This window comes from Mycobacteroides franklinii (assembly GCF_001853795.1).
Lineage (GTDB): Bacteria > Actinomycetota > Actinomycetes > Mycobacteriales > Mycobacteriaceae > Mycobacterium > Mycobacterium franklinii.
In genome coordinates, this window is record NZ_MLIK01000024.1 from 284,755 (window position 1) to 342,425 (window position 57,671).

The following is a 57,671-nucleotide window of genomic DNA, read 5'->3' on the forward strand; positions in this document are numbered from 1 at the left end:
CGCGCGGCGCCGCATCGACGCGATCCTGGGCGATCTGACGATCGGAGCGGCCGATGAGGATCTGCCGGCGGCCGTCGGCCAGGTGGCCGAGGCGCTCACCCGTGCGGGATATGCCGCCTCTACCCAAAAGGTAGGCGGATCCGCTGGGTTTTTACAGGGCGTGCAGATCTGCCAACATCATTGCCCGGTGTCGCATGTCGCCGCCGAGTTCCCGGAATTGTGCGAGGCGGAACAGGAGGCCTTCGCCGCGGTGTTGGGAACACATGTACAGCGTTTGGCGACCATCGCCAACGGTGACTGCGCCTGTACCACCCACGTGCCACTGCAGACGTCCTCCCCGGACAGCAGCCCAGAAACATCCCCCCTGCACGGCAGCCCCGTCCCGGTGCCCAGCCCGCACCGGATGTCTAACGAGTAGAAGGAGTCACGATGACACTCGAACGTGAGGTCATGACCCAGGACGAAACCATTGCGTCTTTGGGCACTTACGGCTACGGCTGGTCGGACTCCGACGTCGCGGGGGCCAGCGCGCAGCGCGGTCTGTCCGAGGCCGTGGTCCGTGACATCTCGGCCAAGAAGAGCGAGCCCGAATGGATGCTCGATATCCGTCTCAAGGCGCTGCGCACCTTCGACAAGAAGCCGATGCCGAACTGGGGCTCGAACCTTGAGGGCATCGATTTCGACAACATCAAGTACTTCGTGCGGTCCAGCGAGAAGCAGGCAGCCACGTGGGACGATCTGCCCGCCGACATCAAGAACACCTACGATCGCCTCGGTATCCCCGAAGCCGAGAAGCAGCGCCTGGTGTCCGGTGTCGCCGCACAGTACGAGTCCGAAGTCGTCTATCACTCGATCCGCGAGGACCTCGAGGCCCAGGGCGTGATCTTCCTGGACACCGACTCTGGCCTGCGTGAGCACCCGGAGATCTTCAAGGAGTACTTCGGCAGCGTCATCCCGGCCGGGGACAACAAGTTCTCCGCGCTCAACACCGCGGTGTGGTCGGGTGGCTCGTTTATCTACGTGCCGCCGGGCGTCAAGGTCGATATCCCGCTGCAGGCCTACTTCCGTATCAACACCGAGAACATGGGCCAGTTCGAGCGGACGCTCATCATCGTCGACGAGGGCGCCTACGTGCACTACGTCGAGGGATGTACTGCACCGATCTACAAGTCCGATTCGTTGCACTCGGCCGTGGTGGAAATCATCGTCAAGCCGGGCGGGCGCTGCCGCTACACAACCATCCAGAACTGGTCGAACAACGTGTTCAACCTGGTGACCAAGCGGGCGCGCGCCGAGGCGGGGGCCACCATGGAATGGGTCGACGGCAACATCGGCTCCAAGGTCACCATGAAGTACCCGGCCGTGTGGATGACCGGCGAGCACGCCAAGGGCGAGGTGCTTTCGGTGGCGTTCGCCGGCGAGGGCCAGCACCAGGACACCGGTGCCAAGATGCTGCACCTGGCGCCGAACACGTCGAGCAACATCGTTTCCAAGTCGGTGGCGCGTGGTGGCGGTCGTGCCTCTTACCGTGGCCTGGTCCAGGTCAACAAGGGGGCGCACGGCTCCCGCTCGACGGTGAAATGCGATGCGCTACTTGTCGACTCGATCAGTCGCAGCGACACCTATCCGTACGTCGACATCCGCGAAGACGACGTCACCATGGGGCACGAGGCGACGGTCTCGAAGGTCAGTGACGATCAGTTGTTCTATCTGATGAGCCGCGGCATGACCGAAGACGAGGCCATGGCCATGGTGGTGCGCGGGTTCGTCGAGCCCATCGCCAAGGAACTGCCGATGGAGTACGCGCTCGAACTCAACCGTCTCATCGAACTGCAAATGGAAGGCGCGGTCGGTTAGTTATGACGCAGTTGACTCAAGCTGTCGAAGGCTCCAACAAGGGCGAACTGTTCAGCTCCTACGATGTCGAGGCCTTCGAGGTTCCCGGCGGCCGTGACGAGCTGTGGCGGTTCACCCCGCTGCGCCGCCTGCGCGGTCTGCACGACGGATCCGCTGTCGCCACGGCAGATCCGGCCGTGGGAGTCACCGCTGGTGATGGCGTCACGGTCGAGACGGTCGATCGCGCCGACGAACGGCTCGGAAAGGGTGGCGTTCCGTCGGATCGAGTTGCCGCACAGGCATACTCCGCGTTCGGATCCGCCACCGTGGTGTCGGTTGGTAAGCAGGAAGTGGTCGCAGAGCCGATCGAGATCGCCGTGACCGGCCCCGGCGAGGGAGCGGTGGCCTACGGACATCTGCAGGTACGAGCCGCTGAATTGTCGGAGTCACTGGTGGTCATCGACTACCGCGGCAGCGGAACATACGCCGAGAATGTCGAATTCCTGCTCGAGGACGCATCGCGTTTGACTGTCGTCTCGATCGCCGACTGGGCCGACGACGCCGTACATGTCAGTGCGCACCACGCCAAACTGGGCAAGGATGCGGTGTTGCGGCATATCGCCGTCACACTCGGTGGCGATCTGGTTCGCCTCACCGGCACTGTCCGGTTCGAGGCGCCGGGAGGCGACGCCGAGCTGCTGGGTCTCTACTACGCCGACGACGGTCAGTTCTTTGAGCATCGGCTGCTGGTCGATCACGCGCAACCCAACTGCCGTTCGCATGTCACGTATAAGGGTGCGCTGCAGGGAGACCCCGAATCTGGTCGTCCAGACGCGCACACCGTCTGGATCGGCGACGTGCTCATCCGTGCCGAGGCCACGGGGACCGATACCTTCGAACTGAACCGCAACCTGATCCTCACCGACGGGGCACGGGCGGACTCGGTGCCCAACCTGGAGATTGAGACCGGCGAGATCGCCGGCGCCGGACACGCCAGTGCCACCGGTCGATTCGATGACGAGCAGCTGTTCTACCTGCGCTCGCGCGGTATTCCGGAGGAGGATGCCCGCCGCCTGGTGGTGCGCGGTTTCTTCCAGGACATCATTGGCCGGATCGGGATCGAGTCGGTACGCGACCGGCTCACCGAAGCCATCGAACACGAACTCGCCCAGACCAATTCGTAGATAGAGAAAGCAACTCATGACCACGCTAGAAATCAAGGATCTGCACGTCAGCATCTCGCCGAACGAGGGCGAATCCATCGAGATCCTCAAGGGCGTCAACCTCACCGTGAACTCGGGGGAGACCCATGCGGTGATGGGCCCCAACGGCTCTGGCAAGTCCACGCTGTCGTACGCCATCGCCGGCCATCCCAAGTACGAGGTGACCTCCGGGTCGATCACCCTGGACGGACAAGATGTGCTGGAGCTGTCTGTCGATGAGCGCGCACGTGCCGGCCTCTTCCTGGCCATGCAGTACCCGATCGAGGTGCCCGGGGTATCGATGTCGAACTTCCTGCGTACCGCGGCAACCGCCGTGCGCGGTGAGGCTCCCAAGCTGCGCCACTGGGTCAAGGAAGTCAAGGAAGCCATGGGGGAGTTGGAGATCGACTCCGCCTTCGCCGAGCGCAGCGTCAACGAAGGATTCTCGGGCGGCGAGAAGAAGCGCCACGAGATTCTGCAGCTGGGCCTGCTCAAGCCGAAGATCGCTATTCTGGATGAGACGGACTCCGGTCTTGATGTGGACGCCCTGCGGATCGTGTCCGAGGGAGTGAATCGGTACGCCGAGCGCGAGCACGGTGGCGTGCTGCTCATCACCCACTACACCCGGATTCTCCGTTACATCCAGCCGCAGTTCGTGCACGTCTTCGTGGGCGGGCGCATCGTCGAGTCGGGCGGGCCCGAGCTGGCCGACGAGTTGGAAGAGAACGGCTACGAGCGTTTTACCCAAACGGTGGGAGCCTGACCGTGACGGCCACTGTGCCGCTGAACACCACTCGGATCTCGGGGATCAGGGATGACTTCCCGATCCTGAGCCGGACGGTGCGCGGCGGTAAACCGTTGGCGTATTTGGATTCCGGGGCCACCTCGCAGCGCCCCGTGCAGGTCCTCGAAGCCGAGCGTCGCTTCCTCACCGAGCACAACGCTGCCGTGCACCGCGGCGCCCACCAGTTGGCGGAGGAAGCCACCGACGCCTACGAGGGCGCGCGCAATGCGATCGCCCACTTCGTGGGTGTCGACGACGGCGAGATCGTCTTCACCAAGAACGCCACCGAATCGCTGAACCTCGTGGCTTACACCCTTGGCGACGAGCGGTTCGACCGTGCGGTGGGACCCGGCGATGAGATCGTCATCACGGAGCTGGAACACCACGCGAATCTGGTGCCCTGGCAAGAGCTGTGCCGCCGCACGGGTGCCACTTTGCGTTGGTATGGCGTCACCGACGACGGCCGTATCGATCTCGATTCGCTCGATCTCACCGAGGCCGTGAAGGTCGTTTCCTTCACCCATCAATCCAATGTGACGGGTGCGGTAGCTCCCGTCGCGGAGCTGGTGAGTCGCGCCAAATCCGTGGGTGCTCTTGTGGTCTTGGATGCCTGCCAGTCCGTTCCGCACATGCCGGTGAACTTCCGGGAACTGGGCGTGGATTACGCGGCGTTCTCCGGACACAAGATGCTCGGCCCGTCGGGCGTCGGCGTGCTGTATGGCCGTCGCGAGCTGCTGGAGGCCATGCCCCCGTTCATCACCGGCGGTTCGATGATCGAGACCGTCACCATGGAGATCAGTACCTATGCGCCGCCCCCGCAGCGTTTTGAGGCTGGTGTCCCGATGACCTCCCAGGTGGTGGGCCTCGGCGCCGCTGTGGATTACCTGAACGCGATTGGTATGGAAGCTGTTGCCGCACACGAGCATCAGTTGGTTGAGGCGGCGCTTGCCGGGCTCGGAAGTATCGAAGGCGTTCGCATCGTCGGCCCCGCGGAGAACATCGACCGGGGAGGCGCAGTCTCCTTCGTGGTGGACGGCATTCACGCACACGACCTGGGCCAGGTGCTCGACGACGGGGGTGTGGCGATACGGGTCGGGCATCACTGCGCGTGGCCCCTGCACCGACGCTTCGGTATCGCGGCGAGCGCCCGCGCATCCTTCGCGGTCTACAACACGCTGGACGAAGTCGACCGATTGGTGGCCGGCGTCCGTCATGCGCAGGAGTTCTTCCTGTGAGGCTGGAGCAGATGTACCAGGAAGTCATCCTGGATCACTACAAGCATCCGCATCATCGCGGGCTGCGTGAGCCGTTCGCGGCCGAGGTGCACCATGTGAACCCGACCTGTGGTGATGAGATCACACTTCGAATTTCTTTGGAAGACAACACGATTACCGATGTGTCCTATGACGGGCAGGGATGTTCCATCAGTCAGGCCGCGACCTCGGTGCTCACGGACCAGGTGATCGGGCTGACGGTGGATGAGGCGCTCAAGACGGTGTCCTCGTTCAACGAGATGATCTCCTCGCGGGGCACCATCGACGGAGACGAGGACATCATCGGCGACGGCATAGCCTTCGCGGGGGTTTCGCGCTATCCCGCCCGCGTCAAGTGCGCGCTCCTAGGATGGATGGCGTTCAAGGACGCGTTGGTACAGGCAACCGAACATCACGAGGTGAACCGATGACCGAGGTAACAGAAGAAGTAAAGCTTCTCGAGGATCTCGAGGAGGCCATGCGCGATGTCGTTGACCCCGAGCTCGGTATCAACGTGGTCGACCTGGGCCTGGTGTACGGGCTCAATGTGGAGGAGAGCGAGAGCGGCAAGGTCGCCATCATCGACATGACGCTCACCTCGGCGGCGTGTCCGCTCACCGATGTCATCGAGGATCAGTCGCGCAACGCCCTCGTCGGCGCGGGACTGGTCAAAGAAATCAAGATCAATTGGGTGTGGGTGCCGCCGTGGGGCCCGGACAAGATCACCGACGATGGTCGGGAGCAACTCCGGGCCCTCGGCTTCACCGTCTAGCGCTGGTGATGGCCTTCGTGGCCGCCTTCACATGAGCCATCCTTTGCGGCACGCAGGGTGATTGTCGCAGCCTGAAGGTTTCCCGATGCGTCGTTGGCGCCGTGAGCGGCGATGCACTTGCCTGCGACGATGGCGCTCTGATTCGCCGGTGCGCGCTTGGCATAGGCGGTCTCGTTGTTGACCGTCACGGTGGTGGGGGCTGTCGTCCCGCTGCTCGGATCGGTACTGCTCACGGTGATGGTGTTACCGCTGACCGAGGCGACAGTTCCGCGAATGGCTTCGTGCTCGGGCCGTTTACCTGATGACGGCGTGGGGGATGAGGACTGCTGTTGCTCCTTCGGGTGTTCCTTCTCGCAGTTACCGTCTTTGGCCGGCCAGATCATCACTCGCCGGGCGGTCGGTGGGTTCGAGTCCTGTTGCGCCATCGCGGCAATACAACTCCCTGCGGTGACATCCGACAATTGTCCGGCCGTGATCTCGGAGACCTTCGTGGACTGGGTGAAGCCGACGGTCGCGTTGCCGTCCTTCTTGGTCACCTGGATGGTGTTACCCGATACGGACGCGATAAGTCCGGCGACCCGGTCCTTTCCGTCGTGCTCGCCGTTGTGGGCTGCCGAAGTCGTGGGCGCCGCAGAGCTTGTGGAGGCACCGTTGGTCTCGTTGTGCGAGCCGCACGCGGCCACCGAGAGCGCGGTCAGTCCGGCGAGTGCCAACAGTGCCCCGCGGGCGAATCGTGGTTGGGCAAGTGTCTGAGTTGGGGACATCAATGTTCTCCATGGTCGACGAATAGGACACCTCAGCGTGCTTGCGTTGGCTGAGGTTGTGCTCCGGCGTGTGTACGAAGTTGCTGTGTGTTGCGCAAAGTTCACGCCAAGTCCATCCAGGCTCACCGTGGCGGCGGTCCGCACTTGTCATCAGTGGCGGGACCGAGGTCGATCTTGGTGGCCTGCAGCACTCCGTGGGCATCCTTGGTGCCGCGGGCATCCGCACATTTTCCGGTGGTGATCGCGATGGCCTCTGCGGGCTGGCGCTTGTCGTACTTGGTGTCGGCGGTCACGGTCACATTGGTCTGAATTTCCGCTGCGCCGCTGGGGTCAGTGTTGGCGATGACGATGGTGTTGCCGTTCACGGAGGCAACCGCGCCATGCACGTTCGGGCCACCGAACGGAGGCGGCGCGCCAGGTCCAGCCGGCGGCGGGCCGTCGGGACCGGCGGGTGGTGGTGCGCCCCCGGCGGGCGTATCCACCGCGCACGTGTTGTTCTCGGCGGTGCTGATCAGCACGCGTTGTGCCGTGGTCTGGTCCGATGCCTCCGCAGCCGGTGCGGCGAGCACGCTCACGCAACTGCCCACGATCACGTCCGAAAGCTCTGCGGGCTGCACCTCGGTGAGCTTCGTCATGGTGTTGAAGTCGATATCGGCGGTGCCGTCCGGGGTGTTCACCTGAACCGTGTGTCCGGTCACCGAGGAGATCAGCCCTCCGGCCCGGTCCTTACCACCGGCATGCCGTGTCACGGTTGTCGATGCGGGGCCGGGCGACGATGCCGTGGGTTTGTCCGAAGCCCCTCCGCATGCGGTACCGGATAGGGCGACTGCACCGGCGATCACCAGTAACGCGGGCCGGGGCCAGAGATTTGGTGACATGGTTGACCACGTTATCCGGAATGGATGCGGCCTCGGCGTAGTTTGACACCTCGTGACCGACGTGAGACCAGACGTAGCACCGCTCTTCGAGCCCTTCACCGTCAAATCGCTGACCGCTCCCAATCGGTTCGCGATGGCGCCGATGACGCGGTCGGCCTCGCCCGGTGGGGTACCCGGTGAGAATGTGGCCGCGTACTACCGCCGCCGCGCTGCCGGAGGTGTGGGGCTGATCATCACCGAGGGCGTCTTCATTCCTCATGATGCCGCCGGTGGACAGTCCAGCGTTCCGCGGTTGACCGGCGATGATTCGCTGGCAGGTTGGTCCTCGGTCACCGACGCAGTGCACCAGGAAGGATCGGTGATCGCCGCGCAGCTCTGGCATCAGGGTGTGGAGCGCGGTGTCGATCCGGAATTCAATCCGGACGTGGAGTCGGTGAGCCCATCGGGTTTGGCCGGTGACGCATCTCCGCGCGGGCGCGCGTTGCAGACCGGTGAGCTGGCCCCGCTTGCCGAGCAATACGCGACGGCGGCCCTCAATGCGCGGAATGCGGGCTTCGATGCCGTCGAGTTGCACGGCGCCCACGGCTACCTGCTCGACCAGTTCTTGTGGGAGCGCACCAATGTTCGGGCCGACGGGTACGGAGGCTCGGCCACCGATCGGGTGCGATTCCCGGTCGAGGTGGTGCGCGCGGTACGCGCCGCCGTCGGGCCGGACTTCCCTGTCTTGTACCGGTTCTCGCAGTGGAAGCAGGCCGATTACGCGGCTACGCTCGCCGATACTCCAGCGGAGCTGGAACGGCTGCTCGAGCCTCTTGTCGAGGCGGGAGTGGACGTCTTCCATCCGTCCACGCGGCGGCACTATCTACCGGCGTTCCCGGATCTGGAGGGAGCCGACGGGCAACTGAGCCTGGCGGGTTGGACCAAACGTGTCACGGGGCTGCCGGCCATCGCCGTCGGCTCGGTGGGGTTGCAGACCGAGTTCAAGCCCTCCGAGGTTCGCGATATCGAGCCCGCGCCGGTGGAGGCGGTGTTGCGCCAATTCGCCAACAGCGAATTCGACGTCATCGCGGTCGGTCGTGCGCTGCTGTCGGATCCCGAATGGGTGAACAAGCTGCGGTTTGGCCGGCAGGACGAGTTCGTCGGATTCAATATGGGCAAGGCGCTGTCCGCGCTCTATTGAGAGCCAACGGAACATCGCGCATCCCGGCAACGTTGAGGACGACATGGCAACACGTGACATCAGTGCAGACGCATTCAATGACTTGATCCACGACAACGACATCGTGCTGGTCGACTTCTGGGCGTCGTGGTGCGGGCCGTGCCGTCAGTTCGGTCCGGTCTTCGAGGCGTCCTCGGAAGCGAACCCCGATGTGGTTCATGCCAAGGTGGACACAGAGGCGGAGCAGGCGCTGGCATCGGCGGCCAATGTCCGCTCGATTCCTACGCTGATGGTCTTCAAGCAGGGCCAGCTGGTGTTCAACCAGGCCGGCGCGCTGCCCCCGGCCTCATTGGCGGACCTACTGCAGCAGGTCCGCGATCTCGACGTCGAAGCGGCACTGCGCGAACAAGAGGTCTAGCCCGTATCCGTGGTGCACGTGGCAGGTAAGCCTAGGCTAGGCTTAGGTGCCGTGGCTGAGCATATTCCTGTCGATGGCGCTGACTCCTTGGGCGAAGGCGTTGACGAAGGTGTTGAGGCGCCGACCAGCCTGAGGGAGTACGTCAGGACCACCGCGATCAATACGCTGCCCCCGCTTATCGCGTACTACGCGCTTCGCGCGTTCGGGGTCACGCCTTACCTGGCCTTGGCCGGCGCGATCATCACGGCCGTCGTGCAGGGGATCTTGAACATGGTGATCAAGCGCAAGTTCGAGCCCGTGAACGGCGTGGTGATCGTCGCCGCGGCGTGTTCGCTGACCGTCGCGTTCACCACAAAAAATCCCCGCATAGTGCAGGTCACCGAGCTCATCCCGGTGTCCTTGATCGTGTGGTCCCTAGTGGTGAGTGCGCTTCTCCGCAGGCCCGCCTCGAAGAAGTTCGCCAGCGCCATTTCGCCGAATCTCGCGGATGGGGCATTGCCCCGGCGCGGGTGGACCGACCAGGACATCACGGACTGGCACACGCTGCACACCCGGATCTGCCTGTGGCTGGGGCTGCTCTGCGGGATGTTTCCGGCCCTGGCGATCTTTCTGATCTTCACGCTGTCGGTCGATGTCTCGCAGATTCTGATAGTCGCTATCGGCCCCACACTGTTGCTCGTGTCGATCACGAGTGCCGTGACGCTGCTGCAACAGTTCGTCCGACGGCGCGATCAGGCGGCGGCCGAGCGTGCTGCGGCGCTCGAGGACGGCGCCGAGCGTCCGGTGGGGGCGGGCTGACCACGCGGATCGGGCGGCTGAACGCTCCGCGGCGCAACGATTTGGTGCAGCCCCGTGCGGTCGGTTATATGGACGCATGAGTTTCGTCCTGGTGGACCGTCCGCGTCCGGAAATTGCCCTGGTCACTTTGAACCGGCCCGAGCGGATGAACGCCATGGCATTCGATGTGATGCTGCCGTTCAAGCAGCTGCTCGTGGATATCAGCAATGACAACGAGGTGCGCGCTGTTGTCATCACCGGGGCAGGTAAAGGTTTCTGCTCGGGCGCCGATCAGAAATCCGCCGGGCCCATTCCGCATATTGGGGGACTGACTCAGCCGACGATCGCATTGCGGTCGATGGAGTTGCTCGACGAGGTCATTCTCACCCTGCGCCGGATGCATCAGCCGGTGATCGCCGCCATCAACGGCGCGGCCATCGGTGGCGGTCTGTGCTTGGCGCTGGCATGCGATGTCCGGGTGGCATCGGATGCCGCCTACTTCCGGGCAGCCGGCATCAACAACGGATTGACGGCCAGCGAGCTGGGCCTGAGCTATCTGCTGCCGCGCGCCATTGGCACCTCGCGCGCCTCTGACATCATGCTGACCGGCCGCGACGTCGATGCCGATGAGGCCGAGCGCATCGGTTTGGTATCCCGGAAGGTGTCCTCCGAGTCGCTGCTGGAAGAGTGTTACGCGATCGGGGAACGCATCGCCGGGTTCTCCCGTCCAGGAATCGAGTTGACCAAGCGCACCATTTGGAGTGGGCTGGACGCCGCTAGCCTGGAAAGTCACATGCACCAAGAGGGTCTGGGCCAGCTGTATGTCCGGCTGCTCACCGACAACTTCGAAGAAGCCACCGCCGCCCGCAAGGAGCAGCGCAAAGCGACCTTTAGAGACAAGCGCTGAAAGTGCGAGACACGCACACAGCATCCAAGGAGTAAGTAGTGATTACCGCGACGGACCTCGAGGTCCGCGCCGGCGCCCGCACGCTCGTCTATGCGCCGGGCCCCGCGTTACGTATCCAGCCCGGCGACCGCATTGGGTTGGTCGGCCGTAACGGGGCCGGCAAGACTACCTCGATGAGAATTCTGGCGGGGGAGGGTGAGCCATACGCCGGATCGGTTTCTCGCATCGGTGAAATCGGTTATCTGCCACAGGATCCCAAGGAAGGCAACTTGGATCTGTTGGCCCGCGATCGGGTGCTGTCGGCCCGGGGCCTGGACACCATCATCAGCGAGATGGAGAAGCAGCAGACGCTGATGGCTGAGCTGGCCGACGAGGGGCAGCGCGACAAGGCCGTGCGCCGCTACGGACAGCTGGAGGAGCGTTTCTCGTCACTGGGCGGGTACGTCGCGGAAAGCGAGGCCGCCCGGATCTGTTCGAGCCTCGGTTTGCCCGAGCGCGTACTGATCCAACCGCTGCGGACACTGTCGGGTGGTCAGCGCAGGCGTGTGGAGTTGGCGCGGATTCTGTTCGGTGCGGCCGAGGGTGGTGCGGGATCGAGCATGACGTTGCTGCTCGACGAGCCGACCAACCACCTCGATGCCGACTCGATCGGTTGGTTGCGCGGCTTCCTGCAGAACCATGACGGCGGACTGGTGGTGATCAGTCACAACGTCGATCTGCTGGCCGATGTCGTGAACAAGGTGTGGTTCCTGGACGCGGTGCGTGGCGAGGTCGACGTCTACAACATGGGTTGGCAGAAGTACTTGGACGCGCGGTCGCTCGACGAACAGCGCCGCCGCCGCGAGCGTGCTAATGCGGAGAAAAAGGCCTCGGCCCTGCGCACCCAGGCGGCCAAGATGGGCGCCAAGGCGACTAAAGCTGTTGCCGCGCAGAATATGTTGCGCCGCGCCGAAAAGATGTTGTCCGGGCTCGATGAGGAACGCGTGGCCGACAAGGTGGCCCGCATCAAGTTCCCGACACCCGCCGCGTGTGGGCGAGTGCCGTTGGTGGCCAAGGGATTGACCAAGAACTACGGGTCGCTGGAGATTTTCACCGGGGTGGACCTGGCCATCGATCGTGGTTCACGCGTCGTGGTCCTGGGGCTCAACGGTGCCGGCAAGACGACACTGCTGCGGCTGTTGGCGGGTGCGGAGACCCCAGACTCCGGAGAGCTGGAACCGGGCCACGGTCTCAAACTTGGATATTTCGCCCAGGAGCACGACACCCTGGACGATCATGCGACGGTCTGGGAGAACATCCGCCACGCCGCCCCGGACACGGGGGAGCAGGAGTTGCGCGGAATCCTGGGCGCGTTCATGTTCAGTGGCCCACAGTTGGAGCAGCCGGCAGGGACGCTCTCCGGTGGTGAAAAGACCCGCCTGGCCCTTGCCGGACTGGTCGCCTCGACCGCGAATGTGTTGCTGCTCGACGAGCCCACCAACAACTTGGATCCCGCCTCGCGTGAGCAGGTATTGGACGCGCTGCGTAGTTACCTCGGGGCGGTTGTTCTCGTGACGCACGATCCCGGGGCCGCCGAAGCCTTGAATCCGCAGCGCGTCGTGTTGTTGCCGGACGGCACCGAGGACTACTGGTCGGACGAGTATCGGGACCTCATCGAGCTGGCCTAACCTTTTCTCTCCCCACCTTCCGCGTCTCGTGTACATGCGTGATCACATTTGCGCTATGGTGCAACCGGGTCGAGTTGCCCATAGGGGCCGCGGAGTGAAGTCGGGAGAGAGGTCGCGATGGCCAAAACGCGCGACGAGGAGCGTGCCGAGCTGAAGGCCGGATACGAGAAGGGCGCGAGCATTCGCACGCTCGCCGCGGCAACGGGCCGCTCGTATGGCTATGTGCATCGCGCTCTCGTGGAATCGGGTGTGGCCCTACGCGGCCGAGGGGGGCCGAACCGGCGGAGCCGCAAGGCCGAGTAGGCGTTCGACACGCAGTGTGCGCGTTGAGCTTTCGGGCGACAATTGTTGCTACCGTGGTGCGATGCGAGGACAAGGCGGTATCCGGAACATCGGCGTGCTGGCGCTGGCGGCGTTGACGGCATCCGGTTGTGGCGGTGAGGCACGCCAGTTGGGTGAGTTGGTGTCGCCAGTGGCGACGACGACGGCGCTACCGCAAACATCGACACCGGCCCCGGAAACCTTCCGTGTCACCGCCTGCGAGACGAGTAGCGGAGGTGGTGGCAAGAATGTGGCCACACTGCTGCGCGATGTCCGGGTGGGAAAGCAGGACGACTACGACAGGGTCACCTTCGAATTCGGGGCGGACCCGAAGATCGACCCCAAGAACACGGTGCCGCTGGATGAGCTGGTCGTTCCCAAATACTCGGTGGACAGCCCGGCGAGTGTTTCCGCGGGTCCCAAGGGGGACAACGTCGTTGTTGCCGGTACCGCGTTACTCGGCGTGCTCTTCACCGGCGCCTCCGCGCACGAGAGTGACAAGCCGATCCGGTCGTACCCGGGGCCCAATGAGATCACGCCGAAGGATTTCCCGATTCTCGCGGAAGCCAAGCAGGGCGAGGATTCCGAGGGAAAGGTGCGGTGGGCGCTGGGGCTGAACAAGCAGCGCTGTCCTCAGGTGAGCACGCTGACCAACCCGCCGCGTCTTGTGGTGGATCTACCGCACTAGCCGCCCTTGTGACCGATCACCATGCATCGGTGCGTGGTTGACCACCGGGGACAATCCCTGGTCGAACGCCAGCGGTCAGGTGTCGAAGGCCGTACATTCGCTAACCATGCATCGATACCTGGTACCGCTTGTACTAGTAGTCGGCTCGTTGGTCCCCGTGCCGCAGGTGGCGGCCGCGCCGACGTGTCCCACGTTGACCGATGGCGGCGCGGAGAATTACGCCAACATCCTGCATGATGTGCGCATCGAATCCTTCGATGACCTCGACAGGGTCACGTTCACCTTCGGGCCCGACAGGCTGGCACCGCCGGTGGGGCCGGTGACCTACTGGCAGGCACCGCCGTTCTCGGTAACACCGGTGGACGGGGGATACGCGGTGGCCTTCCGCGGCGCCGCGGCACACAACACCGTGATGGGGACCTTCGATCGCCCGGAGAACAAGCTGGTGAAGTCGTTTCCGCAGCCCGACGAATTCGGGGCACCGGCCGGCTCCCCGGTGGTGCGATCGGCCCGTCTTCTGCAGGACCCCGATATTTTCAAAGACAAGAATGGCGTGATGGCGTGGAAGGTCGTCGCGCAACCGTCCAGATGTCCGGTGGCCCATGTCGATGACACGCCCTCACGGGCCGTGATCGACTTCCCGCACTAATCGGCAGGCAGGCGAGAAACATCGTGCAGATGGTGTACCGGGTCGTGCACAAAGTACAGCCCGAGCGTGGCGACGGTGAAAACCGAACCGTTGCTTCGCCTTCCGCGACGTTCTAGCGCGTTCTGCGGCACCTGGGCGAAGTCGTTGGCGATGGCTTCGCCGGCCGAGGCGAGTTCGGCGGCAACCGTCCCGGGGTCTTGCTCGCCGTAGCGGTCCTCAACGGCCGTCTTGTCCTGGTCCCAGTTCTCGAACAGGGGGTTGTCCTCGTCGAGCATCAGGTGTAGTCGGGTCCGGAAGATGCGAAACACATCGCGCACGTGCGCTCCGTATTCCAGCGGTGACCACGTCTGCTCGTCGGGGCGCGAACGCACCTCGGGACGGGCCAGCACCGGCTGCCAGGCCGACAGATTCTGCCGCACGATGTTCGGTATCTGTTCGAACGATGTTGCAGCGGGATCAAATCCGCATTCACCGCACCGGCTCTCGAGAACCCAGGTCCAGTCTTTGGTGTCAGGAGTGATCGGCACGGCGCACCGAGTCCTCCACGAGATCAAGGACACGGCTGAGGCTTTCGGTCGACTCGCCGGCTGCCAAGCGGGCGACCAAGCCATCGAGGACCAAATCCAGATATCCCAGGATGACCTCGCTGGGCACGTCCTCACGCAACCGGCCGGCCTTCTTCTGGCGTTGCAGCCGGGCCAGGGTGGCGGTGTTGAGCTCTTCGGAACGCTGATTCCAGCCCCGCCGGAACTCCGGATCGTTGCGCAGCTTGCGGGCGATCTCCAAACGGGTTGCCAGCCAATCGAATTGATTGGGATCGGCGAGCATGTCGCGCATCACCTGCACCAGACCCTCGCGGCTGGCGACATTGGCCATCCGCTCGGCATCCTCGCGCGCCAGCGCGAAGAACAGGGTGTCCTTGTCGCGGAAATGGTGGAAGATGGCTCCCCGCGACATGCCGATGGTGTGCTCCAGGCGGCGCACGGTGGCGCCGTCGTACCCGTATTCGGCAAAACAGCGCCGCGCGCCATCGAGGATCTGGCGGCGACGAGCCGCGAGGTGGTCCTCGCTAACGCGCGGCACTGTGTTGGCCCCTAGTCCTGGCGGAGTTAGCCGGCCAGCATGTTCCGCAGCACGTACTGCAGGATGCCGCCATTGCGGTAGTAGTCGGCTTCACCGGGGGTGTCGATCCGGACCACCGCGTCGAACTCGGTACGAGACCCGTCCTGCTTGGTGGCCGTCACGTGCACGGTCTTCGGCGTTGTGCCCTCGTTGAGCTTCTCGATACCACTGATGTCGAAGGTCTCGGTGCCATCGAGCTTGAGCGAGGCCGCCGACTCCCCGGCCGGGAACTGCAGCGGAATGACGCCCATACCAATCAGATTCGACCGGTGGATGCGCTCGAAGGACTCGGTGATGACGGCCTTCACGCCCAGCAGACGTGTGCCCTTGGCGGCCCAGTCGCGGGATGAGCCGGAGCCGTACTCCTTGCCGCCCAGCACCACCAGCGGGATGCCGGCCTTCTGGTAGTTGACCGAGGCGTCGTAGATGAACGACTGGGGTCCACCCTCCTGGGTGAAGTCGCGGGTGTAACCGCCCGAAACGTCGTCCAGCAACTGGTTGCGCAGCCGGATGTTCGCGAAGGTGCCGCGCACCATCACCTCATGGTTACCGCGGCGCGAGCCCAGCGAGTTGTAGTCCTTGCGGGCCACACCATGCTCGTCGAGATACTGCGCGGCAGGCGTGCCGGACTTGATGGAACCGGCCGGCGAGATGTGGTCGGTGGTCACCGAGTCACCGAGCAGAGCCAGTACGCGGGCACCCTTGATGTCGGTGACAGCCGTCGGCTCCAGCGGCATCCCGTCGAAGTACGGGGCCTTGCGCACGTAGGTGGACGTGTCGACCCACTCGAAGGTGTTGCCCTCCGGCGTGGGCAGCCCGCGCCAGCGCTCGTCGCCCTTGAAGACATCGGCGTAGGAGTCGGTGAACATCTCACGGTTGATCGACGACGCGATGGTCTCCTCGATCTCGGACGCCGTGGGCCAGATGTCCTTGAGGAACACGTCGTTACCGTCGTGGTCCTTGCCCAGCGGGTCGGTGTCGAAGTCGAAGTCCATGGTGCCCGCGATGCCGTAGGCGATGACCAGCGGCGGCGACGCCAGGTAGTTCATCTTGACGTCGGGGGAGATGCGGCCTTCGAAGTTGCGGTTGCCGGAGAGCACCGCGGTCACCGACAGGTCGTTGTCGTTGATGGCCTTGGAGATCTCGTCGGGCAGTGGGCCGGTGTTGCCGATGCACGTGGTGCAGCCGTAGCCGCCCAGGTAGTACCCCAGCTTCTCCAAGTACGGCCATAGCGCGGCCTTGTTGTAGTAGTCGGTGACGACCTGTGACCCGGGGGCCATGTTGGTCTTGACCCACGGCTTGGTGGTCAGGCCCTTCTCGACGGCCTTCTTGGCCAGCAGGGCAGCGCCCAGCATCACCGACGGGTTGGAGGTGTTGGTGCAGGAGGTGATACCCGCGACCACGACCGCGCCGTGGTCCAGGACAAAGTTGCCGCGCTCGGCGGACTGCACCTTGACCGGCTTGGACGGGCGACCCTCGCCACCGTTGGCCGCGGACGGGATGACGGCGTCATCCTCGGCGAAGGACAGCACGGCGGAATCACTGGCCGGGAACGACTCCTCAACGGCCTCATCGAGGTTCGTGTGCGGTGCCGGGTGGTTCTCTTCCACGTAGTTGTGGATGTCCTTGCGGAAGGCGTTCTTCGCGTCCGACAGCTCGATGCGGTCCTGGGGCCGCTTGGGTCCGGCGATCGACGGCACGACGGTGGAGAGGTCGAGTTCCAGGTACTCCGAGAAGGCGGGCTCGTGGTCAGCGTCGTGCCACATGCCCTGTTCCTTGGCGTACGCCTCGACAAGCGCCAGCTGCTGGTCGTCGCGACCGGTCAGGCGCAGGTAGTTGATGGTCTCGTCATCGATCGGGAAAATCGCTGCGGTAGAACCGAATTCGGGGCTCATGTTGCCCAGTGTGGCGCGGTTCGCCAGTGGCACCTCGGCCACGCCCTTGCCGTAGAACTCGACGAACTTGCCCACCACGCCGTGCTTGCGCAGCATGTCGGTGACGGTCAACACCACGTCGGTGGCAGTGACGCCGGGCTGGATTTCACCGGTCAGCTTGAAGCCGACGACGCGGGGGATCAGCATCGACACCGGCTGGCCGAGCATGGCGGCCTCCGCCTCGATACCGCCGACACCCCAACCGAGGACGCCGAGGCCGTTGACCATCGTGGTGTGCGAGTCGGTGCCCACGCAGGTGTCGGGGTAGGCCTGGCCGTTCCGGGTGAAGATGGTGCGGGCCAGGTACTCGATGTTGACCTGGTGCACGATGCCGGTGCCCGGGGGGACCACCTTGAAGTCATCGAAAGCGCCTTGGCCCCAACGCAAGAACTGGTAGCGCTCGGCGTTGCGCTCGTACTCGAGCTCGACGTTGCGCTCGAACGCGTCGGCGGTGCCGAAGACGTCAAGAATCACTGAGTGGTCGATGACCATTTCGGCGGGAGACAGCGGGTTCACCTTGTCGGGGTCGCCGCCGAGGGCCGCGACCGCTTCGCGCATGGTGGCCAGGTCGACCACACAGGGCACACCCGTGAAGTCCTGCATCACCACACGGGCCGGGGTGAACTGGATCTCCACGCTCGGCTCGGCCGAAGGATCCCAGTTGGCCAGCGCCAGGACATGGTCCTTGGTGATGTTCGCACCGTCTTCGGTGCGTAATAGGTTCTCCGCCAACACCTTCAGGCTGTAGGGCAGTTTCTCGGTACCCGGCACGGCGTTGAGTCGGAAGATCTCGTACGACTCATCGCCAACCTGCAGAGTGCCGCGCGCGCCGAAGGAATTCACCGATTCATTGCTAGTCACATCAGCTCCAAAGCTCGAGGGTCACCCGCCGGCGGGCTGTGCCAGGCGGGGTTCCGGAGGCGCCACCGCAGATGGCTGCCTTCCATCCCTAGTCTAACAGTACGCTTGTCCCGTAATAAGGGGGATGCCCAAATTTCACGCGCCATTTCCACGGTGGCATTCGCCACTCTCGGCGAAGGCGGCGTTACGCACGTCAAATAGGGCGTGTCCGGGTGCGCAACTCGGCGCTCGGCGCGGGTTAGATTGATCGCGTGACGCCGCAGCACCTGCCGACCTTCATCCCCGCTGAGTTGTGCCAGGCGGTGGGTGTCTCCATCCAGACGGCGGGAACCGATCCCATCGGGTGGTCGGCCAAGTGCCTGGAGATGGCGCGCGCGGATGTCAACAAGGACGGGATCGCGGCTCAGCCGGCCGACGTCCCGGGGCTGAAGGACGTGGTCGCGAAGGCGCACGCCAAGAACATCGATCTGAAGGTCATCGCACTTCCCGGCAATCCCTGGATCGACACCCCGCTGCGCGATATCGCGACCGAGATCGGCAAGGACCACCCGGACTCGACCATCCTTGTCATCAGCCCGTCGTACGCGGGTACTTATAGCGCCAAATACGACAGGGTGACGCTGGAAGCGGGTCAGGACGTCGCAAAGACGGGCAACCCCGTGCTCTCGGCCAACAACTTCGTGGACGAGCTGGGGCGTGAGCACTTCTCGTGGACCACGCTGACCATTGCACTCGTCGTGCTCGTTGCGGTTGTTTGCGCCGGAATTACCCTCGTTCGCGGCCGCTTCGCGAATGACTCGGTTAAGTAACGCTTTGCAAACCATTCGCACATCCGGTTCCGCCGCGAAATAGCCGCGCGCACTATAGAACCCGGATGAACTGCCGGTATTCAATTCACATCAATTAACCGCCAGAAGACGTCTGCGGAATTGTCTGTCAGAGGGCAATTAATTACACATATGTAATTTGTGACTAAAGTTTCATTAGGTGCAAAAGTGACGTACGGTGCAAGTGGCGCCAATGTTGTTAGTGCGTCTGATGTGACAACTGGGAGCGCGTCGGGGAAGGGCCGCTGATGACCGAGAAGGCTCGACGAGCGCCGAGGATCGAGGAGGCGGCAGAAGCGATGAAGCGGACATTCCCGCAGAGTTTCGCGGTTCCTGGCAAACGAACCATGGTGGCCACGCTGGTGGTGCCGCCGCTGCTGGCCGCCAGCCTGATGATGGTGCCCCCGACCATTGCCGTCACGTCTGCCGAGCCCAATGACATGGCGTCGTTGATCACCCAGCTCGCCGATACCAATCAGCAGATCGAGCAGCTCACCGCCGATGTCCAGACCCAGCAGGAGTCCATCAACAAGGGATTGGTCGATTTGCAGGACGCCCGCGACAACGCGTCGAGCGCCGCCGCGGCGGTGGACGAGGGACAGCGCGCTGTCGATGTCGCCAACGGTGCCATCACCGAAGCGCAGGGCAAGTTCGACCGGATGGCCGCGGCGACCTACATGGCAGGCCCGTCGACCTCATACCTGACCGCGACCAACCCCGATGACGTCGTGCGGCTGGCCGCTGTGACCAAGAGCGTAGAGGCGAGTTCGCAGACCGTGATGGACAATCTGCGCCGGGCCCGTACCGAGCAGGTCAACAAAGAGTCGCAGGCGCGCGCCATCAAGGAAAAGGCCGACCAGGCCGCCGCGGATGCGCAGCAGCAGCAGGACGACCTGGTGTCGGCGATGCAGGACGTACAGAAGAAGCTCGAGGCTCAGCGCGGTGTCGCCTCGGATCTGGCCGCCAAGAAGAAGAGTGCCGAGGCGCAGCTCGCCGCCGCGCGCGGTCCCGCCTACGCCGCCTCGACAGCAACGGCGCGGGTGGTGAACCCGAGCGCTGCCATCGCGGGCAACGGCAACGAGTGGACCGAGGGTCCGGCACCGGCCGCTGCCGCCGGCGGTGAATGGGATACCACGCTCCCGATGATCGCCAGCGCCAACGTGCCCACCGATCCGACGCAGACGATCAACATGGTGTTGGGCATCGGCAACACGGCGGCCAATGTCGGCCAGTCCGCGGTGTGTGGTGTGATCGGCATCTTCTGCCCCAAGGCTGCCCCGGCGGCGGCATCTTCTGGCGAGGGTGGCGAGTACCTCCCGAAGGTCTACGGCCGCGAGAACGTGGAGCGAGTCATCGCCCGTGCCGGCAGTGCCATGGGCACGCCATACTCCTGGGGCGGTGGCTCATACAATGGCCCGACGCGCGGAATCGATTCCGGCGCAGGAACTGTCGGCTATGACTGCTCCGGGCTGATGATGTACGGCTTCGCGGCGGTCGGCATCAGGCTGCGGCACTACACCGGATACCAGTACAACTCCGGGCGCAAGGTGCCCAGTGCCGAGATGAAGCGCGGCGACATGATCTTCTACGGCCCCAACGCAAGCCAGCACGTTGCGCTGTACCTGGGCAACGGCCAGATGCTCGAAGCGCCGAACACCGGCGACGTGGTCAAGGTGTCGCCGGTCCGCACCAGCGGCATGACGCCCTATGTAACCCGGATGATTGAGTGGTAGAAGTGGTGAAAACGGCAAAGGTGCTAAAAGCGCAGGGGCTCTTCCTATTACGGTCGGCCATCGCAGTGACTATCGCGATTGCACTGGTCCTCTTCATGGGTGTCCCGCGGGCCACCGCCGATGACAACCCGCTCGGGCCCAATGTCGGAACGGCCTTCCTGAATGCGCTCGGACTGAACCCGACGGGCGGCCAATACGACAACACGTTGCCGTTCTCCGGCCCGAGCCAGGGTGCGGATCCCACGAAGATCATGAACGGTGTCATGGGGGTCGGTCAGACCGCTCTGGGTGCGCTGGGAATCGGCGGAGGCAGTGCCGCGGGCGCGGGGCGTCCGCTGGTCTACGGCCGCGCTGCCGTGGAACGCGTGATCCAGCGCGGCGGCACCCAACTGGGTGTGCCGTACTCCTGGGGCGGTGGCACGGTGCGCGGACCGAGCGGTGGCGTGGACTACGACTCCGGCAAGGTCGGCTTCGACTGCTCGGGTTTCACGATGTTCTCCTATGCGGCCGCGGGCGTGAAGCTGCCGAAGTACTCCGGTGACCAATACAACTCCGGCCAGAAGGTTCCGGTCTCGCAGGCCAAACGCGGAGACCTTCTCTTCTACGGGCCGGGTGGTTCGCAGCACGTGGTGATCTACCTCGGCAATGGTCAGATGCTGGAAGCCAGCGGCAGTGCGGCCAAGGTGACGGTGTCTCCGGTGCGCACGGGCGGTATGACTCCTTACGCGGTTCGTATCATCGCGTGGTAGAGCTTCTGATCCTGCGGGTCAGCTAGAAGCGGCGCGCCAGCGAACGGGTACGTGGACCAAATCCCGGGATGCTGGAATAGTGGACCGAAGGCGCCGCCCAGGGTTGGGTGCCGCTCGTATGAACCGCGCCACCAACATGGCATGAAATCGTCAGGCAGAGCCGGAGGGAAGTTGATGTCATCACCAGGGCAACCAGGGGGAGGTGCCGGGTACTCCGGCGGAAGCGCCGGCCCCGTGCCGCACGCCCCGCAGGGTGCGACGTCACCGGCCCTGGCCGCAGAGGTACAGAACCTTGAGCGCGCCATCTTCGAAGTCAAGCGCGTCATCGTGGGCCAGGACCGGCTCGTCGAGCGAATTCTGGTCGGGCTGCTTGCCAAGGGGCACGTCTTGCTCGAAGGTGTGCCCGGTGTCGCCAAGACGCTGGCGGTCGAAACCTTCGCCAAGGTGGTGGGCGGCTCGTTCTCACGTGTTCAGTTCACCCCCGACTTGGTGCCCACCGACATCATCGGCACCCGCATCTACCGCCAGGGCAAGGAAGAGTTCGATATCGAGCTCGGTCCGGTGGTCGCGAACTTCCTGCTGGCAGACGAGATCAACCGTGCGCCCGCCAAGGTGCAGTCGGCATTGCTCGAAGTCATGGCCGAACGGCATGTCTCCATCGGCGGTAAGACCTACCCGATGCCCAAGCCGTTCCTGGTGATGGCGACCCAGAACCCCATCGAGAACGAGGGTGTGTACCCGCTGCCGGAAGCCCAGCGCGACCGCTTCCTGTTCAAGATCAACGTGGATTACCCGACGGTCGAAGAAGAGCGCGAAATCATCTACCGCATGGGTGTCACGCCGCCGGAGCCCAAGCAGATTCTGTCGGCCGAAGCACTGCTGCGCCTGCAGGACCTTGCCGCCAACAACTTCGTGCACCACGCACTGGTCGACTATGTGGTCCGGGTCATCTCGGCAACCCGTAACCCAGCCCAGTTCGGCCTCGGTGACGTCGCCAACTGGATCTCCTACGGAGCGAGCCCCCGCGCGTCGCTGGGCATCATCGCGTCGTCGCGTGCGCTGGCTCTGGTGCGTGGGCGCGATTACGTGATTCCTCAGGACGTCATCGAGGTCATCCCGGACGTGCTGCGGCACCGCCTGGTGATGAGCTACGACGCCCTGGCAGACGAGGTTTCCGCCGACACCGCGATCAACCGGATTCTGCAGACAGTGGGCCTACCGCAGGTGAATGCTGTTCCGCAACAAGGAAATTCGGTGCCGCCTGCGATGGTTGGGACCAACAATCCGGTCCCGGCCGCCCATAACGCCGCACCCAGGTGAGCACGCCAAGTCCGGCCAACGGCCGGCCGGTGGACATCCCGTCACTGCGTCGTGGCGAGATCCGTGATCCGCAGTTGTCGGCGGCACTGCGGACGCTGGAACTGAAGATCCGACGCAAGCTTGACGGGGTGCTGCACGGCAACCACCTCGGCTTGATCCCTGGACCGGGATCGGAGCCGGGGGAGTCGCGGCTGTACCAGCCCGGCGACGACGTGCGCCGGATGGACTGGTCGGTGACGGCGCGGACGACCAGTCCGCACGTCCGGCAGATGATCGCCGATCGCGAGCTGGAGACGTGGTTGGTGGTCGACATGTCGGCGAGCCTGGACTTCGGCACCACCAACTGCGAGAAGCGTGATCTCGCGGTGGCGGCCGCAGCGGCGATCATCTTCCTCAACAGCGGTGGCGGAAACCGGCTTGGTGCGATCATCGCCAACGGCGACAAGATTGTTCGGTTGCCTGCCCGCTCGGGTCGCGCCCATGAGCAGGACATCCTGCGCAGCATCGCGACCATGCCCAAGGCGCCCCAGGGGGTGCGTGGCGATCTCTCGGTAGCCATCGACGCCCTGCGCCGACCGGAACGCCGCCGCGGCATGGCCGTGATCATCAGTGACTTTCTTGGCCCCATCAACTGGATGCGGCCGTTGCGTGCCATCGGCGGCCGGCACGAGGTGCTGGGTATCGAGGTGCTCGATCCGCGTGATGTGGAACTTCCGGACGTCGGCGAGGTGCTGCTACAGGATGCCGAGACCGGCGTCACCAAGGAGTACCGGATCGACGAGAACCTGCGCCGTGATTTCGAACAGGCGGCGGCAAGGCATCATGAAGAGGTGGCACGCACATTACGTCGTTGCGGTGCACCGATTTTGAGCTTGCGGACCGACCGTGACTGGATCAGCGACATCGTGAGATTCGTCTCTCAACAGCGCCGTGGTGCGGTGGCTGGAACAGGGGCGGCGACGCGATGAACGACGTGCCATTCTTCGGGCCGATGACTCTGACGGGCTTCGCCCACCCGTGGTTCTTCCTGGTGCTACTGCTGGTGGTGGGCCTGGTCGCCCTCTATGTGGTGGCTCAGTATCTGCGCCAGAAGCGGGTGCTGCGCTTCGCGAACACCGAACTGCTGGACTCGGTGGCCCCGACGCGGCCCCGTACCTGGCGCCATGCCGCGACGGCCTTGCTGGTGGTGGGTCTCATGGTTTTGACCATCGCCTTGGCCGGCCCGACACATGACGTGCGGATTCCGCGTAACCGTGCCGTCGTGATGCTCGTCGTCGACGTCTCGCGCTCCATGGAGTCGACCGACGTGGCGCCCAGCCGGTTGGGCGCCGCGAAGGAAGCCGGTAAGGAGTTCGCGCGCAATCTCACTCCGGGTATCAACCTGGGTCTCATCGCCTACGCGGGCACCGCGACGGTGCTGGTCTCGCCGACCACGAACCGGGACGCCACCGTGAATGCCCTGGATAACCTGCAGCTTGCGGATCGCACCGCCACCGGCGAGGGCATCTTCACGGCGCTGCAGGCCATCGCCACGGTGGGTGCGGTCATCGGAGGCGGCGACAAGCCGCCTCCAGCGCGCATCGTGTTGATGTCCGACGGTAAGGAAACGGTGCCGTCGAACCCCGATAACCCGAAGGGTGCCTACACCGCCGCGCGCACGGCCAAGGATCAGCAGGTGCCGATTTCGACGATCGCGTTCGGCACCAAGGACGGGTACGTCGAGATCAACGGACAGCGTCAGAACGTTCCGTATGCCCCCGACATGATGGAGAAGGTGGCCAAGCTCTCGGGCGGGGAGACGTACACGGCGTCTACCTTGGGGCAGCTCAAGGAGGTGTACGCCAATCTGCAGCAGCAGATCGGGTACGAGACGATCCGCGGTGATGCAAGCGTCGGGTGGCTACGCCTGGGTGCGCTGCTGGTATTGGCGGCGGCCTTCGTCGGCCTGGTCATCAACCGGCGCCTACCCAACTAATTCGGTACCTGGTCGGCGGGTTCGTTGAGCCTTTTGTTTGGGCCAGTCGGTTAGGCCAAAGTCTAAGAAGACGATAAGTTGACTCCTATGTCTGATGCTGTGGGCGCTAGCGTCGCCCGTCCCGACTTTGTCTCTCGCTCTGTTCTGGTCACCGGTGGCAACCGGGGTATTGGCCTTGCGATCGCACAACGTCTTGCCGCTGACGGGCACAAGGTGGCAGTGACCCACCGCGGGTCCGGTGTGCCGGAGGGCTTGTTCGGCGTGGAGTGCGATGTCACCGATAACGACGCCGTCGACCGTGCCTTCAAAGAGGTCGAGGAGCACCAGGGCCCCGTCGAGGTATTGGTGTCCAATGCCGGCATCACACAGGACGCGTTCCTGATGCGCATGACCGAGGAGAAGTTCGAGCAAGTCATCAACGCGAACCTGACCGGGGCGTTCCGGGTGGCCCAGCGGGCCTCGCGCAGCATGCAGCGGAAGCGTTTCGGCCGGATGATCTTCATCGGTTCGGTCTCCGGTACCTGGGGAATCGGCAACCAGGCCAACTACGCGGCCTCCAAGGCCGGTGTCATCGGCTTGGCGCGCTCGATTGCCCGAGAGCTCTCCAAGGCAGGTGTCACCGCCAACGTGGTCGCACCCGGTTTCGTCGACACCGAGATGACCCGCGCGCTCGATGAGCGGATCCAGGAGGGCGCACTGGAGTTCATTCCGGCGAAGCGGATAGGCACGGCCGCCGAGGTCGCCGGGGCGGTCAGCTTCCTGGCCTCCGAGGACGCCAGTTACATCTCCGGTGCAGTGATCCCGGTTGATGGCGGCATGGGCATGGGCCACTAGGAACCCCGCTAGGAACTTTGTCGGACGTCCCCCAGCGTGCGCATGAGCGCAGGCAATTACCTAAGGAGAATCGTGGCAGGACTACTTGAGGGCAAGCGCATCCTGGTGACGGGCATCATCACCGATTCGTCCATCGCCTTCCACATCGCGAAGGTCGCGCAGGAGCAGGGCGCGCAGCTGGTACTCACCGGGTTCGATCGGTTGCGCCTCATCGAGCGCATCACCCAGCGACTGCCGCAGCCGGCGCCGCTGCTGGAGCTGAACGTGCAAGACGAGGAGCACCTGGCCAGCCTGGCGGGTCGGGTCTCCGAGGTGATCGGGGAGGGCAACAAGCTCGACGGTGTCGTCCACTCGATCGGCTTCATGCCGCAGACCGGTATGGGACTCAACCCGTTCTTCGAGGCCCCCTTCGAGGATGTGGCCAAGGGTTTCCACATCTCGGCGTTCTCGTATGCGTCGCTGGCCAAGGCATTGCTGCCCATCATCAATCCGGGCGGCAGCATCGTAGGCATGGACTTCGACCCGACCCGGGCGATGCCGTTCTACAACTGGATGACGGTGGCCAAGAGCGCACTCGAGTCGGTCAACCGGTTCGTGGCGCGTGAGGCGGGTGCTGCCGGTGTTCGTTCGAATCTCGTTGCGGCCGGTCCCATCCGGACGCTGGCGATGAGCGCCATCGTCGGTGGTGCACTGGGCGAAGAAGCCGGCCAGCAGATGAGTGTGCTGGAGGACGGCTGGGATCAGCGTGCCCCGATCGGCTGGGACATGAAGGACCCGACTCCGGTCGCCAAGACGGTGTGCGCGCTGCTCTCCGATTGGCTGCCCGCCACCACCGGCGACATCATCTTCGCCGACGGCGGCGCTCACACCCAGCTCCTTTAGCGGACTTCTGTGTTATTTGACGCGGTGCTCCTGCTGTCCTTCGGTGGACCCGAAGGGCCGCAGGAGGTTCGGCCGTTTCTGGAGAATGTGACGCGTGGTCGCGGGATTCCGCCCGAACGCCTCGACGAGGTCGCCGAACACTATTTCCATTTCGGCGGAGTCTCTCCGATCAACGGCATCAACCGGGCGCTGGTTGACCAGATCTCGCGTCAGCTCGAACTGACCGGGCATCCGCTGCCGGTGTTCTTCGGCAACCGGAACTGGTACCCCATGGTGGAAGACACCGTCGCCGACATGCGGGACAAGGGAATTCGGCGTGCCGCAGTATTCACCACCTCGGCATGGGGCGGCTACTCGGGCTGTACCCAGTACGTGGAGGACATTGCCCGTGCGCGCGCCGCGGTGGGCGACGGAGCGCCGGAGCTGGTGAAGCTCCGCCAGTACTTCGACCATCCGGCATTGGTGCGGCTGTACGCCGACGCCGTGTCGGCCGCGATGTCTGGTCTGCGGGGGGAGCCGCGGCTGGTCTTCACCGCGCACTCCATTCCCATCGCGGCGGACGGGAGACACGGTCCCGAGCTCTATAGCCGTCAGGTGCACTATCTTGCGCAATTGGTCGCCGCCGCAACCGGTCACCAGGATTACGACGTGGTGTGGCAGTCGCGCTCGGGGCCGCCTCAGGTTCCGTGGCTCGAACCGGACATCGTGGACCATCTTGCTACCCTGCGGGATCGGGGGACCCGATCTGTGGTAGTCGCCCCCATCGGGTTCGTCGCGGACCACCTGGAAGTGGTGTGGGACTTGGACAACGAGGCGCGCGAGTTCGCCGCCGAGCACGATATCGAGTTCACGCGCGCGGCAACGCCTGGGGCCGATGAGCGCTTCGCCCGCCTCGCGGTCGACCTGATCTCAGAGGTCGTGGAAGGTAGATCCCCGCTGCGGGCCGACGGGGTAAATCCAGTCCCCGGGTACGGATTCAGTGTGAACGGTGCCCCGTGTTCACCCCTGTGCTGCGGTCGGTTGGACGTTTAGCGCGCGGCCTCGATGATGGCGGCCGCGGCCGCCATCCGTGCCTCACGTACCACGACGACGAGGGGCCGCAACGCGTCGCTTACGGCGCCGTCGTCGAGGGCGCCGGGTAGCTCCATGATCTCGGCTGCCGCCGTCGCTATCGCTTCCACCTGATTGGCCGAGTCGAGCACCCTGATGGCGCGGTGCGGTGCGTAATCCGGCAGGGAATGTCCGCGCAGCGTGGACAGCACCTCTTCGACCAACGCGCGGGGATCGGCGTCGATCGCGCCCACGGCCCGGTCCAGGCGATTGAGCGTTGAGGTAGCCGAACGAACCGCCTGACGCAGTTGGAACTCCGCCTCGCCGAGGTCCGGCCCGGGCTGTAAGGGGATCTGTGCGGGCAGCGAATACACCGTCCAGGACAGTCCGACGGTTTCGTCACGATCCTCGTCGTACTCTACGGCGGGAACCAATCCTATTGCTGTGGAATCATTCTGGCGATCGCTGAGCACAATCGCCTCGCTGGCCTCGAGCGCGTCGCGCTGGAACTGGGTTCCGGCGGGCAGGCCCCGGGGGTCCCCGGGTGCGGGCAGGATCACATGGATATCGGGTATACCGTGTGGTTGACCGGTTGCGGTGCGGATGGTCTGAAGTAGGCCGATGGGGCCGTTGTCGTCCATATCCGGCCAGGAGAGTCCGGTGTGGCCCGCCGCGACCGCATCGTAGGCCGTGACTAAATGCCTTGGTGCCCAGGCAATGAGCGCGTCAATGACATCATCGGGCGCCGCGCGGCCCGCCAGCCACGCGCTTGCCCACACTGCCAGGGACACACTCGGATTCGCCATGATGATCGCAGTGTAAGGCGCCGCATCCGCCCCCACCAGTTGCCCACGCGGGCTAGTGTGGATACATGCCGATTGTGTGGCTCGTGGCAGGCATCTTGCTCGCGGCTGCCGAGCTGATGACAGGGGATATGTTCCTGTTGATGCTGGGCGGATCGGCCCTGGTTACGGCGGGTGCCGGGTGGGCCTTCAGCATGCCGTTGTGGGCCGAGGGGCTGGTCTTCGTCATCAGTTCGGTGGTTCTGCTGGTCGGTGTGCGGCCGGCGCTGCGCAAGCGGCTGACTTCCGGTCCGATTCTGCACACCAACGCCAGGGCGTTGGAGGGTAAGAGCGCCATTGTGATTGAACCCGTCGACGATATCCACGGGCTGATTCGGCTGGGAGGCGAGATGTGGTCCGCCCGCAGCCTGGAGAAGTCGGGTCGATTCGAACAGGGCGAGACGGTGACAGTTGTCCAAATCGACGGCGCCACGGCAGTTGTCGAGAAGATCTGAGAATCTCACTAAGGGAGTACGGATATGGGAGTAGCGGCCGGAGCCTTTGTGCTGATCGTGTTGATCATCCTGGGCGTCACCATTGTGCTGAAATCTGTGGCACTCGTCCCGCAGGCAGAGGCTGCGGTCATCGAGCGGTTGGGCCGGTATTCCAAGACGGTGAGTGGGCAATTGACCATTCTGGTGCCGTTCGTCGACCGCATCCGCGCCAAGGTTGATCTGCGTGAACGCGTCGTGTCCTTTCCGCCGCAACCGGTGATCACCGAGGACAACCTGACGGTCAACATCGACACCGTTGTCTATTTCCAGGTCACCAGCCCCCAGGCCGCGGTGTATGAGATCAGCAACTACATCGTGGGTGTCGAGCAGCTCACCACCACGACGCTGCGCAACGTCGTCGGTGGTATGACCCTGGAGCAGACGCTCACGTCACGCGATCAGATCAACGGTCAGCTGCGTGGGGTGCTCGACGAGGCCACCGGCCGCTGGGGGCTGCGGGTGGCTCGCGTGGAGCTGCGGTCGATCGATCCACCGCCTTCGGTGCAGGAGTCGATGGAGAAGCAGATGAAGGCCGACCGGGAGAAGCGCGCCATGATCCTGTCGGCCGAAGGTGCCAGGCAGGCGGCGATTCTGTCGGCGCAGGGGCAGAAGCAGGCCCAGATCCTCGCCGCCGAAGGTTCCAGGCAATCGGCGATCTTGGCTGCCGAAGGTGAACGCCAGTCCCGCATCCTGCGGGCCGAGGGTGAGCGCGCCGCACAGTATCTGCAAGCACAGGGGCAGGCGAAGGCCATCGAAAAGGTTTTTGCCGCAGTGAAATCCGGTAAACCCACGCCAGAGTTGTTGGCCTATCAGTATTTACAGACGTTGCCCAAGATGGCCCAGGGCGAGGCGAACAAGGTCTGGCTTATTCCGAGTGACTTCGGCTCTGCTCTGCAGGGATTCACCAAGCTGCTGGGCGCGCCAGGCGAAGACGGTGTATTCCGTTACCAACCGTCTCCGGCGGACGAACCGGCGGAGCGTCCGGAGGACGACTCTGCGGATGTTGCCGGATGGTTCGAGACGAAGACCACTCCCGAGGTCGCTGCGGCAGTCGCCGAGGCGCAGTCCGCCGCCCAGGAGATCGGCCAGTTCGATCCGGCGAGCCGCCATCAGCTGCCGGAGGCGTGACACGGGCATTGCCCGCTTGACAAGGCGATTTCCCAGGCTCATCATGGGTACCGGTTCAGCACCTTGCTAGGTGAGGCTCCTACGTGAATACAGGCCACTGATCTGACGACGTCGAGAGACGCCCAAGGTTAGGACAGGTCTTCCCGGACTAAGGGATGACCCGAAGTGGCTTCCGCCCGCGGACACGTCACGTAGTGCCGAAGCCCTGACGAGAGGGGTGCGTGCCGGGCGGCGTCGCTGTCCGGCTTTTCCTTCTCGTGGTCGCTGTTCCCACAGTTGGCGCCCGCGTGCGCCCCGACGGCAAGGAGGTGAGGCACAACCGTGATATCCGGCGAAAGTCCGCATAGACAACAGCTGCCGCATACCTTGTCGTTTGTTCGAGGGTGAATCCTCGCTTGAATCAACGTTTTTGACACCTGCGCTCGGGTATGCGGCTCTCCCCAGAAGGAGCCTCATCATGACCACAACATTCAACGCAGTCCGCCGCATGTGGATTCGGCACCGGCTGACGCCGCAAGAGCGCGCCAACCTGCAATTGGCGTACTCACCGCTTGCCGTTGTTTCGGCATCGCTCGGGGCGCACCCGCCGCGGTAATCCGGCGGATTCATCATCTCGACCACGCACAGCTGATTCACAGTGCGTGGTCATTCGGAATTCATTCGAGGCCAATACGCTTCGCCCGCCCAACCGGGCGGACGGAGCGTATTGGTTCAAACGCTGAGGAGTCGGCATGGCTACTTCCAATAAGGCGGCTACGCCGCGAGTAATTCAATTTTCGGATCTGTTGAAGGCTCCGGTCATCGCGCGTTCCGGCGACACCATTGGCCGGTTGGAGGATGTGATCGTTCGGCTCCGCGGATCGGATGAGTACCCGATCGTCACGGGATACGTGGTGGATATGGGCGGGCGCACCGTCTTTGTCTCCTCGGACGTGGTGTCTGTGGTGGCGCCGCATCGTATTGAGTTGAGCAAGAACAAGGTTGATCTTCGGGGCTTCGAGCGACGGGACGGTGAGTACCTGCTTGACGAGGACGTGCTCGACCACCGGTTCATCGATGTGGACAACGCCGAGTTGGTGCATGCCTATGACATCGAGTTGGTGGAATCGGCCGAGGGGTGGGTTCTGGCCCGTCTCGATACCCGGCGTCCCGCAAGGTTTTTCGGTCTGATCAAGGCCGGTGCGGGCCAGGCGGGCAGGGACTGGAAGGCATTCGAGCCGATGATCGGTCATGGCGGGTCGCTGTTGGCGCGCCGTGTCGGGGGACGAGTGAACACGCTCAAGCCCGCCGAGATCGCGGATCTGCTGGAGGAGGCCACCAAGGAGGAGGGCGGCGAGATCCTCGATCGCGTTCGTGCCAACCCCGAGCTTGAGGCCGATGTGTTCGAGGAACTCGACTCGGAGAAGGCCAGCAAGTTGTTCGAAGACATGTCGGACGCGGATGTCGCGGCCCTCCTGGGCCGCATGCGTGCGGATGACGCGGCAGATGCCATCTTCGACCTGCGGCAGTCTCGTCGCCGTGCGGTGCTGGACTTGATGCCGGCACCGCAACGCACCAAGGTGGTCACCTTGATGGGGTTCAGCCCCGAATCGGCCGGCGGCCTGATGAATGTCGACATCGTGTCCTGTGTGCTTGGCAGCACCGTTGGCGATGCGATTGGGGTGATTTCGGAGGCGAAGTCTCTGCAGCCGGAGGCGCTGCTGAAGGTGCATGTGCTCGCTGACAATGGCGAACTGGTGGGTGTGGTGTCGGTGATCCGGCTGTTGCAGGCCGACCAGGCTGCCGTTGTGGAATCGATCATGGATGACGACCCGGTGCGGGTGGCGCCGGAGGCCGATCTCACCGACGTCGCCCTGCTGATGGCCGACTACAACCTGGCTCTCATTCCGGTTGTCGACGAAGGCGAAAAGGTACTTGGCGTGGTCACCTACGACGATGTGCTGGCTGCGCTCATTCCCGAGGATTGGCGCCGTCGTGAGCCGGCGCCTCGTCCGGTGCGCCAGGTCGCATCGGGCCCAGATGGGGTCACGCCATGAGCGAAAACGGAATCGTCGGCGGCCCCGTGAATGGGACGGAAACTGCGGCCGCGCCGCTCAAAGCGGCACCCCCGCAACCAAAGAGCGCTGTACTTGATTCGGCGCATCTGGGTGACATCGAAGGTGCATTCGGCAAGATCAGCGTGAGCGATCCCGGCCAGGCGCGCACGTTCAAGACGCGGATGGCAACGATGGCCGCCATTCTTGGGCCGGGCATCATCGTCATGGTCGGCGACAACGATGCGGGTGGTGTCGCCACCTACGCTCAAGCCGGTCAGAGCTACGGGTACAGCCTGCTGTGGGTGTTGTTGCTACTCATTCCCGTTCTGATCGTGAACCAGGAGATGGTGGTTCGGCTCGGCGCCGTCACCGGGGTTGGGCATGCCCGGTTGATCAATGAGCGGTTCGGCCGTGGCTGGGGCTGGTTCTCTGTCGGCGACTTGTTCATCCTGAACTTCCTGACTCTGGTCACCGAGTTCATCGGTGTCGCACTGGCTTCCGAGTATCTGGGAATCTCGAAGTACTACACGGTGCCCTTCGCGGCGATTGCCCTGATTTTGATCATGGCCACCGGGAGCTTCCGGCGCTGGGAGCGCGCCATGTTCGTGTTCATTGCGATCACGCTGCTGCAGATCCCGATGTTCTTGATGTCGGATCCACAGTGGGGCAGGGCCGCACACGATTTCGTGGTTCCGGGCATCGACGGCGGCATCACCTCGGGTGCGGTGTTGCTGATCATCGCGATGGTGGGAACCACCGTCGCGCCGTGGCAACTGTTCTTCCAGCAGTCCAACATCGTCGACAAGCGCATCACGCCGCGGTTCATCGGGTACGAGCGCGCTGACACCGTCATCGGTTCGCTCGTCGTGGTGATCGGTGCTGCCGCACTGGTGATGACGGCCGATTACGCGGCACGTGCGACGGGCAACTCGGGCCCGGACAAGTGGGGCGACGACGGCGATGCCGGCATGATCGCCCATTGGCTGGGACAGGTTGAGCCGCTGCTGGGCAAGGTCTTCGCAATCGTCTTGCTGGACGCGTCGATCATCGGTGCGGCCGCCGTCACCCTGGCCACCAGCTACGCGTTCGGTGACACCTTCGGGCTCAAGCACTCGTTGCACCGCAGCTTCAAGGACGCCAAGCCGTTCTATCTGTCGTACACCGTGATGGTCGGAGTAGGCGCCGCCATCGTGCTGATCCCGAATGCGCCGCTCGGGCTCATGACCACCGCGGTGCAGGCACTGGCGGGTCTGCTGTTGCCCAGTGCCAGTGTGTTCCTGCTGTTGCTGTGCAATGACAAATCAGTGTTGGGCCCGTGGGTCAACAAGACCTGGCTCAACATCGTCGCCGGGCTCATCGTCGGTGTGCTGCTCTTTCTTTCCGGCATCCTGATGGCCACCACGTTGTTCCCGGATTTGGACGTCGTGGAGGTCTCCCGGTATCTGGCCGTAGTTGTCACAATTCTGGCGATACTGATCGGGATCGGCCTGTGGTGGGTTTCGAGCAGGCAACGCACGGATCCGGCGGTCGCCGCACTGAACAAGGCTCTGGAAGGCGTCGATGCGCGCACCTGGCGCATGCCGCCTCTCGCCTTGCTCGAACCGGTCAAATGGAGTCCGGGAACCAAACTGGGCATGCTCGCACTTCGCGGCTATCTGGTTGTCGGGGCCATTCTGTTGGTGGTGAAGGCAATTCAACTCGCACACGGGAGTTGATCGAACCTCTCCGGATGGCCCGTGACGAGAATGCGTAATGAATTCGTTGGGATAGCGCGGCCGCGCTGGTGTATGCCGGCGCGGCCGCGTCCAATGGAGACATGAGTATTCGCGCGTTGCGACGTTTCTGGGAACGTCGTCGGCTTACCCCACAAGAGCGCGCCAACATGCAGCTGTCTCTGTCACCGTTGGCCGTCATATCTGCGTCTTTGGGTGCGCACGCGCCGCACTAGCGGGAATCGGTCGTGCCATCGTCGGCCCGGCGCAGTAGTGGTTCACTGGAGTGATGAGCAATGACGCTTTGGTATCTCCCCGAGTTTTGGCGAACCCCAAGGTCTTGGCGGCGCTGGCAGCCTTGCAGGTCGCGGACGCGGCGGCATGCGTCGGTCCGATCAAGCCGGTCAAGGAATCGCTGGAGACAGTCGGTCTCCCACAACGCATCTGGTGGGTGCTTCCCGTCGTGAAAACGGCGTCAGCCGTGGGACTCCTCGGTGGAATCCGGTGGTCGGCATTGGGTCGGCTGACGACGTTCATGTTGGCCGTCTACTTCACCTTGGCGGTCGGTGCGCATGTACGGGTACATGACAAGGTGCTGCATGCCCTGCCGGCAGCGGGTCTGCTCACTCTCTTCGCCGTACTGGCGAGCAAGGGATTCGACGAACGGAACCGCAGGCAGGTCTAGCTGCCGACGCGTTCGGGCTCATCGGAGATCTCCGGGCCCGCGATCTCGGTGTGGGTACGTTTGTAGCGCCGGATCTCGTAGAGGATTCCCAGCACGCCGAGCGCCGAGGTAGTCAGGGACACCGCGAAGAGCGTGCCACTGATGTGCCCGGTGAGTGCATCGCCGAGTACGACGACTGCCAGCGTGCCCGGAAGCAGACCCGCGAAGGTGGCCAACGTATACGGCACGGCGCGCACCGCGGAGGCTCCCGCCGCGTAGTTGAGAACCGAGAACGGCACCGCCGGGATGAGCCGCATCGACATCACCGCGATCCATCCGCGGCGGCGCAATTGATCGTCGACGTTCTTCACACCGGGGCGGTGGTGCAGCGTACTGAGTTTCCATCCCAACGCCCGCACGCCCCACAGAGCCAAGACGGCGCTCGCGGTGCTGGCGACGACGGCCAGCAGCACGCCGAGCTGGGTCCCGAACAGCAATCCGGCGGCGAGGGTGAAGGCGGTCCGCGGGAAGGGCAGCACCGTCACGATCGTGTGTGCTGCCAGGAAGGCGAGTGGGAACCACGGACCGAGGTCACCGGCCCAATCCCGCATCTGGAGGGCGGTCGGCAGCGGAAGGAACAGCAGGGCCGCAGCCACGATGACAACGGCCACTCCGGTCCACAGCAGCTGACGGCGCGGGAGCCGTCGCAGTGCCGCGGCGGCCGCGCTCCCTATCTGCCGGATCCCCATGGTGCACAAGCCTACGGAGCCTGCGTGAATGGTGAACATCAGGACGCGGAGGCTGCGGTGGCGCGGCCCCCGTACTGGGCAGTAGTAGACGGCGTCATTTAGCCTGATGAGTAAGTGTGATAGGCATTTCGGCATGGAGTGCCATATGTGTCGCTCGATGACGAGCAGCTGGGAGCAGTTCTGTGACTGTTGAGGTACCCGAAATTCGGCGTGACTTCGCGCGATGGCAGCAGGGTGTCGCCGGCGTGCTGGCGAAATCCTCCCGTAAGGCGGTCGAGGATCTACCCGCTGACCCGGAGCGGCTGCTCGACTCGCCCACATATGACGGGATCGCGATTCGCCCGTTGTACACGGCACTGGATGAGCTTCCCGAACCCTCGCTGCCGGGGCAGTGGCCGTTCGTACGTGGCGGCGATCCGCGCCGCGACGTGAACAGCGGGTGGAAGGTGGCCGAGGTGTTCGGCGGCGCGGCCGACGCGGCGCTGGTGAACGAGAGCATCCTGGACGCGCTGGGGCAGGGGACCAGCGCCATCGTGCTGGCGGGCCTGCGGCCGGCGGCGGTAGAACGGGCCCTGCAGGGTGTCTACCTGGACTTGGCGCCCATCCAGGTGGAAGCCGGAGCCGAGCTGACCGCGGTGGCCGCGGCCATTCTCGCGACACTTGATGACTATGAAGGAGACGCCACCGGGGTCGTGGTCGACCTCGGTGCCGACCCACTGGGTGATGCCTTCGCCGGCCGCGCCGGCGTTTCGGTTGACGAGGCTGTTGCGTTGGCACGGCAGGCGATGGCCCGCACCGAGCGGATCCGCGCGATTACGGTCGACGGCACGGTTGCGCACGATTTGGGTGCCAGTGACAGCCAGGAACTCGCAGTGGCGGTGGCTGCCGGCGTCGCGTATCTGCGGGTGTTGCAGAACGCGGGCCTGAGCGTGGCGGAAGCGCTGCAGCAGATCAGCTTCCGGTTCGCCGCAACCGATGATCAGTTCCTGTCCATCGCCAAGTTCCGCGCCGCGCGGGTGCTGTGGGCCCGGGTGGCCGAGGTGGCGGGCGTGCCGGACGCTGGTGGCGCCGTCGTGCACGCGGTGACCTCCGAACCGATGATGGCTCAACGTGATCCGTGGGTGAACATGCTACGTACCACCTTGGCTGCCTTCGGCGCCGGAGTTGGCGGCGCGGACAGCGTTCGGGTTCGGCAGTTCGATGACGCGATTCCTGGCGGCCTGAGTTCGGTGTCGCCTGCGTTCTCTGCCCGTATCGCACGCAATACGCAGCTGCTGCTCATCGAGGAGTCGCATGTGGGGCGGGTGCTCGATCCCGGCGGCGGCTCGTGGTTCATCGAGGACCTGACGGAAACCCTTGCGCAGCAAGCGTGGTCTCTGTTCACGGAGATCGAGGGCGCGGGTGGATTCGAAGCCGCGGGCGCACTGATCCGGGAACGCATTGCCACGACCCGTGCCTCGCGTGCCGATGACATCGCCCATCGGCGTACCTCGGTGACGGGGGTTAACGAGTTCCCGAACTTGGGGGAGGAGCCGCTGCCGCCGCGTCCCAGCGCGGGCTACCGGTACGCCGCTGATTTCGAGGCGCTTCGGGACCGTTCGGACGCCTTCTTGGCTTCCTCGGGTGCGCGTCCGGCAGCATTGCTCGTTCCCTTGGGCCCGCTGTCCGAGCACAATGTGCGCACCACCTTCGCCTCGAACCTATTGGCCTCCGGTGGTATCGAGACCGTCAATCCCGGTGTGCTGGATGCCGGCACCGTCGCCGGCGCGGTGGCGGATGCGGGGGCGCGGATCGCCGTGATCTGCGGCACCGATGCGCGATACGCCGCCGAAGCGGGTGCCGTCGTGGACGCGGCCCGGGCGGCAGGCGTCACCGATATCTACCTCGCCGGGCCGGAGAAGGCCGTTGTCGAGGTCGCGGAGACTTCACGGCCGGACGGTTACCTGACCATGAAAATCAATGCGGTCGAAGCGCTTTCGGCCATGCTGACCAAGTTGGGGGCGTGACATGACTGACCTCACCGATCTTTCGGTATCCGAGGCTGTTCTGGGCAGCTTTGCCGACGTGCCGCTCCGTGGCGACCGCGCATCAGTCGCACCGGATGCCGCGGCCGTGGCCGCGGCGGTGGGTGAGGCCGCGGACGCCCACGGATACACCCCCGAGCAGCTCGACTGGGAGACGCCGGAGGCGATCACCGTCAAGCCGATCTACACCGCCGCCGACCGTGAAGCGGTGCGGGCGGAGGGATATCCGTTGGATACCTTCCCGGGCCAGGTGCCATTCCTGCGCGGGCCGTACCCGACGATGTACGTGAACCAGCCGTGGACCATCCGCCAGTACGCCGGCTTCTCCACGGCCGCCGAATCCAATGCGTTCTATCGCCGCAACCTCGCCGCCGGCCAGAAGGGCCTGTCGGTCGCCTTCGACCTGGCGACTCACCGCGGGTACGACTCGGACCACCCGCGGGTGCAAGGTGATGTGGGAATGGCCGGTGTGGCCATCGATTCCATCCTCGACATGCGTCAGCTGTTCGACGGTATCGACCTGGGCTCGGTGTCGGTATCCATGACCATGAACGGCGCGGTGCTCCCGATCTTGGCCTTGTATGTGGTGGCCGCCGAGGAGCAGGGCGTCTCGCCACAGCAGTTGGCGGGGACCATCCAGAACGACATCCTCAAAGAGTTCATGGTCCGCAACACCTACATCTATCCGCCGAAGCCGTCGATGCGGATCATCTCGGACATCTTCTCCTACACCAGTGCCAAGATGCCGAAGTTCAACTCCATCTCGATCTCCGGCTACCACATCCAAGAGGCCGGCGCCACAGCCGATTTGGAGCTCGCGTACACCCTGGCCGACGGAGTCGAGTACATCAAGGCAGGCCTGGAGGGTGGCCTGGACATCGACGTATTCGCCCCCCGTCTGTCGTTCTTCTGGGCCATCGGCATGAACTTCTTCATGGAGGTCGCCAAGCTGCGGGCCGGGCGTCTGTTGTGGAGCGAACTCGTCGCGCAATTCGACCCGAAGAGCTCCAAATCGCAGTCCCTGCGCACGCATTCGCAGACCTCCGGGTGGTCACTGACCGCACAGGATGTCTTCAACAACGTGGCCCGCACCTGCATCGAGGCGATGGCCGCGACCCAGGGACACACCCAATCGCTGCATACCAACGCCCTCGACGAAGCGTTGGCGCTGCCCACAGACTTCTCGGCACGCATCGCTCGCAACACCCAGCTGCTCATCCAGCAGGAGTCGGGTACCTGCCGCCCGATCGACCCGTGGGGTGGCTCCTACTACGTGGAATGGCTTACCCACCAGCTCGCTTCCCGTGCCCGCGAACACATCCGTGAGGTCACCGAGGCCGGCGGGATGGCGCAGGCCATCGACCAGGGCATTCCGAAGCTTCGTATCGAAGAGGCCGCCGCGCGCACCCAGGCACGGATCGACTCGGGCCGTCAGCCGGTGATCGGCGTCAACAAGTATCAGGTCACCGAGGACCAGCAGATCGAAGTCCTCAAGGTCGAAAATTCCCGCGTGCGCACCGAGCAGCTGGCCAAGTTGCAGCAACTGCGTGCCGAACGCGACGACCAAGCGGTACAGCGTGCACTCGATGAATTGACGCGGGCGGCAGCCGATTCGAGCCGGGTCGGAGAAGACGGCTTGGGTAACAACTTGATGGCGCTGGCCATCGACGCCGCGCGGCACAAGGCCACCGTGGGAGAGATCTCCGACGCGTTGGAGAAGGTCTACGGGCGGCATCAGGCCGAAATCCGTACCATCAGCGGGGTGTATCGGGACGAGGTAGGGCGCGACGGTCCTGTCGGAGCCGTCGTTCAAGCTACCGAACTCGTGCAGAAGTTCGCCGACGCCGACGGCCGCCGGCCCCGTGTGCTGGTCGCGAAGATGGGTCAGGACGGACACGACCGCGGACAGAAGGTGATCGCAACGGCCTTCGCCGACATCGGTTTCGACGTTGACGTGGGTCCGCTGTTCCAGACACCCGAGGAAGTCGCGCGGCAGGCTGCTGACAACGATGTGCACGTGGTCGGGGTGTCCTCGCTGGCAGCGGGTCACCTCACCTTGGTGCCGGCGCTGCGCGAGGCGCTGACCGGGGTAGGCCGCCCCGACATCATGATCGTGGTGGGTGGCGTGATTCCGCCCGGCGATTTCGATGAGCTGTATGAGGCGGGCGCCGCGGCCATCTTCCCTCCGGGAACGGTGATTTCGGAGGCCGCCATTGGCTTGTTGCACAAGTTGGCTGAGCGGCTCGGCTACGACCTATCCTGATGCCGGAAACATTGTCACCTGGCAACCTGGCAGCACTGATCCGGTCGGGAGACCGTTCTGGGCTGGCCCGAGCCATCACGCTGGTCGAGTCGACTCGCCAAGACCACCGAGCGCAGGCCCAGCAGTTGCTGCTGGAACTGTCGCCCGAGGGCGGAAACGCGCTGCGCGTGGGGATTACCGGTGTGCCGGGGGTGGGGAAGTCGACCACCATCGAGGCACTCGGGATGTATCTCATCGAGCAGGGGCATCGGGTGGCCGTGCTGGCGGTGGACCCCTCATCGACGCGCACCGGCGGATCGATCCTGGGCGACAAGACGCGCATGGGCCGGCTGTCGGTACATCCTGACGCGTACATCCGGCCATCTCCGACGTCGGGCACGTTGGGCGGGGTGGCCAAGGCCACCCGCGAGACGGTCGTGCTGTTGGAGGGCGCCGGATTCGACATCATCCTGATCGAGACCGTCGGCGTTGGGCAGTCCGAGGTCACTGTCGCCAACATGGTTGACACCTTTGTGTTCTTGACGCTGGCGCGCACCGGCGATCAGCTGCAGGGCATCAAGAAGGGTGTGCTCGAGCTCGCGGATATCGTGGTGGTGAACAAGGCTGATGGTGCGCATGCCATCGAGGCAAAAAAGGCCGCACGCGAGTTGTCGGGAGCGTTGCGCCTGATCTACCCGCATGACACCCTGTGGCGCCCACCGGTTCTCACCATGAGCGCGCTGGAGAACGACGGGGTGTCCGAGATGTGGGACACGGTGCTGCAGCATCGCGCGGTGCTGACCGAGGCGGGGGAGTTCGAGGTCAAACGCCGTCGTCAGCAAGTGGACTGGATGTGGGCGATGGTGCGCGATGCGGTCCTGGATCGGGTGCTCAACGCACCCGATGTCAAGGCGTCGCGGGCGGATATCGAGCAGCAGGTGCGCGAGGGCACCCTGACACCCGCGCTGGCCGCCGAGCGGCTACTCGACCTCAGTTCTTAGGTCCGCATGGCCAACGAAGCAAGCCCTCTGGTATTTCTCGATACCGAGACCACCGGGCTTCATCGCGAGCGTCAGCCGTGGGAAATCGCGATCATCCGGCGGACCGATGAGGGGCAGCGGCAACTGCACCTGTGTATCGACGTCCAAGACCTGGATCTGGATTCGGCCGATCCGGCGGGGCTGGAAATCAGCGGCTTTCACAAGCGTCATCCGCAGGTTCGCCTGCGGCCCTTGCAGTTCCCCCGTGTTTTCCGTGCCGCCGAGGCTGTTTCACTCATCGAGGAATGGACATCCGGGGCCACCATTGTCGGGGTGATCCCAGCGTTCGATACCGAGTGTCTGACACAGATGTTTGCATCCCATGGGGTCAGTCCGACATGGAATCCGGACGTCTTCGATGTTGTCACCGCCACCGCGGCACGGATCCGGGACCGCGGGTTGATACCGGATGCCGACTATTCCAATCTCTCCTTGCAATTCGGTGTGAAAACCCCGAGCGCCGGCCAGCGGCATACGGCCCTGGGAGATGCGCAGTGGGCGATGCGCTGGTACGACCGTTTATCGGAATGAGGATGTCGACGATAGGTAGATCAGTTTGCGCCTGATGCCGGCGATCTCACGCGCGATACCCCGCAACACCGCACGTTCCTGCGGGGCCAGGGCGGACAGCGAGACGGTGTCGGACGTCTGCTGTCCGTCCTGTAACGACGCCGCAGCAGACCGCCACCGAAATCGCAGAAGCCAGCCGAAACAATCGTGCAGCGTCGAGACGTCATCCGGATCCAGAACGTCGGCGGCCGCCGCCGCATCCAGCCGAGCCGGTGTGGCGAGCGCATCCGAACCGGCCGACAACGCAGCCCAGCGCGCGATCTTGACCACCGGGTCGATCGCGGCGACCTTGAGATCCACGGTGTCGGATTGTGTGGCGAATATCCGCAATCGCGAAGGGAATCCGGCGCGCACGGCCACCGCGTCCTGCAACATGGCCAACCGGATGGGGTAGTGGCGCTGTGCGCAGCGGGCGTTCTCGCGGCGAAGGGCGTTGTCGGGTACCAACGCCCCCGGGCCCACTCCTTGAGAATCGGCCAGTAACCCCGTCATCACGACTCCCCGGTCTTCCGGCGGATTGGCGCACCAGCGTTCGATTCCCTCGTACCAGTTGGTGGTTCGGCGACAGAATCGGCCACGACTTGCCAGGACTCCGTTGGAATCGCTGCCGATGCCGGTGCGCTCGAGCATCGCGTGCACCTGGGCTGCCAGTTCCATGAGGCGAGCTTTCCCGTCGCCGTCGACCTCGTCGTCAATGGCGAGCATGGTCTCGATATCGGAACCAGGTGCCGCCTCGCCGCGGGCCACACTTCCCGAAACGAACCAGGTCCAGCCCGGGTTCACCGCATCGGTCAGTAGTCGTGCCGCCGTCCGGACGCTGTGCCGCAAGGCCTCCGACCACGCGGCGGCAAGCGTTGCCTCCGGGGTGCGTGCCCTGGCCTCGTGCGCTATCACCGTCCGGGCCGCCCCCACCGCCGCGTAGAACGCCGATTCATCGGCGGCGGTGTCGATCTGCCCGATGGCATGGGCTATCCCATTCTCGGGCGGCACTTCGACAGACATGCAGATGATTGTGGCCTACGTCGACGCAACGGCGTGGGATATGAAATCTCGGACGGGCCGCGACAGCGGCTGCCCGGAGCTCCAGATGATGCCGACGTCCCGGTGCGCGTCGGCATCGACGAGACGTAACAGCCTCAAGTCCGACGGGTACGTGGTGGCATCGACAGGGAGCACGGCGATGCCCAGGCCCGCCGCCACCAGGCCCGCGACCGTTGTCAAATTGCTTGATTCGAGCACGATGCGTGGCTGGAATTGCGCAGCGGCGCAGAGCTCTTCGAGCAGGCGGCGCATACCGAATCCCCGAGGCATCGCGACAAATGGCTCGTCGGCAAGATCGGCCATGGATACGTCTTCGGCCTGCGCCAGACGATGATCGGTGGGTACGGCGATACCGAGGCGTTGCCGGAAGAGATTGCGCCACCCAAGATTTGCGCGACGTGGGCGAGGAGAGACGATCGCGACGTCAAGATCGCCGTTCGCGACGAGATCATCGAGGCTGCCCGCGGCGCCCTGCTCCAGCACGAACCGCACATGCGGTGACGTCGCCGCGAATCCCGCGATCAACCCGGCGACCAGCGTGGGGCCGAAGGTGTGCAGGAACCCCAGGCGGATCTCACCCTCGGCGGGGTTCGCGAGGTCGTCGATGGCGCGACGTGCGGAGTCCAGCTCCATTTGAGCCCGCCGGGCGTGCTGATAGAAGATCCGCCCAAACGGATTCAAGGTGATCCGCTTGCCGTGCCGGTCGAAGAGCTGCACATTGAGGCGGTGTTCCAGCCGGGCCAGCATTCGGGTGAGCGTCGGCTGCGCGATCTGGAGCTGGTCGGCGGCGGCGGTGACGTTTTGTAGCTCGGCGAGTGTGATGTACCACTCGTAGTCTCCGTCTGCCACGCCTTCACCTCCATTTATGTCTTTTCTGAATTATAAAGCGACAAATTGCTCATTTCCGCAATATGCAGGGTTCGGAGCAACATTGAGACCCATGGCGATGGCTCCGAGTACTCAGGGCACTCCGGCGATCTGCGGCGCAGACCCGGTGCCCCACCAGACGGGCACTGCCGGATATCGGCGTCTGACCGGCGCGCTCTTTGCCGCCGGGCTTGCGACCTTCGCCGCCCTCTACGGCACGCAGGCGGTGCTCCCGGCGCTCTCCGCGGATTTCAGGGTGAGCCCCGCCGCTGCCGCGCTGACGGTCTCGGTGACCACCGGAATGCTCGCGTTGTCGATCATTCCGGCGAGTGCACTCTCGGAACGGTTCGGCCGCACCCGGGTCATGCTGGTCTCGGCGATCGCCACGACGATCATCGGGCTGCTGCTACCGGCCAGCCCCACCTTCACGGTGTTGCTGATCGGCCGCGCTGCCGAAGGTGTCGCGCTGGCTGGAATTCCGGCAGTGGCAATGGCATTTCTGGCTGAGGAGGTGCACCCGGGCTCGCTGGGTTCGGCGATGGGCAGATACATCGCGGGCACGACGGTGGGTGGGCTCGCCGGACGGCTGGTGGCGTCCTCGGTGCTCGACGTGAGCAACTGGCGGATCGCGCTACTGGGCAGCGGCGCAATGACTTTGGTGTGCACAGTGCTGTTCGCGGTGCTGCTTCCGAAGTCGCAGTTCTTCGTGCCGAAAAGGGTCAGGGTCGGCACCACGATGCGAGTCCTCGGCGTACACCTGCGAAACCCGGTCCTGCTCATCATGTTCGGACTGGCATTCGTGCTCATGGGTGGGTTTGTCACCGTCTACAACTACCTGGGCTATCGCCTCGTCGCGCCGCCGTTCGGATTACCGACGGCCATAGCCGGGCTGCTCTTCCTGCTCTACCTGGCCGGAACCGCGTCGTCGGCGGTGGCCGGTCGGCTGGCGGACCGCCGTGGCCGGGGACTGGTCCTGATCTGCGCGGTCGTCATCACTGCCGTCGGGCTCGCGCTGACCATCCCGGATTCACTGGTCACCGTGATCATCGGCGTGGGTGTGTTCACCGCCGGCTTCTTCGCCGCCCATACCGTCGCGAGTGGATGGGTTGGCGCCGTTGCACAGCGTGACCGGGCCGAGGCGTCGGCCCTGTACTTGTTCAGCTACTACTTGGGCAGCTCGGTGGCAGGGGCCGCAGGCGGTCTGGCTTACCAAGCAGGTGGCTGGGGATTGACGGTGCTCTTCGTGGGCGCGCTGTTGGCAATGGCCCTGGTCTTGGCCGCCGTGATGATGCTTCGAAACCGGTTTGTCCATATCAGCGCACCCGAATAGAATTGCCGTCACAGACACCGATCCGGCCATCACCGGGGAGTCTCCGGAAGAAAAGTTCCGTGCCGAGCGCGGATAACCCAGTAGAACCGGACGGGTAGGCCCGTCACAGCCATTGCGAGAGGCCCCGCACAGGTCGGGGCAAGCGGGGTGGTACCGCGGAGGTGCGCCGACGGCGTCCCATCGTCCCCGTGCCAGCGAGCACAGGGAGATGTACCGATATGTCTGATGGTCTTCGCGCAAGCGGCTCATCCACAGACGCGTACCCGCGGACCGCGCTAGGCGCCGATCAGCGCAGCGGATCGCCGAATCTTCCCGAGCTGGAAAAGCAGGTGTTGCGCTACTGGGACGAGGACGACACGTTCCGCGCCAGTATCGAGAACCGGGACGGCTCCCCGGAATACGTCTTCTACGACGGGCCGCCGTTCGCGAACGGGCTGCCACATTACGGGCACCTGCTCACCGGCTACGTCAAAGACATCGTCCCGCGCTACCAGACCATGCGCGGATATCAGGTGGATCGCCGATTCGGTTGGGACACCCACGGTTTGCCCGCAGAACTGGAAGTCGAACGACAGCTGGGCATCACCGACAAGTCCCAGATCGATTCGATGGGTATTGCCGAGTTCAACGAAGCTTGCCGCGAATCGGTGCTGCGCTACACCAAGGAATGGCGCGAGTATGTGACGCGGCAGGCGCGCTGGGTGGACTTCGACAACGATTACAAGACGCTGGACCCAACCTTCATGGAATCGGTCATTTGGGCGTTCAAACAGCTGTGGGACAAGGGCTTGGCCTACGAGGGCTACCGCGTATTGCCGTACTGCTGGCGCGATGAGACGCCGCTTTCCAACCACGAACTGCGCATGGACGACGATGTGTACCAGAGTCGTCAGGATCCCGCCGTCACCGTCGGCTACCGGATTGCCGGCAACGAGGGCACACGGTGGGCGGCCCTCGATGGGGCGCGGTTGCTGATCTGGACCACAACGCCCTGGACGCTGCCATCCAACTTGGCGGTCGCGGTGAACCCCGAGGTGACCTACGTGGTCGTGGCGACCGAGGGTCGTGATGGCACAACGGACCGTTACGTGTTGGCGCAGGCACGGGTTGGCGCGTACGCGCGGGAACTGGGCGAGGAGCCCACCGTGTTGGACACCTATACCGGTGAGGACCTACTGGGTCTGCGATATCTTCCGCCGTTTCCGTATTTCCAGGAAGGCAACGCGCCCGCTGCTTTTACCGTGTTGCCTGCCGACTACGTCACCACCGAGGACGGCACGGGCATTGTGCATATGGCGCCCGCCTACGGTGAAGAGGACAAGAACGTCACCGACAAGGCGGGAATCACTCCGGTCACCCCGGTGGACTCCAAGGGGCGATTCGATGCCACAGTGCCCGACTACCAGGGGCAACAGGTATTCGATGCCAACGCGCAGATCATCAAGGACCTCAAGCAGGGGACGGGGGCCGCTGCCGCCAATGGCGCGGTGCTGTTGCGCCATGAGACCTACGACCACTCGTATCCGCACTGCTGGCGCTGCCGCAACCCGTTGATCTACCGGGCGGTGTCGTCCTGGTTCATCAAGGTGACGGAGTTCCGGGATCGGATGGTCGAGCTCAATGAGCAGATCACCTGGTATCCGGAGCATGTCAAGCACGGCCAGTTCGGCAAGTGGCTGGAAGGCGCGCGCGACTGGTCGGTCTCTCGTAACCGATACTGGGGCAGCCCCATTCCGGTGTGGAAGTCCGACGATCCGGCGTATCCGCGGATCGACGTCTACGGCAGCCTCGACGAGCTGGAACGCGACTTCGGGGTTCGGCCGACCAACCTGCACCGGCCATACATCGACGAGCTGACCCGGCCCAATCCCGATGACCCGACCGGCAAGTCCGTCATGCGCCGCATCCCGGATATCTTCGACGTCTGGTTCGACTCGGGTTCAATGCCTTACGCACAGGTGCACTACCCATTCGAGAACGCCGAGTGGTTCGAGAATCATTTCCCGGCCGATTTCATCGTGGAGTACATCGGCCAGACTCGAGGCTGGTTCTACGTCATGCATGTGCTGGCGACCGCGATCTTCGACCGTCCGGCCTTCAGAACCTGTGTGTCCCACGGCATTGTCCTGGGCAACGACGGCCAGAAGATGAGCAAGTCGCTACGCAACTATCCAGACGTCAACGAGGTGTTCGACCGTGACGGATCCGATGCGATGCGCTGGTTCCTCATGGCCTCGCCCATCTTGCGCGGCGGCAATCTGATCGTCACCGAGCAGGGCATCCGGGAAGGCGTACGGCAGGTCCTGCTGCCGCTGTGGAACGCGTGGAGCTTCCTGCAGTTGTACGCACCCAAACCCGGGACCTGGCGGACCGATTCGACACAGGTGCTCGACAAGTACATTCTGGCCAAGTTGGCGCAGCTGCGTGATGACCTCACCAAGGCCATGGATGACTGCGATGTCTCGGGCGCCTGCGAACAGTTACGGCAATTCACCGACGCCCTCACCAATTGGTATGTGCGACGGTCGCGATCGCGGTTCTGGGATGAAGATGCTGATGCGATCGACACCCTGCACACCGTGCTGGAGACGATCTGCCGCCTGGCAGCGCCGCTGTTGCCGCTGACCACCGAGGTCATCTGGCGGGGACTGACGGGGGAGCGGTCGGTGCACCTGACCGATTGGGTGCCCGAATCCGTACTGCCCGCTGATCCGGATCTGGTGGCGGCCATGGACGAGGTCAGGAAGGTCGCCTCCACCGGGTCTTCCCTGCGTAAGGCCAAGAAGTTGCGGGTCCGGCTGCCGCTGCGCAAGCTCACGGTGGCGGTGCCCGATCCGAAGCGTTTGGAGCCGTACACCGCACTCATCGCCGACGAGCTCAATGTGAAATCCGTTGAGCTGACCGACGACATCGCTGTCTACGGCAAGTTCGAGCTGACGGTCAACGCACGCGCCGCAGGCCCGCGGTTGGGCAAGGACGTGCAGACGGTCATTCGCGCGGTCAAGTCCGGCGACTGGGAACAACGCAGCGACGGCACCGTCGTCGCTGCGGGTATCACCCTGCAGGAAGGCGAGTTCGATTCGAAACTGGTTGCCGCTGAGCCGGATTCGACAGCAGCGCTTCCCGAAGGTGGTGGACTGGTCATACTCGATGACACCGTCACCGAGGAGTTGGAAGCAGAGGGCTGGGCGCGCGATCTCATCCGCGAGCTGCAGGACCTACGCAAATCTACGGGCCTGGAGGTCTCGGACCGCATCGAGGTCGTCCTCGACGTGCCTGCCGAGCATCGCGCGTGGGCGGAACGCCACCGCGATCTGATCGCGGGCGAAATCTTGGCCACCACACTGGAAATCGGTGAAGCCGGTCAGGATGTGCGGACGCCCGCTACCGATCTCGGTGACGGGGTCCGGGTGTCCTTGAAGAAGGCAGCGGGTTAGGCCCGGTCCGGTTGATGTCTCCTGTGCCCGGCTGGGAGCGACAACGATGCAACGCCAAGGCGTTGGTCGCTCCCAGCCGGGCACCCTGGCAACCTCTGCGCCAGACCCCCGGTTCTATGCGGCCTTGACCGCGCGCCAGCGCTGATTGCCGCCGTCGAGGTGATGCTCGATATCGGTGAAGCCCGCGGCGCGCAGGCGATCCGGCAGTGATGTGGTCGGCACCGGGTTGTAGGTGTCGCCGATGTGCAACAGCCGGAAGAACGTGGAGTGCACGCCATCGCTGCCGGCGAAGACACCTCCCGGGGCCAGCACCCTGTGTGCCTGTGCGAACAGCTGATCCTGCAGATCGGATGTCGGGACATGATGCAACATGGTGAAGCACACCACGGAGCTGAAGCGATCGTCGTCGAACCCCAGCCGGGTGCCATCGCCCTGGATCACGGTTGCCTGATCGCCATAGAGCCGTTGGAGCCGCGACGCCATGGTTTCGTCGATCTCCACCGCGGTGAGCTGCGGAGTGCGCTTGGTCAGCACGCGCAGATTCGCGCCATAACCGGGACCGATCTCCAGAGTGTCCGCACCGAGCTCAACCCCCTGCAGCGCCCACGGGAGGAGCTGCGACTCGGTCTTGCGTGCCCACATATCCGAGCTACAACACCACCGGTGCACCAAATTCATTGCCATAACCCCAGGCTAGGGGCCCTGCAGGCATGCGACTACCGGGATTCGGCCAATCCATATCGAGCTTCCGACAGACTGGATGGAACGGAATCCGCGCTCGGGCCGCCGTACCCCACTGGCTGAGAGTTCTGACCGGTCAGTAGCCCGCAATACGATGATCGCGTGTGTGCTGCCGGTCGATGGGTTCTGCACCTCGACATGGATGCCTTCTTCGCCTCCGTCGAGCAGTTGACCAGGCCCACCCTGCGTGACCGGCCGGTTCTCGTCGGCGGTGCCGGAGGCCGGGGCGTTGTCGCCGGTGCGAGCTATGAGGCCAGGGTGTTCGGGGCCCGGTCGGCCATGCCGATGCACCAGGCGCGTCGCCTGGTGGGCATCAACGCCGTTGTCTTGCCGCCGCGGGGCTCGGTATACGGAGTGGCCAGCAGGCGGGTATTCGCGACGGTGCGGTCGATGATCCCCATTCTGGAGCAGCTGTCCTTCGACGAGGCGTTCGGAGAGCCTGCCGAATTAGCCGGTGCTGCAACAAGTTCAGTCGCGGAATACATCGAGGAGCTTCGCGCGCGTGTGCTCAGCGAGACCGGTCTCACCGCATCGGTTGGGGCGGGTTCGGGGAAACAGATCGCCAAGATCGCTTCGGGGCTGGCCAAACCCGACGGCATGCGGATCATCGCACCGGATGAGGAACGGTCGCTGCTCGATGACCTGCCGGTGCGCAAGTTATGGGGCATCGGCCCTGTCGCCGAAGAGCGCCTGAACAGGCTGGGAATCAACACCATTGGTCAGTTCGCCGCATTGCGGACCAGTGAGGCGGCCTCGGTATTGGGCGGCACGATCGGCCCTGCGCTGCACCAGCTTGCGCGCGGTATCGACGAGCGTCCGGTGGCCGAACGTGCCGAAACCAAACAGATCAGCGCGGAGTCCACCTTCCCGGATGATCTGACCACTCTGGATCAACTGCGCGAGGCCATCGAGCCCATCGGTCTGCACGCCCATCAGCGCCTCATCAAGCACGGTCGTGCCGTGCGCACCGTCACGGTCAAACTGCGGCGCTCGGATATGAGCATCCTCACCAGGTCGGCGACCATGCCGTATGCCACCACGGAACGCGCCGTGCTGATGTCAGCCGCCCGCAGGCTGCTGCTTGACCCCGTAGAGATCGGTCCCATCCGTCTTGTCGGCGTCGGATTTTCGGGATTCTCGGATGTACAGCAGACCTCGCTGTTCCCCGATTTGGATCAGACCGAACCCGTTGCCGAAACCGACGAGGCGCCGTCCCTGGCGAAATCTGTTCCACACAAATCCCATTGGGGCGTCGGCGACGATGTCGACCATCACGAATTCGGCCACGGCTGGATACAGGGCACCGGCCACGGCGTGATGACGGTGAGGTTCGAGACACGCAGTAGCGGGCCGGGTATCGCACGTACCTTCGCGGTAGACGATCCCGGTGTCACCCGCGCCGACCCGGTGGCGAGTTTGGATTGGCTGGGGGAGTCAGCCGAGCCGCTCGACGACGGAGACGAGATCGGAGCCGGTGGCTAGCGCCGCCATCAACAGCACGCGTGCCTGCCCGGCACGTAGGTGAGGCACCATCACCGCGCCGGAATCGACCAGTTTCTGCCCCGGTGCGTAGCCTGCGGCCAGTACGCCACCCGGTACCCGAGTGGTCACCACGACGCGGATGCCATTCTCGATGTGGCGGGAAACCGATTCGATGACAACGTCATTGGCATTCCCTGCGCCCATGGACTCCAGCACCAGGCCCTGCGCGCCGGCCCGTGCGTAGGCGTCCAGCGCCACGCCGTCGGTACCGGGGTAGAGGCTCACGACATCAACACGTGGCAGCGCCGGGCGGGTCACGGTGCCCAGAAATGCCGAGGGCGAGTCGGCGACACGTAAGAACTGGCCTTCGCGTACGTGCCCGACGGGGGACACACCGGCGAACCCGTCCGGGGCGGCCAGATCGACCTTGCGGATGCCCACGGCCGGGTACACCTGGCCGGCGAAGCACACCACGACGCCCAGCACGGCGCCGCTCGCGGCCACCGTCAAGGCATCACGCAGATTGCCCGGACCATCGGATTCGGGGTGGTCGCCGCTGCGCTGCGCCCCGGTGAGCACCACGGGTACCGGCACCGCGCACGTCAACGCGAGCCACAAGGCCGTTTCCTCGAGGGTGTCGGTGCCGTGCGCGATGACGATTCCGGTCGCGCCGCGGGCCACATGCCCACGAACGGACGCGGCGATCTGCTGCCAGCGTTGCGGTGTCATCTCCGCGCTGTCGATCGTCATCAGGTCATCGACCAGGACCTCGCCGTAGCCGCTCGCCGCCAGCAGATCGTCCCCCGAACTGGCGTGCCGGGCGATGCCGTCACCGTCCACCTCGGTCGCGATGGTTCCGCCGGTCGTCAACAGCACGAGAGTCGGTGATGAGGCTTTCGGGCCAAGAGCAGGGGACACAGCCGCGATCATCGCAGACAGGCTGCGCAAAGCGCCCCGCCGAGTAAGGGATGATGGGGGGCGTGAGTGATGAGCCCGAGACCGCCCCGAAGCCCAAGCGGCGGATAAAACTGCTGCTCATCGTGGCGGCGGTGGTGCTTGTGCTGGATGTCGTCTCCAAGGTGATTGCCGTCAGGCTGCTACAGCCGGGCAAACCCGTGCCGATCTTCGGCGACACCGTCAGCTGGACTCTGGTGCGCAATTCGGGTGCGGCGTTCTCGTTCGCGACGGGCTACACCTGGGTCCTGACCCTCATCGCCATTTCGGTTGTGGTGGGAATCCTGTTCATCGGTCGCCGGTTGGTCTCGACGTGGTGGGCAATCGGCTTGGGCATGATTCTTGGCGGGGCGTTGGGCAATCTGGTCGACAGGTTCTTCCGCGGACCCGGGCCGCTACGCGGCCATGTGGTCGATTTTCTGTCGGTGGGCTGGTGGCCGGTCTTCAACGTCGCCGACCCGTCAGTGGTGGGTGGAGCGATCCTGCTGGTGGCGCTGTCGCTGTTCGGTTACGACTACGACCGGGAAGGACGCTCGCAGCCGCAGGAATCCAGCAGCGAGGACGCGACTCCGGACCACGACGTGAATCCGGACCACGAGGACGCCGAGAGCGCGGACGCGCAGTCTTCCCAGACCAAGCCATCATGACCTCGCGTTCCCTGCCTGTTCCCGATGGCTTGTCCGGTATGCGCGTCGACGCGGGATTGGCTCGGCTCCTGGGACTTTCGCGCACCGCCGCGGCCACCCTCGCCGAGGAGGGTGCGGTGCTCCTGGACGGCGTCGTCGTCGCCAAATCCGAGAAGCTGACCGCCGGCACCTGGCTGGAGGTCACGCTGCCCGAACCCAAGGCCCCTCCGGAGAACCGTGTCGAGGTCATCGAGGGCATGAAGATCCTCTACGCCGATGACGACCTGGTTGCCGTCGACAAACCGGCAGGTGTCGCCGCCCACGCCTCGGTCGGCTGGACGGGTCCCACTGTGCTCGGTGGGCTCGCCGCCGCCGGGTTCCGGATGACCACCTCCGGGGTTCCCGAACGCAAGGGGATCGTGCACCGTCTGGATGTCGGAACGTCCGGGGTGATGGTCGTGGCGCTGTCGGAGAAGGCGTACACCGAGCTCAAGCGCGCCTTCAAATACCGGCGCGTCGAGAAGCGGTATCACGCTCTCGTGCAAGGACATCCGGACCCATCCAGCGGCACTATCGACGCCCCCATTGGCAGGCATCGCGGACACGATTGGAAATTCGCCGTCGTCGAAGACGGTCGACACTCCATTACCCACTACGACACCGTCGAGGCGTTTGTCGCGGCCAGCTTGCTCGACGTACACCTGGAAACCGGTCGTACCCACCAGATCCGGGTGCATTTCTCGGCCATCAAACATCCCTGCTGTGGAGATCTGACGTACGGTGCGGATCCCACGCTGGCCGCCAAGCTCGGGTTGGAACGGCAATGGCTGCATGCCAAATCGTTGGCCTTCGCCCACCCGACGGACGGCCGCTGGATGGAGATCACCAGCGAATACCCGGAGGATCTGGCGCACGCGCTCGACGTTTTGCGATGAGCGCGGCCGTTACCGCTCCCGAGCAGAACCGTCGTCTGAAGTCCGGCTACCTATTCGGCGCTGCCGCCTACTTGATGTGGGGATTGTTCCCGGCGTTCTTCCCTCTGCTGCAACCGGCGAGCGCGGTGGAGATCCTGGCACATCGCATGATCTGGACCCTGCTGCTGATGGTGATTGTCGTTGCCGTCTCTCGTCGGCTGCGTGATCTGGCCACCATGGGCCTGCGCAACTGGGGGCTGCTTGTCGGTGCCTCGGTGCTGATCGCCCTCAACTGGGGTGTCTACATCTACGCCGTCAACTCCGGGCATGTGCTGGACGCCGCACTCGGGTACTTCATCAATCCGTTGGTGACGGTGTTGTTGGGTGTGCTGATCTTCCGGGAGTCATTGAGTCGATGGCAGATGGTGGCGCTCGTGCTGGCCTTCAGCGCGGTTGCGGTGCTGACCGTCAATTACGGGCAGCTACCCGTCATCACGTTGATACTTGCTGTTTCGTTCGCGGGATACGGCGCCATCAAGAAAACCGTCACCGTCGACCCGCGGGTGAGTCTGACCGCCGAGGGGATCGTCGCCGCACCGTTCGCGATCGCCTACCTGGTGTTCCTCGGCGCGACGGGGCAGCAGCACTTCCTCGGCTACGCCCACGGTCATACGGCGCTGATGGTGCTCAGCGGCGTGGTGACGGCTCTGCCGTTGCTGTTGTTCGGCGTAGCGGCACAACGCATTCCGCTGGTGACCCTCGGGCTACTGCAGTACCTGACGCCGACGTTGCAGATGCTGTGGGGCGTGCTGGTCAAGCATGAGGCGATGTCGCCGGAGCGTTGGGCGGGCTTTGTCCTGATTTGGGTGGCGCTGGCGATCTTCACGGTCGACACCGTGCGCGGCTCGCTGATCTTGCAGCGCCCGATGGGCCGGCAGGCTACCGTTTCGCAGAGCGATATGGCGCCGATCAACGGGAGGGATTGAGTGTTGCGACACATGATCATCGGGGCGGCAGTGATCGCCATGGCGCTGTCCGGTTGTGCTTCGGGCGCGGGGCAGCCGAGCGCAGAGGAACTGAGGGCCGCGGACGCGAACATCGTGGCTGCCGCCGCGGGTGCGATGCCACCGCAGAGAACGGTGAAAGCGCTGAGGACCGGGGGCGGACACCCGACCATCATCCAGTCGGGCACGGCCAGGGTCACGGTCGACGGCACGCTGTTGAACATGCCCGGCCCGGTCTACTGCTTTACCAACCAAGGCGTGACCCAGCTACTCATCAACGTCGGACCGAAGAGGGTCTCCGGGGGGCATGCGATGGTGAAGCTTGACCCGAGTTCGCTGGCGGTCCAGATGTTCGATATTCAGACACCTGAGCTCATCATTTTGCTTCACGAGGAAGACAACGTCGGTGAGCAGATCAAGGCGACCAGGAACGACGACAGCTTTCATATCGAGGGGGAAGGTTCCGGCCGGGACGGCACTGTCGTGAAGACCATGACGTACGTGGTCGACGTCGACTGCGCGCCGGGCTGGGCCTCGGCATAACCGTTGCTGGCGGGGCTTTTGTGACCGCTGGGAATCGGGTTGCTGGATGAGCGCGACGACACACCCCCGACACGCCCGGGTCTGTCAGACCGTCGCCATAAACTGACCCCTCTAACGATTGACGCCCCCATCGTGGGTCGGTACGAAAGGCACGTGTGAGCTCCTCGAATTCTTCGTTCGTGCACCTGCACAACCACACCGAGTACTCGATGCTCGACGGTGCGGCGAAGATCAAGCCGATGCTTGCCGAGGTGGAGCGCCTGGGCATGACGGCGGTCGGTATGACCGACCACGGCAACATGTACGGCGCCAGCGAGTTCTACAACGTGGCCACCGCCACCGGGGTCAAACCGATCATCGGTATCGAGGCCTATATCGCCCCGGCGTCGCGGTTCGACACCAAACGCGTGTTCTGGGGTGATCCCGGCCAGAAATCCGACGACGTGTCCGGTTCGGGCTCCTACACCCACATGACGATGGTGGCCGAGAACGCGACGGGCCTGCGCAACCTGTTCAAGCTGTCCTCGCTGGCCTCCTTCGAGGGTCAGCTGGGTAAGTGGGCGCGCATGGACGCCGAGCTCATCGCCGAACACGCCAGCGGTGTCATCGCCACCACGGGATGTCCGTCCGGTGAAGTGCAGACCAGGCTTCGCCTCGGGCAGGAGAACGAGGCGGTGGCCGCGGCGGCCAAGTGGCAGGAGATCTTCGGCAAGGACAACTTCTTCCTGGAACTGATGGACCACGGGCTGTCCATCGAACGCCGGGTGCGCGAGGGTCTGCTGGAGGTCGGCAAGAAACTCGGCATCCCGCCGCTGGCCACCAACGACTGTCACTACGTCACCAAGGACCATGCACACAACCACGAGGCGTTGTTGTGTGTGCAGACCGGCAAGACGTTGTCGGATCCCACCCGCTTCAAGTTCGACGGCGACGGCTACTTCCTGAAACCCGCGTCCGAGATGCGGGAGCTGTGGGATGACGCCGTCCCCGGAGCCTGCGACAACACGTTGCTGATCGCCGAACGCGTGCAGTCGTACGAGGATGTCTGGAACTTCAAGGACCGGATGCCGGTCTTCCCGGTACCCGAGGGCGAAGATCAAGATTCCTGGCTGCGCAAGGAAGTGGACCGTGGACTGGAGCGCCGCTTCGAGGGGGTTCCGGGGGGAGTCCCCGACGAGTACTTCACCCGTGCTCATTACGAGCTGGATGTCATCAAGCAAAAGGGCTTCCCCGCATACTTTCTCGTCGTCGGTGACCTCGTCTCGCACGCGAAGGAGGTCGGCATCCGGGTCGGACCGGGCCGTGGCTCGGCCGCGGGTTCGCTCGTCGCCTACGCGCTCGGCATCACCAACATCGACCCCATCCCACACGGCCTGCTGTTCGAACGATTCCTCAACCCGGAGCGGCCCTCGGCCCCCGATATCGATATCGACTTCGACGACCGCCGCCGCGGTGAGATGGTGCGCTACGCCACGGACAAGTGGGGTAGCGACCGGGTCGCACAGGTCATCACCTTCGGCACCATCAAGACCAAGGCGGCCCTGAAGGATTCGGCGCGAATCCACTACGGGCAGCCTGGTTTCGCGATCGCGGACCGCATCACCAAGGCACTTCCGCCGCCGATCATGGCCAAGGACATCCCGGTGTGGGGTATCACCAACCCCGAGCACGAGCGGTACAAGGAGGCCGCCGAGGTCCGCACCCTGATCGACACCGATCCGGATGTGCGCAACATCTACCAGACAGCGCTCGGCCTCGAGGGCTTGATCCGCAACGCCGGCGTGCACGCCTGCGCGGTCATCATGAGCTCGGAGCCGCTGACCGAGGCCATCCCGCTCTGGAAGCGCGCCCAGGACGGCGCCATCATCACCGGCTGGGACTATCCCTCGTGTGAGGCCATCGGCCTGCTGAAGATGGACTTTCTGGGCCTGCGCAACCTCACCGTCATCGGGGATGCACTGGACAACATCAAGGCCAATCGTGGCATCGATCTGGACCTGGATCATCTGCCGCTCGACGACCCGGCAACCTACGAATTGCTTTCCCGGGGTGACACTCTCGGTGTATTCCAGCTCGATGGCGGGCCGATGCGAGACCTGCTGCGGCGCATGCAGCCCACCGGGTTCAACGACATCGTCGCCGTGCTGGCCCTGTACCGCCCGGGCCCGATGGGCATGAATGCGCACAACGACTACGCCGACCGTAAGAACGGTCGGCAGCCGATCAAGCCCATCCACCCGGAGCTTGAGGAGCCGCTCAAGGAGATCCTGTCCGAAACCTACGGCTTGATCGTTTACCAAGAGCAGATCATGTTCATCGCCCAGAAGGTCGCCTCGTATTCGATGGGTAAGGCCGACGCGCTCCGTAAGGCCATGGGTAAGAAGAAGCTCGAAGTGCTGGAGGCCGAGTACAAGGGCTTCTATGAGGGCATGACCAACAACGGCTTCTCCGAGAAGGCCGTGAAGGCGTTGTGGGACACCATTCTTCCGTTCGCCGGCTACGCGTTCAATAAATCGCACGCCGCCGGTTATGGGCTGGTGTCTTTCTGGACGGCCTACCTCAAGGCCAACTACCCGGGCGAATACATGGCGGGCCTCCTCACGTCCGTCGGCGACGACAAGGACAAGGCCGCCGTCTACCTTGCCGATTGCCGCCGCCTGGGCATCACCGTGCTCCCACCGGACGTCAACGAATCCGTGCATAACTTTGCTTCCGTGGGGGAGGACATCCGCTACGGGCTCGGCGGTGTGCGAAATGTCGGTGCCAACGTGGTGCAGTCGCTCATCGCCACGCGCGAGGAAAAGGGTGCCTTCACCGACTTCTCGGATTACCTGCACAAGATCGATATCGCGGCCTGCAACAAGAAGGTGACTGAATCGCTGGTGAAGGCGGGTGCCTTCGACTCACTCGGGCATCCCCGCAAGGGGCTCTTTCTTGTGCAGTCCGACGCGGTGGATTCGGTGCTCGGCACCAAGAAGGCCGAAGCCATGGGGCAGTTCGATCTGTTCGGGGGCGGGGACGACCCGGCCACCTCGGAGGTCTTCGCCATCAAGGTTCCCGACGACGAGTGGGAAGAAAAGCACAAACTGGCCCTGGAGCGAGAGATGCTGGGCCTGTATGTGTCCGGGCACCCCCTCAACGGCGTGGCGCACCTGTTGGGCCGTCAGACCGACACCCAGATTCCCACGATCCTCGAGGGCGATATCGCCAACGACACCCAGGTGCGCGTCGGCGGCATCCTGGCCTCGGTCAACCGCCGCGTCAACAAGAACGGCATGCCCTGGGCTTCGGCGCAACTGGAGGACCTCACGGGCGGTATCGAGGTGCTCTTCTTCCCGCAGGCCTACTCGGTGTACGGCGCCGAGATAGCCGACGATGCCGTGGTTCTGGTCAACGCGAAGGTGGCGATCCGTGATGATCGGATCTCCCTGATCGCCAATGACCTTGTGGTGCCTGATTTTTCGCAGGCATCCGACGACCGTCCGGTGGCCGTGACACTGCCCACGCGGCAGTGCACCATCGACAAGGTGACGGCACTCAAGCAGGTGCTGGCACGCCATCCCGGTACCAATCAGGTGCATCTGCGGTTGATCAGCGGCGAACGTGTCACCACGCTGGAACTCGATCAGTCGCTGCGGGTTACCCCGTCCTCGGCGCTGATGGGGGATCTCAAGGCGTTACTCGGACCGGGCTGCCTGGGGGGTTAGCTCGCCGCGTCGGTGCCGTCGAGCCATTCGGCTTGATCGGCCACCACACCGGTGAGGATCTTGCGCGCGGTCGCCAGCAGCTCTGCCACACGGGGCGAGGTCAAGGTGTAGAGCACCGACTGGCCTTCGCGGCGGGCAGTCACCAGGCCTGCGCGTCGCAGC

55 protein-coding genes and 1 riboswitch (2 of these 56 only partly in view) are annotated in these 57,671 nt (G+C 64.3%); of the genes, 43 read left to right on the forward strand and 12 right to left on the reverse strand.

The genetic code is table 11. The features are described 5' to 3' along the window. The 7 genes in view from BKG76_RS20810 to BKG76_RS20840 are tightly spaced (at most 32 nt apart) and all read left to right on the forward strand, a layout consistent with a single transcriptional unit that may run on beyond the window. On the forward strand, positions 1–418 hold the 3' portion of the coding sequence (locus BKG76_RS20810) for a helix-turn-helix transcriptional regulator (protein WP_070939599.1). 392 nt of this gene lie to the left of the window's left edge; the window shows 418 of its 810 coding nt (coding positions 393–810); its start codon lies beyond the left edge, outside the window; it ends in the stop codon at positions 416–418. 32 nt (positions 419–450) lie between these two features. Then, on the forward strand, positions 451–1,857 hold the full coding sequence (sufB, locus tag BKG76_RS20815; protein ID WP_070940034.1) for a Fe-S cluster assembly protein SufB: 1,407 nt from the start codon (positions 451–453) through the stop codon (positions 1,855–1,857). Between the two features lie 2 nt (positions 1,858–1,859). Beyond that, positions 1,860–3,020: a Fe-S cluster assembly protein SufD gene (gene sufD / locus BKG76_RS20820; protein ID WP_070939600.1), complete on the forward strand. Its 1,161-nt coding sequence runs from the start codon at positions 1,860–1,862 to the stop codon at positions 3,018–3,020. A 16-nt stretch (positions 3,021–3,036) separates the two neighbouring features. Beyond that, a complete protein-coding gene (sufC, locus tag BKG76_RS20825; protein ID WP_070939601.1) occupies positions 3,037–3,801 on the forward strand; it encodes a Fe-S cluster assembly ATPase SufC in 765 nt (254 codons plus the stop codon). A gap of 2 nt (positions 3,802–3,803) precedes the next feature. After that, positions 3,804–5,057 carry a cysteine desulfurase gene (locus BKG76_RS20830; RefSeq protein ID WP_070939602.1) on the forward strand — a complete coding sequence of 418 codons (1,254 nt, stop codon included), beginning with the start codon at positions 3,804–3,806 and terminating at the stop codon, positions 5,055–5,057. Next, positions 5,054–5,506, forward strand: a complete 453-nt coding sequence (gene sufU, locus BKG76_RS20835; protein WP_070939603.1) for a Fe-S cluster assembly sulfur transfer protein SufU — start codon at positions 5,054–5,056, stop codon at positions 5,504–5,506. The genes BKG76_RS20830 and sufU overlap by 4 nt, the downstream gene beginning before the upstream one ends. After that, the gene (locus BKG76_RS20840) at positions 5,503–5,847 is read left to right on the forward strand and encodes a metal-sulfur cluster assembly factor (RefSeq protein ID WP_070939604.1); all 345 of its coding nucleotides are present in this window, start codon (positions 5,503–5,505) and stop codon (positions 5,845–5,847) included. The genes sufU and BKG76_RS20840 overlap by 4 nt, the downstream gene beginning before the upstream one ends. On the opposite strand, the gene BKG76_RS20845 is transcribed toward BKG76_RS20840, so the two are convergent. Both BKG76_RS20845 and BKG76_RS20850 read right to left on the reverse strand, forming a co-directional pair. Further along, positions 5,844–6,611 (reverse strand): DUF5666 domain-containing protein, encoded by a 768-nt coding sequence (locus BKG76_RS20845; protein WP_070939605.1) that lies wholly within the window; start codon positions 6,609–6,611, stop codon positions 5,844–5,846. The two genes, BKG76_RS20840 and BKG76_RS20845, sit on opposite strands and share 4 nt — an antisense overlap. 122 nt (positions 6,612–6,733) lie before the next feature. After that, the gene (locus BKG76_RS20850) at positions 6,734–7,360 is read right to left on the reverse strand and encodes a DUF5666 domain-containing protein (protein ID WP_070939606.1); all 627 of its coding nucleotides are present in this window, start codon (positions 7,358–7,360) and stop codon (positions 6,734–6,736) included. 181 nt (positions 7,361–7,541) lie between these two features. On the opposite strand from BKG76_RS20850, the gene BKG76_RS20855 reads away from it, so the two are divergent. The 8 genes from BKG76_RS20855 to BKG76_RS20890 all read left to right on the forward strand — a co-directional run bounded on the left by BKG76_RS20855 (position 7,542) and on the right by BKG76_RS20890 (position 14,075). Then, on the forward strand, positions 7,542–8,669 hold the full coding sequence (locus BKG76_RS20855) for an NADH:flavin oxidoreductase (protein ID WP_070939607.1): 1,128 nt from the start codon (positions 7,542–7,544) through the stop codon (positions 8,667–8,669). Positions 8,670–8,712: 43 nt separating this feature from the next. Next, entirely contained in the window at positions 8,713–9,066 is a 354-nt protein-coding gene (gene trxA / locus BKG76_RS20860; RefSeq protein ID WP_070939608.1) for a thioredoxin, read from the forward strand. A 51-nt stretch (positions 9,067–9,117) separates the two neighbouring features. Continuing rightward, positions 9,118–9,864, forward strand: coding sequence for a VC0807 family protein (locus BKG76_RS20865; protein WP_070939609.1), 747 nt, complete (start codon positions 9,118–9,120; stop codon positions 9,862–9,864). 76 nt (positions 9,865–9,940) lie between these two features. Then, positions 9,941–10,750, forward strand: a complete 810-nt coding sequence (locus BKG76_RS20870; RefSeq protein WP_070939610.1) for an enoyl-CoA hydratase — start codon at positions 9,941–9,943, stop codon at positions 10,748–10,750. A 38-nt stretch (positions 10,751–10,788) separates the two neighbouring features. After that, the gene (locus BKG76_RS20875) at positions 10,789–12,417 is read left to right on the forward strand and encodes an ABC-F family ATP-binding cassette domain-containing protein (protein ID WP_070939611.1); all 1,629 of its coding nucleotides are present in this window, start codon (positions 10,789–10,791) and stop codon (positions 12,415–12,417) included. A 117-nt stretch (positions 12,418–12,534) separates the two neighbouring features. Continuing rightward, positions 12,535–12,720, forward strand: coding sequence for a helix-turn-helix domain-containing protein (locus BKG76_RS20880; protein WP_070939612.1), 186 nt, complete (start codon positions 12,535–12,537; stop codon positions 12,718–12,720). Positions 12,721–12,781: 61 nt separating this feature from the next. Then, complete coding sequence (locus BKG76_RS20885; RefSeq protein ID WP_070939613.1) at positions 12,782–13,426, forward strand: AMIN-like domain-containing (lipo)protein; 645 nt, start codon at positions 12,782–12,784, stop codon at positions 13,424–13,426. 37 nt (positions 13,427–13,463) lie between these two features. Continuing rightward, positions 13,464–14,075: a hypothetical protein gene (locus BKG76_RS20890; RefSeq protein WP_070939614.1), complete on the forward strand. Its 612-nt coding sequence runs from the start codon at positions 13,464–13,466 to the stop codon at positions 14,073–14,075. Here BKG76_RS20890 and BKG76_RS20895 read toward each other — a convergent pair. Genes BKG76_RS20895 through acnA form a run of 3 tightly spaced genes read right to left on the reverse strand, consistent with a single transcriptional unit; the run spans position 14,072 to position 17,974 of the window. After that, positions 14,072–14,602, reverse strand: a complete 531-nt coding sequence (locus BKG76_RS20895) for a DinB family protein (RefSeq protein ID WP_070939615.1) — start codon at positions 14,600–14,602, stop codon at positions 14,072–14,074. The two genes, BKG76_RS20890 and BKG76_RS20895, sit on opposite strands and share 4 nt — an antisense overlap. Continuing rightward, positions 14,586–15,158 carry a TetR/AcrR family transcriptional regulator gene (locus BKG76_RS20900; protein ID WP_030093454.1) on the reverse strand — a complete coding sequence of 191 codons (573 nt, stop codon included), beginning with the start codon at positions 15,156–15,158 and terminating at the stop codon, positions 14,586–14,588. The genes BKG76_RS20895 and BKG76_RS20900 overlap by 17 nt, the downstream gene beginning before the upstream one ends. A gap of 26 nt (positions 15,159–15,184) precedes the next feature. Beyond that, positions 15,185–17,974, reverse strand: coding sequence for an aconitate hydratase AcnA (gene acnA / locus BKG76_RS20905; protein ID WP_070939616.1), 2,790 nt, complete (start codon positions 17,972–17,974; stop codon positions 15,185–15,187). A 269-nt stretch (positions 17,975–18,243) separates the two neighbouring features. On the opposite strand from acnA, the gene BKG76_RS20910 reads away from it, so the two are divergent. The 9 genes from BKG76_RS20910 (at position 18,244) to BKG76_RS20950 (ending at position 27,344) form a co-directional block, all read left to right on the forward strand. After that, a complete protein-coding gene (locus tag BKG76_RS20910) occupies positions 18,244–18,801 on the forward strand; it encodes an Rv1476 family membrane protein (RefSeq protein WP_070939617.1) in 558 nt (185 codons plus the stop codon). A 317-nt stretch (positions 18,802–19,118) separates the two neighbouring features. Then, entirely contained in the window at positions 19,119–20,552 is a 1,434-nt protein-coding gene (locus BKG76_RS20915) for an NlpC/P60 family protein (RefSeq protein ID WP_070939618.1), read from the forward strand. Further along, a complete protein-coding gene (locus BKG76_RS20920; RefSeq protein WP_070939619.1) occupies positions 20,546–21,301 on the forward strand; it encodes an NlpC/P60 family protein in 756 nt (251 codons plus the stop codon). The genes BKG76_RS20915 and BKG76_RS20920 overlap by 7 nt, the downstream gene beginning before the upstream one ends. Positions 21,302–21,475: 174 nt before the next feature. Beyond that, positions 21,476–22,621, forward strand: coding sequence for a chaperone MoxR1 (moxR1, locus tag BKG76_RS20925; RefSeq protein ID WP_070939620.1), 1,146 nt, complete (start codon positions 21,476–21,478; stop codon positions 22,619–22,621). Beyond that, entirely contained in the window at positions 22,618–23,589 is a 972-nt protein-coding gene (locus BKG76_RS20930) for a DUF58 domain-containing protein (RefSeq protein ID WP_070939621.1), read from the forward strand. The genes moxR1 and BKG76_RS20930 overlap by 4 nt, the downstream gene beginning before the upstream one ends. After that, positions 23,586–24,596: a VWA domain-containing protein gene (locus BKG76_RS20935; RefSeq protein ID WP_070939622.1), complete on the forward strand. Its 1,011-nt coding sequence runs from the start codon at positions 23,586–23,588 to the stop codon at positions 24,594–24,596. Before BKG76_RS20930 ends, BKG76_RS20935 begins: the two co-directional genes overlap by 4 nt. 87 nt (positions 24,597–24,683) lie before the next feature. Beyond that, positions 24,684–25,430, forward strand: coding sequence for a 3-oxoacyl-ACP reductase FabG1 (gene fabG1 / locus BKG76_RS20940; protein ID WP_070939623.1), 747 nt, complete (start codon positions 24,684–24,686; stop codon positions 25,428–25,430). Positions 25,431–25,502: 72 nt separating this feature from the next. Continuing rightward, the gene (gene inhA / locus BKG76_RS20945) at positions 25,503–26,312 is read left to right on the forward strand and encodes an NADH-dependent enoyl-ACP reductase InhA (protein WP_070939624.1); all 810 of its coding nucleotides are present in this window, start codon (positions 25,503–25,505) and stop codon (positions 26,310–26,312) included. A 9-nt stretch (positions 26,313–26,321) separates the two neighbouring features. Next, positions 26,322–27,344 carry a ferrochelatase gene (locus BKG76_RS20950; RefSeq protein WP_070939625.1) on the forward strand — a complete coding sequence of 341 codons (1,023 nt, stop codon included), beginning with the start codon at positions 26,322–26,324 and terminating at the stop codon, positions 27,342–27,344. Here BKG76_RS20950 and BKG76_RS20955 read toward each other — a convergent pair. After that, positions 27,341–28,168 carry a hypothetical protein gene (locus BKG76_RS20955; RefSeq protein WP_070940035.1) on the reverse strand — a complete coding sequence of 276 codons (828 nt, stop codon included), beginning with the start codon at positions 28,166–28,168 and terminating at the stop codon, positions 27,341–27,343. The genes BKG76_RS20950 and BKG76_RS20955 overlap by 4 nt on opposite strands. A gap of 65 nt (positions 28,169–28,233) precedes the next feature. Between BKG76_RS20955 and BKG76_RS20960 the strand changes: the two genes are divergently transcribed. From BKG76_RS20960 to BKG76_RS20980, 7 genes are all read left to right on the forward strand, one after another. Beyond that, a complete protein-coding gene (locus tag BKG76_RS20960; protein ID WP_070939626.1) occupies positions 28,234–28,659 on the forward strand; it encodes an NfeD family protein in 426 nt (141 codons plus the stop codon). A gap of 24 nt (positions 28,660–28,683) precedes the next feature. Beyond that, positions 28,684–29,826 (forward strand): SPFH domain-containing protein, encoded by a 1,143-nt coding sequence (locus tag BKG76_RS20965; RefSeq protein ID WP_070939627.1) that lies wholly within the window; start codon positions 28,684–28,686, stop codon positions 29,824–29,826. A 55-nt stretch (positions 29,827–29,881) separates the two neighbouring features. Continuing rightward, positions 29,882–30,050, forward strand: a riboswitch (M-box (ykoK) riboswitch). Between the two features lie 233 nt (positions 30,051–30,283). Beyond that, a complete protein-coding gene (locus BKG76_RS25190; RefSeq protein WP_164911120.1) occupies positions 30,284–30,421 on the forward strand; it encodes a hypothetical protein in 138 nt (45 codons plus the stop codon). Positions 30,422–30,557: 136 nt separating this feature from the next. Continuing rightward, complete coding sequence (locus tag BKG76_RS20970; protein WP_070939628.1) at positions 30,558–31,862, forward strand: magnesium transporter MgtE N-terminal domain-containing protein; 1,305 nt, start codon at positions 30,558–30,560, stop codon at positions 31,860–31,862. Beyond that, positions 31,859–33,577: an Nramp family divalent metal transporter gene (locus BKG76_RS20975; RefSeq protein ID WP_070939629.1), complete on the forward strand. Its 1,719-nt coding sequence runs from the start codon at positions 31,859–31,861 to the stop codon at positions 33,575–33,577. The genes BKG76_RS20970 and BKG76_RS20975 overlap by 4 nt, the downstream gene beginning before the upstream one ends. Positions 33,578–33,678: 101 nt before the next feature. Then, the gene (locus tag BKG76_RS25430) at positions 33,679–33,810 is read left to right on the forward strand and encodes a hypothetical protein (protein WP_269085942.1); all 132 of its coding nucleotides are present in this window, start codon (positions 33,679–33,681) and stop codon (positions 33,808–33,810) included. 53 nt (positions 33,811–33,863) lie between these two features. Beyond that, positions 33,864–34,259 carry a DoxX family protein gene (locus BKG76_RS20980; protein WP_070939630.1) on the forward strand — a complete coding sequence of 132 codons (396 nt, stop codon included), beginning with the start codon at positions 33,864–33,866 and terminating at the stop codon, positions 34,257–34,259. Here BKG76_RS20980 and BKG76_RS20985 read toward each other — a convergent pair. Next, positions 34,256–34,987, reverse strand: coding sequence for a TVP38/TMEM64 family protein (locus BKG76_RS20985; protein ID WP_070939631.1), 732 nt, complete (start codon positions 34,985–34,987; stop codon positions 34,256–34,258). The two genes, BKG76_RS20980 and BKG76_RS20985, sit on opposite strands and share 4 nt — an antisense overlap. Positions 34,988–35,169: 182 nt before the next feature. On the opposite strand from BKG76_RS20985, the gene mutA reads away from it, so the two are divergent. The 4 genes from mutA to BKG76_RS21005 are packed head-to-tail and all read left to right on the forward strand — an operon-like array spanning position 35,170 to position 40,824. Continuing rightward, positions 35,170–36,993, forward strand: a complete 1,824-nt coding sequence (gene mutA / locus BKG76_RS20990; RefSeq protein ID WP_070939632.1) for a methylmalonyl-CoA mutase small subunit — start codon at positions 35,170–35,172, stop codon at positions 36,991–36,993. A 1-nt stretch (position 36,994) separates the two neighbouring features. Then, the gene (gene scpA / locus BKG76_RS20995) at positions 36,995–39,274 is read left to right on the forward strand and encodes a methylmalonyl-CoA mutase (RefSeq protein ID WP_070939633.1); all 2,280 of its coding nucleotides are present in this window, start codon (positions 36,995–36,997) and stop codon (positions 39,272–39,274) included. Then, positions 39,274–40,254: a methylmalonyl Co-A mutase-associated GTPase MeaB gene (gene meaB / locus BKG76_RS21000; RefSeq protein ID WP_070939634.1), complete on the forward strand. Its 981-nt coding sequence runs from the start codon at positions 39,274–39,276 to the stop codon at positions 40,252–40,254. The genes scpA and meaB overlap by 1 nt, the downstream gene beginning before the upstream one ends. Before the next feature lie 6 nt (positions 40,255–40,260). After that, the gene (locus tag BKG76_RS21005) at positions 40,261–40,824 is read left to right on the forward strand and encodes an exonuclease domain-containing protein (RefSeq protein ID WP_070939635.1); all 564 of its coding nucleotides are present in this window, start codon (positions 40,261–40,263) and stop codon (positions 40,822–40,824) included. On the opposite strand, the gene BKG76_RS21010 is transcribed toward BKG76_RS21005, so the two are convergent. Continuing rightward, positions 40,813–41,865 carry a putative nucleotidyltransferase substrate binding domain-containing protein gene (locus tag BKG76_RS21010; protein WP_070939636.1) on the reverse strand — a complete coding sequence of 351 codons (1,053 nt, stop codon included), beginning with the start codon at positions 41,863–41,865 and terminating at the stop codon, positions 40,813–40,815. The two genes, BKG76_RS21005 and BKG76_RS21010, sit on opposite strands and share 12 nt — an antisense overlap. 15 nt (positions 41,866–41,880) lie before the next feature. Continuing rightward, complete coding sequence (locus tag BKG76_RS21015; RefSeq protein ID WP_070939637.1) at positions 41,881–42,753, reverse strand: LysR family transcriptional regulator; 873 nt, start codon at positions 42,751–42,753, stop codon at positions 41,881–41,883. Positions 42,754–42,844: 91 nt separating this feature from the next. Here BKG76_RS21015 and BKG76_RS21020 point away from each other — a divergent pair, with 91 nt between their 5' ends. Both BKG76_RS21020 and ileS read left to right on the forward strand, forming a co-directional pair. Beyond that, positions 42,845–44,101, forward strand: coding sequence for an MFS transporter (locus tag BKG76_RS21020; protein ID WP_070939638.1), 1,257 nt, complete (start codon positions 42,845–42,847; stop codon positions 44,099–44,101). A 218-nt stretch (positions 44,102–44,319) separates the two neighbouring features. After that, entirely contained in the window at positions 44,320–47,538 is a 3,219-nt protein-coding gene (gene ileS / locus BKG76_RS21025) for an isoleucine--tRNA ligase (protein ID WP_070939639.1), read from the forward strand. Positions 47,539–47,652: 114 nt separating this feature from the next. Here the strand turns inward: ileS and BKG76_RS21030 are convergent, their stop codons facing one another. Continuing rightward, positions 47,653–48,222, reverse strand: coding sequence for a class I SAM-dependent methyltransferase (locus BKG76_RS21030; RefSeq protein WP_206676682.1), 570 nt, complete (start codon positions 48,220–48,222; stop codon positions 47,653–47,655). Between the two features lie 159 nt (positions 48,223–48,381). Between BKG76_RS21030 and BKG76_RS21035 the strand changes: the two genes are divergently transcribed. Beyond that, on the forward strand, positions 48,382–49,761 hold the full coding sequence (locus tag BKG76_RS21035) for a DNA polymerase IV (RefSeq protein WP_083338153.1): 1,380 nt from the start codon (positions 48,382–48,384) through the stop codon (positions 49,759–49,761). Here the strand turns inward: BKG76_RS21035 and BKG76_RS21040 are convergent. Beyond that, on the reverse strand, positions 49,714–50,631 hold the full coding sequence (locus tag BKG76_RS21040; protein WP_070940036.1) for an asparaginase: 918 nt from the start codon (positions 50,629–50,631) through the stop codon (positions 49,714–49,716). The genes BKG76_RS21035 and BKG76_RS21040 overlap by 48 nt on opposite strands. 98 nt (positions 50,632–50,729) lie before the next feature. On the opposite strand from BKG76_RS21040, the gene lspA reads away from it, so the two are divergent. From lspA to dnaE, 5 genes are all read left to right on the forward strand, one after another. Then, entirely contained in the window at positions 50,730–51,362 is a 633-nt protein-coding gene (gene lspA, locus BKG76_RS21045) for a signal peptidase II (protein WP_070939642.1), read from the forward strand. Beyond that, the gene (locus tag BKG76_RS21050) at positions 51,359–52,276 is read left to right on the forward strand and encodes an RluA family pseudouridine synthase (RefSeq protein WP_070939643.1); all 918 of its coding nucleotides are present in this window, start codon (positions 51,359–51,361) and stop codon (positions 52,274–52,276) included. Before lspA ends, BKG76_RS21050 begins: the two co-directional genes overlap by 4 nt. After that, on the forward strand, positions 52,273–53,241 hold the full coding sequence (rarD, locus tag BKG76_RS21055) for an EamA family transporter RarD (RefSeq protein ID WP_070939644.1): 969 nt from the start codon (positions 52,273–52,275) through the stop codon (positions 53,239–53,241). Before BKG76_RS21050 ends, rarD begins: the two co-directional genes overlap by 4 nt. A gap of 12 nt (positions 53,242–53,253) precedes the next feature. Next, positions 53,254–53,802 (forward strand): lipoprotein LpqH, encoded by a 549-nt coding sequence (locus BKG76_RS21060; RefSeq protein WP_070939645.1) that lies wholly within the window; start codon positions 53,254–53,256, stop codon positions 53,800–53,802. Between the two features lie 155 nt (positions 53,803–53,957). Then, positions 53,958–57,509: a DNA polymerase III subunit alpha gene (dnaE, locus tag BKG76_RS21065; protein ID WP_070939646.1), complete on the forward strand. Its 3,552-nt coding sequence runs from the start codon at positions 53,958–53,960 to the stop codon at positions 57,507–57,509. On the opposite strand, the gene BKG76_RS21070 is transcribed toward dnaE, so the two are convergent. Continuing rightward, positions 57,506–57,671, reverse strand: partial view of an ArsR/SmtB family transcription factor gene (locus tag BKG76_RS21070; RefSeq protein WP_070939647.1) — the final stretch only. It continues 170 nt past the right edge of the window; 166 of the gene's 336 nt are visible here — the last part of the coding sequence; its start codon lies beyond the right edge, outside the window; it ends in the stop codon at positions 57,506–57,508. The genes dnaE and BKG76_RS21070 overlap by 4 nt on opposite strands.

Excerpts from the sequence above, each read along its gene's own strand:
- trxA (WP_070939608.1), top strand. The coding sequence starts at position 8,713 with ATGGCAACACGTGACATCAGTGCAGACGCATTCAATGACTTGATCCAC.
- ileS (WP_070939639.1), top strand. The coding sequence starts at position 44,320 with ATGTCTGATGGTCTTCGCGCAAGCGGCTCATCCACAGACGCGTACCCG.
- BKG76_RS25430 (WP_269085942.1), top strand. The coding sequence starts at position 33,679 with ATGAGTATTCGCGCGTTGCGACGTTTCTGGGAACGTCGTCGGCTTACC.
- BKG76_RS21005 (WP_070939635.1), top strand. The coding sequence starts at position 40,261 with ATGGCCAACGAAGCAAGCCCTCTGGTATTTCTCGATACCGAGACCACC.
- BKG76_RS20880 (WP_070939612.1), top strand. The coding sequence starts at position 12,535 with ATGGCCAAAACGCGCGACGAGGAGCGTGCCGAGCTGAAGGCCGGATAC.
- rarD (WP_070939644.1), top strand. The coding sequence starts at position 52,273 with ATGAGCGCGGCCGTTACCGCTCCCGAGCAGAACCGTCGTCTGAAGTCC.
- BKG76_RS21050 (WP_070939643.1), top strand. The coding sequence starts at position 51,359 with ATGACCTCGCGTTCCCTGCCTGTTCCCGATGGCTTGTCCGGTATGCGC.
- sufB (WP_070940034.1), top strand. The coding sequence starts at position 451 with ATGACCCAGGACGAAACCATTGCGTCTTTGGGCACTTACGGCTACGGC.
- BKG76_RS21030 (WP_206676682.1), bottom strand. The coding sequence starts at position 48,222 with ATGGCAATGAATTTGGTGCACCGGTGGTGTTGTAGCTCGGATATGTGG.
- BKG76_RS21060 (WP_070939645.1), top strand. The coding sequence starts at position 53,254 with ATGATCATCGGGGCGGCAGTGATCGCCATGGCGCTGTCCGGTTGTGCT.
- meaB (WP_070939634.1), top strand. The coding sequence starts at position 39,274 with ATGCCGGAAACATTGTCACCTGGCAACCTGGCAGCACTGATCCGGTCG.
- sufD (WP_070939600.1), top strand. The coding sequence starts at position 1,860 with ATGACGCAGTTGACTCAAGCTGTCGAAGGCTCCAACAAGGGCGAACTG.
- BKG76_RS20885 (WP_070939613.1), top strand. The coding sequence starts at position 12,782 with ATGCGAGGACAAGGCGGTATCCGGAACATCGGCGTGCTGGCGCTGGCG.
- BKG76_RS20915 (WP_070939618.1), top strand. The coding sequence starts at position 19,119 with ATGAAGCGGACATTCCCGCAGAGTTTCGCGGTTCCTGGCAAACGAACC.
- BKG76_RS20975 (WP_070939629.1), top strand. The coding sequence starts at position 31,859 with ATGAGCGAAAACGGAATCGTCGGCGGCCCCGTGAATGGGACGGAAACT.
- BKG76_RS20965 (WP_070939627.1), top strand. The coding sequence starts at position 28,684 with ATGGGAGTAGCGGCCGGAGCCTTTGTGCTGATCGTGTTGATCATCCTG.
- BKG76_RS20840 (WP_070939604.1), top strand. The coding sequence starts at position 5,503 with ATGACCGAGGTAACAGAAGAAGTAAAGCTTCTCGAGGATCTCGAGGAG.
- lspA (WP_070939642.1), top strand. The coding sequence starts at position 50,730 with ATGATGGGGGGCGTGAGTGATGAGCCCGAGACCGCCCCGAAGCCCAAG.
- BKG76_RS21010 (WP_070939636.1), bottom strand. The coding sequence starts at position 41,865 with ATGTCTGTCGAAGTGCCGCCCGAGAATGGGATAGCCCATGCCATCGGG.
- BKG76_RS21020 (WP_070939638.1), top strand. The coding sequence starts at position 42,845 with ATGGCGATGGCTCCGAGTACTCAGGGCACTCCGGCGATCTGCGGCGCA.
- BKG76_RS20960 (WP_070939626.1), top strand. The coding sequence starts at position 28,234 with ATGCCGATTGTGTGGCTCGTGGCAGGCATCTTGCTCGCGGCTGCCGAG.
- BKG76_RS20985 (WP_070939631.1), bottom strand. The coding sequence starts at position 34,987 with ATGGGGATCCGGCAGATAGGGAGCGCGGCCGCCGCGGCACTGCGACGG.
- sufC (WP_070939601.1), top strand. The coding sequence starts at position 3,037 with ATGACCACGCTAGAAATCAAGGATCTGCACGTCAGCATCTCGCCGAAC.
- BKG76_RS20970 (WP_070939628.1), top strand. The coding sequence starts at position 30,558 with ATGGCTACTTCCAATAAGGCGGCTACGCCGCGAGTAATTCAATTTTCG.
- BKG76_RS20845 (WP_070939605.1), bottom strand. The coding sequence starts at position 6,611 with ATGTCCCCAACTCAGACACTTGCCCAACCACGATTCGCCCGCGGGGCA.
- BKG76_RS20955 (WP_070940035.1), bottom strand. The coding sequence starts at position 28,168 with ATGGCGAATCCGAGTGTGTCCCTGGCAGTGTGGGCAAGCGCGTGGCTG.
- BKG76_RS20935 (WP_070939622.1), top strand. The coding sequence starts at position 23,586 with ATGAACGACGTGCCATTCTTCGGGCCGATGACTCTGACGGGCTTCGCC.
- BKG76_RS20870 (WP_070939610.1), top strand. The coding sequence starts at position 9,941 with ATGAGTTTCGTCCTGGTGGACCGTCCGCGTCCGGAAATTGCCCTGGTC.
- scpA (WP_070939633.1), top strand. The coding sequence starts at position 36,995 with ATGACTGACCTCACCGATCTTTCGGTATCCGAGGCTGTTCTGGGCAGC.
- moxR1 (WP_070939620.1), top strand. The coding sequence starts at position 21,476 with ATGTCATCACCAGGGCAACCAGGGGGAGGTGCCGGGTACTCCGGCGGA.
- BKG76_RS25190 (WP_164911120.1), top strand. The coding sequence starts at position 30,284 with ATGACCACAACATTCAACGCAGTCCGCCGCATGTGGATTCGGCACCGG.
- BKG76_RS20980 (WP_070939630.1), top strand. The coding sequence starts at position 33,864 with ATGAGCAATGACGCTTTGGTATCTCCCCGAGTTTTGGCGAACCCCAAG.
- fabG1 (WP_070939623.1), top strand. The coding sequence starts at position 24,684 with ATGTCTGATGCTGTGGGCGCTAGCGTCGCCCGTCCCGACTTTGTCTCT.